The following is a 57,671-nucleotide window of genomic DNA, read 5'->3' on the forward strand; positions in this document are numbered from 1 at the left end:
TTTTAAACACTTATTTTTCTTTTACTTCAAATCAGCCTATCGGTTTTTTTTTTAAAACTAATAAATTTTCCTTTTAATTTATTTTTATAAAAAATTCGTTTTTTTTGTTTTGGGGGGGGGCGCAAACCCCCCCACGCCGAAATCCTTTATGGTATTTTAAATACAACAATGGTATAAAACAATTTCTTTTATAAAAGCTATTTTTCAGAAAATCGGAAACCTATCCCGTGCAGGTTTTCGATTGAAATATTCTGCTCATCTGCAAATATTTTCCGTAATCTGGAAATAAATACATCCAGGCTCCGTCCCATGAAATAATCATCGTCTCCCCAGATTGCTTTCAGGATATCCTGTCTCTTTACAACAATGTTTTTGTGGCGGATAAAATATAAAAGCAGTTCAGACTCTCTTTGAGTAAGGGCAATCACATCTCCTGTATTTTGCAGGGTATAGTTTTTAGGATCAAAATCATATTTTCCGACTTTGTATTTTTGCAAGGGAGCTTCCGTTTTTTTAGTACGCTTCAGGAAGATTTCAATTTTCAATATGAGCTCCTCTATGCTGAAGGGCTTTACCAGATAATCATCCGCTCCAATTTTTAGACCTTTGATCCTGTCTTCTTTAAGGGCTTTTGCAGAGATAAAAATAATGGGGATTTCAGTATTCTTATCACGGATGTGCTTTGCCAGATCAAATCCGTTTATTTCAGGCATCATGATATCCAGCAGGCAAATGTCAAAGCTCCGGGTATTGAATGCATCAAGCGCCGATCTGCCATCCGGATAATAATCAATATCATAATAAGGCTCCAGGCTGTCCTGGATCAGAAAAGCGATGGTTTGGTCATCTTCTGCATATAGAATTTTAGATTTCTCCATTATGTATACCGTATTAATTTAAGACGGAAAAAACAAAGTTATACTAATTCCCTTATCGGGATTGTTTTCAACCGAAATTTTCCAATGATGTTGTTGGACAATTTTTTTTACATAAAACAGCCCTAATCCAAAACCGTTGATCCCGTCACTCTTTTTTGTATTCACCCTGTAGAATTTATCAAAAATATGCGGAATATTCTTGGCGGGAATACCCATTCCATTATCTTTGAACTTTAAGTACAGACCTTTTGACTCCTGATGTGTTGAAATGGTAATACAGGGTTTGGTTTCACAATACTTTATAGAATTGTCCAGAATATTGTATATGATATTGGTAAAGTGAAATTCATCTGCAATGATTGATGTTGTATTTTCAATTTGTATATGGATGGTAAGGTTTTCATTCTTTTGCTGCATGGTATCTGCAATTTCCTGAATAAATGGCAGCAGCATTATTTTTTGAGGCTTTAATGACAGTACAGAAGCATCGTTTCGGGCAATATTCAATATTTTTTCAATATGATTGTTGAGTTTGTTGCCCTGATTGATGATGATGGAAGTATAGGTCTGCAGCTTAGAACTTCCCTTTATGGCATCCTGCTTGTTGAGTGCTTCTGAAGCTAAAAGTATAGAGGATAAAGGAGTTTTGAACTCGTGAGTCATATTATTGATAAAATCCCGCTGCAATTCTGAGAATTTTTTTTGCTGAATGATCGTGTAGATGGAATAAACATATACAAGGAGAATGATAATAAGTGCAAACGTAAGCAAATACCAGAACTTTAATGAGCTTATCAGGTAAGTGGTTTTATCAGGAAAACGTATGGAGAAATAATAGACCAGGTTTTTATGTTTTGGAAAATTAATGACCTCATTTTTTTTGCTTTCACCCTCATGGTCAGCCAGAATGTATTTTCCGTAGAGCATTTTATCGCTATGGCAATTGTATATGGCATATACGTAATTGGTATTGATCTGGAAACGGGTAAATTCTGTTTTCAGATAATGTTCAAGAACTGTGGGATAGAACTCTTTATTGATATTGACCACATAATAGTCGTTTGCAATATTCTGCACAGGATTTTCCGTAAAAGAAGCTTTTCCGTCATATAATTTTTCCACAACCTCCAGCAGAGCGATATTGACCTTCTGGTCAAATTTTTTATCCTCAAGATTATATGCCTGCCGGGTCCATAAGAGCTGCGCTATCAAAATACCGATAATAGCGATAAGACCAAGCGTAATAATAATATTGAGTTTTTTTATTTCCATTTTCAGAAGCAATATTATCCAAAAATATCTATTAATCTTTTATTATTAACAACTCGTTAACAAATGTTTGACAGCAGTTAACAATATATCTTAATGATCAGCTTTATCTTTGTTCTGTCAAAAAATGATAACCGGTTTATTTACTATCTGTTTTTAACTAATTAAATTTATACTCATGAAAAAATTAAGAATTTCAGCATTTGTTGCCGTTTTAGCATTCTCTCCGTTTTATGCAGATGTATTGCCTGTTGAAGGAGCTTCCGTTGTGAAGATCATTGCAGATCAGATCAAATGGGCATCAGAATCTATAGATGTAGGAAATATTCCTCAGGGAAAACCCAAGATTATCAGGTTTGAATTTACCAATACAACTTCCAAGCCGGTAATTATAGAAAATGTAGCGCCGTCATGCGGTTGTACTAAGGCAGGTCATACTGAGACTCCGATTCAGCCGGGTAAAAAAGGATTTGTGGAAGCAAGTTTTAATGCAGCAAGCCTTGGGCCATTTATGAAAACAGTAAGCGTTACAACAAGTGATAGCAAAACTCCTAAATCGCTTGCATTTAAAGGAGTAGTTGTGGCAAGTAATTAATACTCCCTGAAAAAATAAAAAACAACCCATAATATAATTATCGGGTTGTTTTTTTATGCAATCATTTATTTGGGTAAACGTATGAAATAAGGCCATTATCACTATTCTCTGCATGATTTTTAAAAAATAGCAGAAAAAATAATTATTTATAACATCTATTAATAACAGGATTTTAAATCATATCCGTTTAATATTTATTATTTTTAGAAAAAATTAAAACAATTATGAATTTATATACACAACCCATGCTCCGTGAAGATGCCCTGAAAGATAAAGTAGCTATTGTAACAGGCGGAGGCAGTGGTCTTGGAAAGGCAATGACCAAATATTTTCTTCAACTTGGAGCAAAAGTAGTAATCACCTCCAGAAATTTGGAAAAACTGCAGGGAACAGCGAAAGAGCTTGAAGATGAGACAGGAGGAAAAGTGCTTTGTGTTGCCTGTGACGTAAGAAATTGGGATGAGGTGGAAGCGATGAAAGATGCAGCCTTAAAAGAATTCGGGAAAATAGATATTCTGCTGAACAATGCTGCCGGAAACTTCATTTCTCCTACTGAAAGGCTTACCCACTCCGCTTTTGATTCCATTCTGGATATTGTGTTAAAAGGGACCAAGAATTGTACACTCTCTATAGGAAAACACTGGATTGCTTCCAAAACTCCCGGAACGGTTTTAAATATTGTAACCACCTATTCGTGGACAGGTTCTGCATATGTTGTCCCATCTGCCTGTGCAAAGGCCGGGGTGCTGGCTATGACTAGATCTTTGGCTGTTGAATGGGCCAAATACGGTATCCGTTTTAATGCAATTGCTCCGGGGCCTTTTCCTACAAAAGGGGCTTGGGACAGGCTTCTTCCTGGAAATTTACAGGAGAAATTTGATATGCGTAAAAAAGTTCCATTAAGAAGGGTGGGTGAGCATCAGGAATTGGCCAATTTAGCGGCTTATCTGGTTTCGGATTATTCTGCCTATATGAACGGGGAAGTGGTTACTATTGATGGAGGCGAATGGCTGCAGGGAGCGGGAGAGTTCAACATGCTTGAAGAAATTCCGCAGGAAATGTGGGATATGCTGGAAACGATGATCAAGGCAAAAAAATCAAACTAACGGTTTAAAATTTAAACAGATATTGTTGATTTAATATATATTAGAAAAATCAATGCGATATATAATGTTCAAAAATTTGACTTTCAATCATTTAAAACCTATAAGGTTGAGCTGCAATTTAACAATACCCTTAAACTTGAATATGAAAAAGCTGTTCTTTGTACTGTCAATGCTTTTAGGGAGCTTCTTATGGGCCCAGGATCTTAAAGTGATGAGCTTTAACATCAGGCTTCAGTTAGAATCGGATAAAGAAAATGCCTGGACGGTAAGAAAGCAGGACGCTATAGATCTCTTGAGTTATTATCATCCGGATTTTTTCGGGGTTCAGGAAGCATTGCCTGAGCAGATGAAGGACATCAAGAACGGATTGAAAAATTATGATTATGTGGGAGTGGGAAGAGATGATGGCAAAGAAAAAGGAGAGTTCTCAGCTATATTTTATGATGTCAGCAGGCTTCAGGTTTTGAAATCGGGGACATTCTGGCTTTCCGAAACCCCGGAAAAACATTCAAAAGGTTGGGATGCCGCCTATAACAGGGTTTGTACCTATGCTGTCTTTAAGGATAAGAAATCTAAAAAAGAATTTCTGGCTATGAATCTTCATTTCGATCATGTCGGAAATGTGGCAAGGGCTAAATCTGCAGAGCTTATCCTGAGAAAAATAAAAGAACTGAATCCTAAGAATCTGCCTGTGGTTTTAAGCGGGGATTTTAATTTAACAGAAAATACAGAGCCCATTAAAATTCTTTCTCAAAATTTAAAAGACAGTTTTCATTATTCTGAAACCAAACATTATGGCCCGGTCGGGACTTTCACTGCTTTTAATGTCAACGAGATCCCTAAAGACAGGATTGATTATATTTTTGTGAAAGGCTTAAAAGTGAAATCTCACAGGCACATCAATGACAGACGGGAAAACCTGCTGTATCCTTCCGATCATTTTCCTGTATGGGTAGATTTACAATTCTAAATAATGAAAGGCAATAGTTTTTATTGCCTTTTTTGTTACTTTTTTATTAGATTCGTTACTTATCATAAAAATAATTTAATGAAAAGGTTCATATTGGGTTTATTGTTGCTGAGTTCATGGGAATATTCTGCACAGGATTTATATATGCCCAGGAATATTAAAAAAGCCTATGAAAATGGCACACGTGATATTTCTGGTGCTCCCGGAAAGAATTATTGGCAGAATAAAGGGATCTATAAAGTCGAAGTAAAGGTGGATGCAAGCTCCAAAATAGTTTCCGGAAAGGAAGTTATCACTTATACTAACAATAGTCCGGATGATCTGAATGAACTGGCTGTGCGGTTTGTAAACAATTTACATAAGCCACAGTCTCCAAGATCAGGGGTTGTTTCTAAGGATTTTTTATCATCAGGGCTTCATATTACATCTTTTATCGTCAATGGCGAAAAATATCATGTGAATAGCGATGACTGGGCAACCGTTGAGAAAGTAAAATTAAATACTGCTTTAAAATCAAAATCGAAATCTGAAATCAAAATAGAGTGGGAATATCCATTATCTGTAGAGAGTGAAAGGGAAGGGCAAATTGATCCTGAAACATTTTATGTAGCCTATTCTTTCCCAAGAATTTCAGTCTATGATGATTATAACGGTTGGGATATGTTGCCACACTCGGGCCGGCAGGAATTTTATAATGATTTTAATGACTATACTTTCGAAATTGCCGCGCCCAAAAACTATGTAGTCTGGGCAACCGGCAGTTTCCTGAATCCTGAAGCAGTGCTGCAGCCTGAATATTTAAAAAGATATAAAGCTTCTTTAAAGAGTGATAAGGTAATGCATATTGCTACCGAACAGGAAATGAGATCCGGAAAAGTGACCAGGCAGAATAAATGGAACATCTGGAAATTTAAAGCTGACCATATCACAGATTTTTGTTTTGCCCTGAGCAATCATTATGTATGGGATGCAGCAAGTGTACAGTTAAGAACAAAAAGAGTAAGTGTACAGGCCGGATATAAATCGGGAACAAAAGATTTTGAGCATTATGTTGACTGGATGCGCTATAACATTGATTGGTTTTCAAAGAAATGGCCAGGAATAGAATATCCTTATCCTGTAATGACTGCAATTCAGGGATATGCGGATATGGAATATCCAATGATGATCAATGATACAAGTATCCCGGACGATTTTCAGGATTCGAGGCTGACGGCGGATCATGAAATTGTCCATACCTATTTCCCTTTCTATATGGGAATTAATGAAACCCGCTATGCTTTCATGGATGAAGGATGGGCAACGGTTTTTGAATACCTGATCGGAATTGATGAAAACGGGGAAGAACCTGCTAAAGAATTTTATCAAAACTTCCGTGTAAAGAAATGGATCGGTGACCCTTCTGCTGAGCAGGATCAGCCCATCATTACAATGAGTTCACAGATGAGCGGGGTGGGTTACGGAAATAATTCTTATGTAAAAGCGTCCCTGTCTTATCTGGCATTGAAGGATTATCTGGGAGACGAGCTGTTTAAAAAGGCATTACATCATTATATGGACAACTGGAACGGGAAACATCCGATTCCGTGGGATTATTTTTATTCTATGAATACGGGTTCCGGGAAAAATCTGAACTGGTTCTGGAACAACTGGTTTTATACCAACAATTATATTGATCTTAAAATTAACAGCATTTCCCAGGAAAACGATTTACTGACTGTAATTATTGATAATATGGGAGGCTTTGCCATTCCTTTTGATGCTGTGATCACTTATGAAGATGGTGTGGCGGAGAAATTACATTTTTCACCCTCCATTTGGGAGAAGGATCAAAAACAGACGAGCCTGGCTGTACCTGTTAAAAAGAAAGTGAAATCCGTGAATCTGGAAAATGGTATTTTTATGGATTATACGCCGGAAGATAATCAGAAAGGTTTTTAAATAAAAAATCGGCCTGAATAAAATTCAGGCCGATTCTTATTATTGGATATTTTACTATTAAAAAATATTAGTAAACTCTTAGTCCTGCTCTTGCTCCGGAAGTTGCCACTACAGACTGCATTCTTGTTCTCTGTCCTGCTGAGAACATGAACATGGCAGCATCATCTACATAGTCCATATAGTTCATGAACATTACAGATCTTTGAACGCCACTACATGTGTTGTATAGCGGATAAGCCGGTTTTCCGTAGTTGGCTGTAGTTTGTGTAGGAGTATCGGTTACCTGGTCGTTTCCACAATTGGCATCTCCCCAGATATGTCTTAAATTTAAGTAGTGCCCTACCTCGTGGGTTGCTGTTCTTCCTAAATTGAATGGAGATGAGGCTCCTGTTTTCCCAAAGAATGGAGCTGCAATTACCACACCGTCATTCCATAATCCTGAAGACTCAGGGAATGTGGCATATCCCAGAATGGTTTGTCCCTGACTGGTCATTTTACCTACCACCCACATATTTAGGTAGTTGGCCGGGCTTGTAGCGTCAATGCCTCCTTTGGATGCTTTTTTCATATCATCATTAGTAGACCAGCTTGTTTTGGTAGTGGATTTTCTGATGGTATTTACCAGTTTGAATTTTACCTTGGTGTCTCCTGCTTTTATGGTTTGGAATTCCGAAGGTATTTTGCTTGCATCACTGTTTGTTCCGGTATAATCGGCATTCAATACCGCAATTTGTTCTGCGATTCTTGCATCGGAAACATTTTCTGCGGAAGTTTTGTACAGTACATTCACAACAACCGGAATTTCTACGGTACCGTCTGCCAGCACTTTGCCAAGTTTGATGTCATTGGCAAACTTTTCGGTATTTGCCTCAATAGTTGCGAATTTCTGTCTGAGTTCCAGATTGTTCTGCAATGCTTCTTTTCGGATTTCTTCAGAAGCACAGCCCCTTTTTGCCGAAATATCAGCGGAAGATGCTTCTCCGTTAACGGGGTTTTCGTTTTGATTAGAAATGTTGTCGCTGTTACAAGCGGACATGAAGCCAAGTACAAGAGCTCCAAATAGTAATTTTTTCATAAGCTGTCTATTTTGTGAAATTTTCAGATTGTGAATTTATAGTATTTGAAATTAATGTGCAATATGTTTTTTATGCTTTTGTTAACAAATGTTTAATTTTTATTAAAAATAGTTATGTGATCCATATGTTATTTGTGTAAATAATGAATATTTGATAAATAATATTTTTAATAAAAATGACAGATAATTTACTATAATTCAACAATGTGTGATATTTAATTGCTTTTTATGAAATTAATATCACATATTTTTGATTTATTGATAAATATTTGAAGTGTATATTTTAATATAAATATGATTTTAATTGGCAAAACCGTTTTTAATGGCAAATACTGCTAATCCGACACGGGTTTTTAAATCCAGTTTTTCGCAGAGCTGATCCCGGTAACTTTCTACTGTTCTTGGGCTGCAGCACATTTTATCAGCAATTTCTTTATAGCTGAGTTCCGTTACGGTATATTTTAGGAATTCTTTTTCGCGATCGGAGATCCTTACGGCATTTTCGGCTTCCTTTTCATTATTAAGATTAGAGAATATGATCTTGGATGCCCAGTCGGGGTAGAAGAAGCCATCAGTATTTAATTTGGTAAGTGCATTTTCCAGTTCTTTCGGGTGGGTATTTTTCAGTAAATATCCTTTCGCTCCGTTTTTGATCATTTTGATTACACTTTTATCATCACCCTGCATGCTCAGAGCCATTACTTTAATCTCGGGATGATGTTCTTTGAGCCATAATACGGTTTCGAAACCATCCATGATCGGCATACTGATATCTAAAAGAATAATATCAGGTATTTTGCTGTTATTCTCAAACTTCTGAATAAGATCTTTTCCGTTTTCACAGACGTAAATGACTTCAAAGTCTTTGAAATTATCAATAATTCCTTCCAGAGCTTTTGCGATAAGTACATGATCGTCAACAATAACAATAGTTTTTTTCATGGCTGTCTTTTTAAGATGATATTAAGCATGGTTCCTATGTTTTTCTCACTGTTTAAACTGAAATCAGCTCCTATGATAGCTGCTCTGTTTTTCATATTGGTCAGGCCGATCCCATTGGATGTTATTTTGGATTTATCAAATCCCACACCGTCATCCCGGATCTTCAGTTCCCAAAGGGATTCTTCCGAAGTATTGAGATTAATGAAAATATTCTTGTAACGGGAATGCTTCATACTGTTCTGAATAAACTCCTGGGTTATTCTGAGAAGTACATTTTTATGGACAAATCCTAAATCCAGCTGTTTAAAGTTATGTTCAAAACTTACTTTACATTTTTTGAATGCATTGGTATTGTCTACTTCTTCCTGTATTAAAGTTACGATTTCCTTTTGATTTATATTGTCATCCGTTAAAGTTTTCGAAAGGCTTCTCAGGTCGTGGAGAGACTGATTGATGATCTGGGATACCTGTTCAATAGTTTCACTTACCTGCGGAACCTTATTTTCATGCAGTAGTTGTTGGGTGTAAAGGCTTACAAGAGTCAGTTTTTGTCCGATATTATCATGAAGTTCCCTTCCTATCTGCTGCATTGTGGCTTGCTGAATCTCCAGTTGTGTAGCTAAAAGTTCCCTTTGGTGGGCCTCATTTTTCAATTGGATCTCATTTAAATACTCTCTTTTTCTCTGTTTATATTTCCTGATATATACCATAACGGCAGCCACAAACAATACAAAGAAGATATTGAATAAAATTAACGTGATTAATAGCTCTGTTTTCCCCATATGAATGAAATTGAGAATAATATGTACATTAAGGTTCCGGAAATCAGGAAATAATTAAAATAAATATTCCATATTTCGATATGTTCTCTCAAAAGAGGGTAAAATGTCAGAAACGGAAGAGTCCCGATGTAAAATAGGGTCACTCCCAAATTAATGTAGAACATCCTGTTTTTGTTAAAGTTAAGAATGTCTGTGGAATTAATCTGTTTGTAATATTCCATAATAACAAGGAACATCAGGATAAGGCATCCGAATGTATAATTAAAGGAGAATACTATTTTACTTTTTGAAAAGAAAAACTCGCTGGGGATAAACGATAATAAATATAGCAGAGATAAGATGGAGAACAACTTTACTCTATTCAGTGATTTTGCAGCATATAACCAGTAAAAAAATATAAACTGAACGGGTATCACAAAATAATTATAAAATTTTGCTTTAGAAAACTCAATGAAATGTTCTCCCCATTTACCAAATGCCTCACACAGGAATATGAGGATGAGGTAAAACACAAAATATTTCCAATAATGTCCTTTTATGCGATTATAGTATAAAAGTGATACAGCTACGGCAAGGCCTTCTATCCAGAACATGCTTTCGGCTATAATTTTTTGGAAATCACTCATTGTGTTTGGTCTTTTAATAATTAATAGGTTTCTGTTTTTGGATCAGCCGGAGGAATAAGTTGTCCGTGGTTTTGCGCGCAGATTTCCGTGAGTGTAGATGTGGTAGAGTTCTCTCTTGAGTCCAAAGTTAGAGCTTCAGCATTTCCTTCTATATTATTGGGCTGGCTGTAGGTACTGGGATCTAAGGGATTAAAATCATAGTCTAGTAATGCATCATTTTCATCCTTCATTTTCAGGGTAGGGATCATAACCAAAGTGTGTTTTCCTGCATATTCAGGTTCTACAGACTGGTTTTCCATAATATCCCAGTTTTCTTCGGAAGGATAAGCCGCATAATAAAATCTTATTCCCAGGTCCTGCCCATTGATGTTGGTATCCACTTTCTGTACCTCACTCTCTATATCAGCAATGAATTTCTTTAAAACGTTGAGATCAAACCGGATAGAACGTGCATCATCCATGCTGAGATTAGAGTTGATCGTACTTAACTGATTATTACGGTAATTATTAACCAGGTTTTGGATCAGGGTAGTATTCATGGTGCTTGGACCGGAAAGGATCTCGCTTTCACTACTGAAGGTAGGTTTTGTTTTCATAATATATAGCTTTTATAATAATGTTAGTTGATAGTACAAATTTCGGAAAAAAAAACATGTCAAATGCTGTTGTTTTTCCTGTTTATTATCCGTGATTTTACGGATTGCAAATTGCCATAAAAATGTAAGAGGCCTCAAAAATAATTTTTTGAAGCCTTTGCTGAAGTGATATTTTGTCTTTGTTCTGATGAATGGATAAAATACATGCTTTTTATACTAAAATAATCACTAATAAAAATAAGTGCTGCAGATAAAACATACAGCACTTACTTACAAAAATAATATATATGAAAAAAAACTACTTTACTTTTCTGCCGGTCTGAAAACCAGGCCTGTTTCTTCGAAATAATCCAAGGTGATCCTGTCTCCGTCATTTACATTTCCTGCAAGGATCTCACGGGATAATTTATTTAATACTTCCTGCTGGATCACTCTTTTCAACGGCCTTGCTCCAAAAGCTGGGTCATAGCCCTTATTCATCAGATAATCTACGGCATCCTGGGTAGCGGTCATAATGATATTTCGTTTCGCCAGCATATCATTGAAGCCTCTCAATTGATACTGAACAATTTTCCCGATCTCTTTTTTTCTTAAAGGCTGGAATAATACCACTTCATCAATCCTGTTAAGGAACTCAGGACGTAAGGTCTGTTTCAGTAAATCGAAGACTTCAACCTTAGTTTTATCTACAATTTCATCCAATGCGCTGTCAGGCTGAGCAGAGTCGAAGCCTTCAAAATTCTCCTGGATCAGGTGTGAGCCCAAATTTGAGGTCATAATAATGATCGAATTTTTGAAATTGACCACGCGGCCTTTGTTATCCGTCAAGCGTCCATCATCCAAAACCTGTAATAAAGTATTGAAAACATCAGGGTGGGCTTTTTCAATTTCATCTAAAAGCACCACGGAGTAAGGTCTTCTTCTCACGGCTTCCGTTAATTGTCCGCCTTCATCATAGCCTACATATCCCGGAGGCGCACCTACTAATCTGGAAACGCTGTGACGTTCCTGATATTCACTCATATCAATTCTCGTCATATTGTTTTCATCATCGAATAGGAATTCAGCCAGTGCTTTTGCAAGTTCGGTTTTACCAACTCCGGTTGTCCCCAGGAAGAGGAATGAACCGATCGGTTTTTTCTCATCACTCAGTCCGGCTCTGTTTCTTCTGATAGCATCCGCAACAGCCTGGATCGCTTCATCCTGCCCTACAACCCTGTGATGAAGTTCAGTTTCAAGATTCAATAATTTTTCTCTTTCGGACTGTAAAAGTTTGGTTACGGGAATCCCTGTCCATTTAGCGATCACTTCGGAAATATTTTCAGAAGTTACCTCTTCCTTGATCAGTTCATTCTGGTGATTCTGCATTTCAAGCTCCATTTTTTTCAGCTCTTCTTCCTTTTCACGAAGCTTTCCATATTGGATCTCCGCAACTTTTGCATAATCTCCGGCTCTTGAAGCTCTTTCCGCCTCCAGTTTCAGAGCTTCAATATCTTTTTTGATCTGAGTTAAATCCTCAGACTTTTGCTTTTCTTTTAACCATTTTGCATTGATTTCGTTTCTCTCTTCAGAAATTTTGGCGATATCTTCCTTTAAGTGATCAATTTTTGTCTGATTGCCTTCTCTTGAAATGGCAGCCAGTTCAATTTCCAGTTGCATCAATCGCCTGTCCAGAACATCCAGTTCTTCCGGTTTTGAATTGATCTCCATTCTTAATTTAGCAGAAGCTTCATCAATAAGGTCAATTGCCTTATCCGGTAAAAAACGGTCTGAAATATATCTTTGAGACATTTCCACAGCAGCGATGATCGCCTCATCTTTGATCCTTACTTTATGGTGAGCCTCATATTTATCTTTAATACCGCGAAGAATAGAGATCGCAGATTCCGTATCCGGTTCTTCTACCATTACTTTCTGGAAACGTCTTTCAAGAGCTTTGTCTTTTTCGAAATATTTTTGATACTCATTTAAGGTTGTGGCTCCGATGGCTCTTAATTCCCCTCTTGCCAAAGCCGGTTTCAGAATGTTGGCTGCATCCATTGCGCCTTCGCCACCTCCGGCTCCCACTAGAGTATGGATCTCGTCAATAAAAAGAATGATCTGCCCGTCAGATTTGATCACTTCATTCACCACAGATTTCAGACGCTCTTCAAATTCTCCTTTATATTTTGCGCCGGCGATCAACGCCCCCATATCTAGTGAATATAAAGTCTTATCCATTAAATTTTCCGGCACATCCCCGCTGATAATTCTGTGGGCAATTCCTTCTGCAATTGCTGTTTTCCCTACACCCGGTTCACCAATTAATATCGGATTGTTCTTTGTTCTTCTTGAAAGGATCTGTAAAACCCTTCTGATCTCTTCATCACGCCCGATGACCGGATCAAGTTTTCCTTCGGCTGCTAATTCATTAAAATTCTTAGCATATTTATTCAAAGACTGGTAGGTTTCTTCTGAACTTGCAGAAGTTGCCTTGCTGCCTTTTCTTAGCTCTTTGATCCCGCCTTCCAGAAGGTTTTTGGTTACACCCATATCCTTAAGCATTTTAGAAACCTCAGAACTGGTTTCCAGAAGAGATAACCACAAATGTTCGATCGTTACATATTCATCACCCATTTTTTTAGCAATATTAGGTGCATCAAGCAAAACCTTGTTAGCAGATTGTGAAAGATAAATGTTTCCTCCCTGTACTTTCGGAAGCTTCTCTAAATTTTCACGGTTGCGCTCTCTTACCAAATTAGCATCTGCTTCAGATTTTTTTAATAAGAAAGGCGAAATATTTTCATCTACCTGAAAGATCCCCTCAAGTATATGTTGAGGTTCAATACTTTGATTGCCAAACTCCATAGCAACCTGTTGTGCTGCCTGGATGGCTTCCTGTGATTTTACGGTATATTGATTTAAGTTCATGTTTATATTTTTGAAATTCTAGATTTTAGACATCAGATTTCAGACCATAAGAGATTGAATTAATTATAAATTTCAAAACCTGATATCTAAAGTCTGATGTCTTTCAATCTGATTTAATCATTTAATTCGGGAGATTTATCGCAAAAAGTATTCAATTATTGAATTTATAAAAAATTAAGACAAAATTTCCGAATTTTATATTTTTAATGTAAAATTAGCTTGACAAAATTTCCGAATTTCAAAAATACTGCGAATAAAGTTTGTCATTCTTTATAGTTTGAATGGTAAATTCCCCTCCTCCGGAGGGGTGGCAAATCTTTGATTTGACGGGGTGGTTAAAAAAGAACCCTCATATTAAATTAGAATAATTACTTTTGTATGTATCAATGGAGCTTAAGGAAAAACAAAGAAAAATACTGGACGTAGCAATTGAACTTTTCAAAGAGAAGGGTTATCTGGGTAGCTCTGTACGGGATCTGGCTACTAAACTAAATATTAAAGCCGCATCTTTATATGCTCACATCCGTTCAAAGGAAGAAATTCTGGAATGGATATGTTTCGGAATGGCACAGGATTTCTTTGTAGAGCTTCAGGCAGTGAAAAACACAGATATTATTCCAAAAGAAAAGCTGAATCTGTTTATAGATAAACACTTATCGGTCGTTCTTAAAAACCGTGATGTTACTCATATCTATTCCAATGAATGGAGGCATCTTGAAGAAAGACTTCCGGAATTTGTAGAATTAAGAAAAAAATATCAGTTTGAAGTGGAAGAATTGATTTCCGAGATCTACAAAGCAGAGAACTGGGAACTGAAATCTCCGACTTTTACTACAAGATTTATTCTTCATACATTAAATAATTCCTATTTCTGGTTCAAAAGAAACATTGAGTCGACCTCTGAGATCAATGATGAGATAAGAGATAAAATACTTTTTGGTTTACTGGGAAATCAGAAACAGTAATTTTAATCACAAATTTTTTAATAAGATAAAGGTACTTATATCATTATGACGAAGGAAGAATCTCTTTTTAGAGATATTTTTCACTTTACTTTGTTCTGTTAAGAATAGCAAAAATCCAAAAGGAACTTCTTGAACATATAATCACAAAATTAAAACAGAGTTTTTGTTATTCCGTAGGAATCTGAACAGCACTTTATAATTTAACCTATAGATTCCTACGGGATGGTAAAAGCTTGACTTTGCCGAAAATCTGCGCCATTTGCAAAATCTGCGAGAGAAAGCATCATAAACGATTAGTATATTTTAAACCTCTATGTAAGATGCAAAGTATTTAAATTCCATTATTTAGAAACATTCAAAATATGATGAAAATCATAAAAATTTTGTCAAGAGCAAAAATCTTTTTAAATTTACACCTAACAAATGTTAGTTAGTTTTATGGATTTTTGCAGAAAGAAATTTGATGAATTAGTAAAAGCTCAACAGCTTGTTATAAATACCGATGACTATCTTAATTTTGTAGGAAGCTTCGGAAAAAATATAGAAAACGCAGTGAAAAAAACGGGTAGGGATTACCACAAACGTGAAAATTCATGCTCAGGACAGTTTGCCTAAGTGCGAAGATGGAAAAATTAACAGAATACTAAAAAAATAATGAATTCATTTTATAAGCTAAAAACTGTAAAGGTTCAGAAAGATACCAATGATGCAGTGAATGTAGCGGTGGAAATTCCTGAAGAACTGAAAGATAAATTCAGGTTCAAGCAGGGGCAGTATCTTAATTTTAAATTAATGGTAGACGGTAATGAAGAACGCCGTTCTTACTCTATCTGCAATGCTCCAAGTGAAAAAAGCAATACATTGGAAGTATTGGTAAAGCTTTTAGAAGGAGGAAAAGTATCAGGATATTTCAACGAGCATCTTCATATGGATGAAGTTCTTGAAGTAATGCCTCCTATGGGAAGTTTCAATACCTCTTACCACCCAACCAATACCAAAACCTATGTTGGTTTAGCGGCAGGAAGTGGGATCAGTCCAGTACTTTCCAATATTAAGGAAAGCCTTTACCAGGAACCCAATAGTGATGCTTACCTGTTCTACAGTAACAGAAGTATGAATCATGTAATGAAAAAGGCTGAAATCGATAAATTGGTTGAACACTTCAACGGAAGATTAAAAGTGATCTATCTTGTAAGCCGTGAAAAACATGAAGATCCTGTATTTGAAGGAAGAATTTCTGCTGAAAAATTAGAGCAGTTATTTGAAAGATATACAGATATCGATGTTAAAGAATCTACTTACTTCATCTGCGGACCTGCGGAAATGATCAAAGGTATTGCAGACTATTTAAAGAAAGATAAAAAAGTACCTGCAATCCAGGTTTTATTTGAATATTTTACTGCTCCGGACGAAGAGAATTCTGAAGAGATGAGTGAAGAATTCAAGGCGATTGCTAATATTGAAAGTATGGTAACCGTAATCATCGATGATGATGAATATTCATTCCACCTGAATTCCAAAAAAGAGAGTATCTTAGATAAAGCATTGAAAGACAATCTTCCTGTCCCTTTTGCATGTAAAGGAGGAGTTTGTTGTACGTGTAAGGCGGAAGTTTTAGAAGGAGAAGTGTTCATGGAGAAAAACTTTGCCCTTACCGAAGAAGAAGTAGCCCGAGGTTATGTTCTGACATGCCAATGTCACCCTACAACCAATGTGGTGATGCTTAATTATGATGTATAAATCAATGTAACAATATACCAATGTAAAAATGTAACAATCAATTGTCATTCTGAGCAAAGCGAAGAATCTTATTGGTAAACTGTTATATTGCTACATTGTTAAATTATTAACACATTGCTAAATTGAAAAATTATGGACTTAGAAAAATTTGTTCAATACGTTCACGAAGAAAATAAAGTAGAACCAAAAGATATCATGCCTGATGATTACAGGAAGCTATTGGTTCGTCAGATCTCACAGCACGCCCATTCTGAAATTGTAGGAATGTTGCCGGAAGCTAACTGGATCTCCAGAGCACCTTCATTAAGAAGAAAAATGGCTCTTTTGGCTAAAGTTCAGGACGAGGCAGGACATGGATTATATCTTTACGCTGCTACTGAAACATTAGGAAACGGAACCATCAGAGCAGACAGAGATGCTACTTATGATGATATGCTTTCTGGAAAAGCAAAATATTCAAGCATCTTCAATTATCCTACTCTAAGTTGGGCAGATATCGGTGCAATCGGTTGGTTGGTAGATGGAGCTGCGATTATGAACCAGGTAATGTTGATGGGGAATTCTTACGGTCCTTATTCAAGAGCAATGGTAAGGATCTGTAAAGAAGAATCTTTCCACCAAAGACAGGGATATGAAATCTTAATGGCGCTTTGTCGTGGAACAAAACAGCAGAAAGAAATGGCTCAGGCGGCATTAAACCGTTTCTGGTGGCCGGCTTTAATGATGTTTGGCCCAAACGATGACAGTTCGCCAAACTCTAAAATTTCTATGAATTACAGAGTAAAAAGAGAAAGCAATGACAGTCTTCGTCAGAGATTTATCGACGTTACCGTTTCTCAGGCTGAATTCTTAGGATTAACCATTCCGGATCAAGATCTGAAATGGAATGAAGAAAGACAACATTACGATTTCGGTGAACTTCCTTGGGATGAATTCATGACCATCTTAAAAGGAAACGGACCTTGTAATAAGAAAAGATTACAGACAAAGGTAAATGCTCAGCAGGAAAACCTTTGGGTAAAAGAAGCGGCGGCAGCTTTTGCAGAAAAACAGGAAAAAATTTCAATATAACAATATACCAATGTAAAAATGTAACAATCATTGTAATGCTAAGCTTATCGAAGCATCTCATTGTTAAACTGGTACATTGATACATTGTTAAATTAATTTTAATTATGGCAAATTTAGATATGTGGGAAGTGTTTATTCAGACTAAACCGGGATTATCCCACAAGCACGCCGGAACAGTTCAGGCACCAACAGCGGAAATGGCATTGCAGAATGCAAGAGACGTGTATACAAGAAGAAAAGAAGGAACCTGTGTTTGGGTCGTTCCAAGTAAATATATTATGAGCTCAGAAGGAATGGAACAGGATGCATTTTTCGATCCTGCGGATGATAAGCTTTATCGTCACCCAACTTTCTATGATATTCCGAACGATGTAAAAAATATGTAAAATAGAAGCTATAAGTTAGATTATAGAATCTAGTCTAATTTCTAACCTCTAATTTCTAAATTCTATAAAAATGAATCCACTATATAATTATTTATTAAAGCTTGCCGATGACAGTTTCATCATGGGGCAAAGATTATCTGAATGGTGTGGAAAAGGTCCTTACTTAGAAGAAGATATTGCCTTAACTAATATCGCTTTGGATGAGCTTGGTCAGGCAAATAATTTTTACGTGTATGCTTCAAGAGTAGCGGATAACGGTAAAAATGAAGATGATTTGGCATTCCTAAGATACGAACATGAATATGTAAATGCACATTGGGTAGAATTGCCCAATGAAGACTATGCACAAACAATTCTTAAAGTATATGTATTCTCTGTGTATCAGAAATTAATGTACGAAGCTTTATCAAACTCTGCTGACGAAGAACTTTCAGCTATTGCTCAAAAATCTTTGAAAGAAGTAAAATATCATTATACACACACTTCTTCATGGATGAAAATCTTCGCTCAGGGAACAGAAGAAAGCCGTGAACGTTTAGTAAAAGCCATTGAAAATATTTGGGAATATACAAAAGGTTTATTCGCAAAAGTAGAAGGAGAAGATGATCTGATTTCATTAAGCATAGCTCCGAATGTTGATGAATTATATCAGCAGTTCGTAGCCGTTACAGAAAAAGATTTCCAGGATTTTGGATTAGAATATCTGAAAGATCACTTCATGCAGCCAAAATCAAGAACAGGCTATCATACAGAATATTTCGGATATATTCTTTGTGAATTGCAGTATATGCAGAGAGCTTATCCGGGGTGTACATGGTAGAAATAATGTAACAATTTAACAATCTAGTAATTTACCAATATGACAAATGAAAATAATAATCCAATAATTAACAAAACACTTCAGTTTTCATTGGATATTATTGATTATTGTGAAAAGCTAGATAAAGAAGGAAAATATGTTATTTCTAAACAATTGTTACGTCAGCTACAAGTATAGGTGCGAATGTTCATGAAGCTCAAAATCCTTCAAGTGAAAATGATTTTATCCATAAAATGAAAATCGCTGCAAAGGAAATTGAAGAAACAAAATATTGGCTGTATTTGTGTGAACATTCTAAAAACTATCCATTTGATGAGAATTTAAAAAATCAGATTTTGGAAATTTCCAAGATTGTTTATAAAATCTTGAATACAAGTATAAACACAAAGTAAAATGAAAATATACCAATTTAGCAATGTATCAATCTGGCAATAATTATTACATTGAGAAATTCTTAAATTGGTACATTGGTAAATTTTTAGATTGTTAAATTGATACATTTATTAGAAATATTAGAACTCGTTCCCGATCCGGAAATCCCGGTGATCAATATCGTGGAATTGGGCATTGTGAGAGATGCAAAAATTACCAGCGAGAATTCTTGCGAGGTGACCATTACTCCTACTTATTCTGCCTGTCCTGCTATGTTTACCATTGAAGAAGATATCACAAAGATCATGAAAGAGAACGGTTGGGAAGCAAAAGTAGTAACCAAAATGTTTCCAATATGGACAACAGATTGGTTAACTGATGAAGCAAGAGAAAAACTTCGTGTATATGGAATTACACCTCCCGAAAAAGGAGCAGACGAACATCATATTGGGAAACCGAAAAAATGCCCTCGTTGTGGTTCCATGCATACCAAACAGATCAGCAGATTCGGGTCTACATTATGTAAGGCTTCCTATCAATGCTTAGACTGTTTAGAGCCTTTTGACTATTTTAAATGTCACTAAAATTAATATAACAATGTAATAATGTAACATTTACTAGTATTTTCTGTACGACATTATAATTGTTGCATTGTTAGATTGATAAATTGTTACATTATGAGTAAATTAGTACATTATTAAAATCTTTGAATTTTTAAATAATTTAATCTTTAAATTAAAAAGCCATGTATACACAACTTGATATTGAAACGCATTTTGACGGAAAACTCAAAATCGCCTACCTCAATCAGCCGGAAACGATGAATGCACTTACAAAACCTTCATTAGCAGACTTAAGAGATTTTGTTAAAGAATGCAGTGAAGACGAAACAGTAAGATGTGTCGCGATTTCAGGAAGAGGAAGAGCATTCTGTTCCGGACAAAATTTAGATGATGCTTTCGTTCAAGGTAGCGAACATCATGACAGATACATCGTTCGCAAGATTGTTGAAGACTATTATAACCCATTAGTAACAGAAATTGCACATTGCAAAAAACCTGTGGTGGCTTTGGTCAACGGTCCCGCTGTGGGAGCAGGAGCAATGTTGGCTTTGATTTGTGATTTTGTTTTGGCGAATGATAAAGCATATTTTTCTCAGGCATTTTCCAATATTGGATTGATCCCGGATACAGGAGGAACTTACTTTTTACCAAAACTTTTAGGAAGACAATTGGCAAATTATTTAGCATTCACAGGTAAAAAATTATCTGCCGAAGAGTCCAAATCTTACGGATTGGTAGCTGAAATTTTCAGTGAAGAAGAATTCATGCCGAAATCAATGGAGATTTTAGAAAGAATATCCAATATGCCGACAGCAGCTTTCAAACTTACTAAAAAAGCTTTTGCTCACTCTTACGACAATACATTAAGTCAGCAATTGTCATTAGAAGCAGATCTGCAACAGGAAGCCTCCGACACAGCAGATTTTATAGAAGGTGTGAATGCCTTTTTGCAAAAAAGAAAACCTAATTATAAAGGAAAATAAAAATTAATATAGCAATCTATCAATGTAGCAATTTACCAATTGAAATTGCTGTTGTGCGATAAATGGGAATTGTTACATTGTTATATTGATACACTGTTAAATTATGAATATTGGAATTATTGGCGCAGGAACCATGGGTATTGGAATTGCTCAAGTGGCTGCAACGGCAGGATGTAAAGTTGTTGTATACGATGCACAAGGTCCACAAATAGACAAAGCGCTTTCAGGCTTAGAGAAAACCCTTCAAAAATTAGTTGAAAAAACTAAAATTTCTCAGGAAAAAGCTACAGAGATCAGAAACAATATCAGTAAAGCTGAAAATCTACAGGATTTAAAAGACTCCGATCTCGTAATTGAAGCCATCATTGAAAACAAAGAAATTAAAACCAAAGTCTTCACAGAACTGGAGAACTATGTTTCAGAAGATTGTATCATTGGTTCCAATACGTCATCCATTTCCATTACTTCTTTAGGAGCGGAATTAAAGAAACCGGAGCGTTTCATTGGAATTCACTTTTTCAATCCGGCTCCATTGATGCCTCTGGTTGAGGTTATTCCATCCTTAGTGACAGAAAAATCATTGGCAGAAAAAATGTACAACCTCATGAAAGAATGGGGTAAAGTGCCTGTGATCGCAAAAGATATTCCCGGATTTATTGTTAACAGAATTGCACGTCCCTATTATGGAGAAGCATTAAGAATTGTGGAAGAAAACATTGCAACTCCGCAACAGGTTGATGAAGCGATGAGAACCTTAGGAAACTTCAAAATGGGACCTTTTGAATTAATGGACTTAATTGGAGTTGATGTGAATTTTGCTGTAACAACAACCGTTTACAAAGACTATTTCTACGATCCGAAATACAAGCCATCCTTATTACAGCAACGTATGTCTGAAGCCAAACTTCATGGAAGAAAAACCGGAAAAGGTTTCTATGATTACAATGAAGGTGACGAAAATCCTGTGGCTCAAAAAGACGATGCATTGTATCAACAGATATTCCTAAGAATAATCTCAATGCTGATCAATGAAGCTGTTGAAGCAAAAAGATTAGGCGTTGCCAATGATGAAGACATTGAATTGGCAATGCAAAAAGGAGTAAACTACCCAAAAGGCTTACTAAACTGGGGAAAAGAAATTGGTTATTCAAAGATTTCTGAAACCCTGCAAAACCTTTACGAAGAATATCAGGAAGAAAGATACAGACAAAGCCCGTTACTTCGTAAAATGTAACAATATAAAAATGTAACAGTGTAACAGTGTAACAATTATTGGTACATTGATACACTGTTACATTGGTAAATTAGAATAATTATGACGCCGAGACAAGTTGCAGATTATATGCTCAATCAGGATTATTTTTCCCAATGGATGAATATCAAAATGATTGAAGTTAAAGAAAATTATTGTTTAATAGAAATGCCCATCAAAAAAGAAATGATCAATGGGCTTAAAACAGTTCATGGAGGAGTAACATTCGCTTTTGCAGACTCTGCATTAGCGTTTTCGTCCAACAACTCGGGAGATGCAGCTGTTGCACTGAACTGTATCATCAATTTTACCAAAGCAGGAAAAGAAGGCGATATCTTCAGAGCAGAAAGTATATTGGTAAACGAAACAAGAAAAACAGCAGTTTACGACATCCAGATCACCAATCAAAACAAAGAATTGGTAGCGAAATTTGTCGGGACAGTCTATAAAATTGGAAAAAAAGTAACGGAGCTATAAGCTCAATATAACAATTTAACAATCTGATAATGTACCAATGGAAAATGTGATGCTTATTGTTTTGTTGTAGTATTTGACCGTCAATAATTGTTAAACTGTTATATTGGTACATTGCTAAATTAAAAATGATGATAAATTTTGAAAATAATCCATTGATTGAAAAAACCATTCAATTTTCTTTAGATATAATTGAATTTTGTGATCTATTAGAGGAAAAAAGAAAATTTGTTGTTGCAAAACAATTGTTACGTTCAGGAACAAGCATTGGTGCAAATGCATTTGAAGCACAAAATCCACACAGTAAAAATGATTTCATCAACAAGATGAAAATTTCAGCCAAAGAATTAGAAGAAACCAAATATTGGCTATATCTGTGTAAACATTCCAAAAACTATCCCTTTGATGAAAAATTGGAACATCAAATTATAGAATTAGGAAAAATTATTTATAAAATATTAAGTACAAGTCTAAATAAAAATCAACCTTAAAAAATGTAACAATGTATCAGTTTACCAATGTAACAATAATTGGTACATTGCTACATTATTAGATTGTTAAATTGAATAAAATGAACAACGTATACATCATAGATTACATCAGAACACCCATTTCAAAATTACAAGGAGGACTATCAGAAGTTAGAGCAGATGATTTGGCGACAGTAGTGCTGAAAGAAATTATTGCTAGAAACCCTGAAGTTCCTGTGGAAGAAATTGAAGATGTTATTTTCGGATGTGCCAATCAGTCAGGAGAAGATAACCGTAATGTAGCGAGAATGGGGCTTTTGTTAGCTGGACTTCCATATAAAATTGGAGGAGAGACAGTAAACAGGCTTTGCGCTTCGGGAATGTCTGCCGTAGCTAATGCTTTCAGATCCATTGCTGCAGGAGAGGGAGAAATTTATATTGCAGGTGGAGTAGAGCACATGACACGTTCACCTTATGTAATGTCAAAACCAAGTATGGCATTCGGAAGAGACAGCCAGATGTTTGATACCACTTTCGGATGGCGTTTCATCAACCCGAAAATGAAAGAAATGTACGGAGTTGATGGAATGGGAGAAACTGCTGAAAACTTAGCAGATATTCACCAGATCAGTAGAGAAGATCAGGACAAATTTGCACTTTGGTCTCAACAGAAAGCGACAAAAGCACGGGAAAGCGGAAGATTGGCAGAAGAAATCGTAAAAGTTGAAATTCCACAGAAAAAAGGAGAAGCTAAAATCTTTGATACTGATGAATTCATAAAGCCAACATCTTCTATGGAAGGGCTAGGAAAACTTCGTCCGGCTTTCAGAAAAGAAGGAACGGTAACTGCCGGGAATGCTTCAGGAATGAATGACGGAGCAGCAGCTCTTATTCTGGCAAGTGAAGAAGCCGTTAAAAAATACGGATTAAAACCAAAAGCTAAGATTTTAGGATCATCAGTTGCAGGAGTTGAGCCAAGAATTATGGGAATCGGACCCGTAGAAGCAACGCAAAAACTATTGAAAAGATTAAATCTTTCATTAGACGATATGGACATCATTGAACTAAACGAAGCATTTGCTGCCCAAGCTTTAGCTGTAACAAGGAGCTTAGGCTTAAAAGATGATGACACAAGAATAAATCCTAACGGGGGAGCCATTGCAATAGGGCATCCACTTGGCGTTTCAGGAGCAAGAATCGTTGGTTCTGCTGCATTGGAGCTTCAAAAGCAGGATAAGAAATATGCATTATGTACCCTTTGTATTGGTGTAGGACAGGGTTATGCAATGGTAATCGAAAAAGCGTAGCTTTTTCAATATAACAATCTAAAAATGTATCAATGTAACAATTCCTGCCATGCTGGACTTGTCGAAACATCTAATTGGTAAACTGTTATATTGATACATTGTTAAATTAAAATTTTATGAACATCTACTCATATCACGGAGTCCGCCCCATCATCAAACCCTCTGCCTACATTCATCCGAAGGCAGTGATCATTGGTAATGTGGAAATAGGCGAAGAAGTTTATGTTGGCCCCAATGCCGTTATCCGTGGTGACTGGGGTAGAATCATTGTAAAAGATGGTGCCAATGTTCAGGAAAACTGTACCCTTCATGTATTCCCGAATATTGAAACCATTTTAGAAGAATCCGCACACATTGGTCATGGGGCGATCATTCATTCCGGACATATCGGTAAGAACTGTTTAGTTGGAATGAACTCAGTCGTAATGGATAAGGCTATTATTGGGGATGAATGCATCATCGGGGCATTGGCTTTTGTTCCTGCCAATTTCAGGTGTGAATCTAGAAAATTGATAGTGGGAAGTCCTGCAAAAGTGATCCGTGACGTATCAGATGAAATGATCCGCTGGAAAACAGAAGGGACAAAATTGTACCAGGAACTTGCAAGAGAAGGAAAAGAAGCTATTCTGCCTTGTGAGCCATTTACAGAATTTGTTCAGCAGACACCTACAAAAATTGTTGATTACAGCATTTGGGATGATGTAAAATAATCAACCGTACAAAATATAATATGATTAAGAAAATCCTCATTGCGTGTAGCTTTTTGTTTGTATTTAAATTTATAATTTTAGCGCAAAGCAAAACCGTAAAACCACTCACAATTGGAGAAACCAGAACCTTAAAGTCAACTATCCTTAAAGAAGAAAGAACGTTGAACATTTATCTTCCTCAAGGGTATGATAAAACAAAATCATATCCTGTAATTTATCTTCTGGATGGAAGTATGAACGAGGATTTTGTACATGTTGCAGGATTGGTGCAGTTCTTCAATCTAATGTATTCAATGCCTGAAACCATTGTTGTAGGAATTGCGAATGTGGATAGAAAAAGAGACTTTACCTATCATACAGACATAAAAGAATTACAGCAGGATTATCCTACAACGGGACATTCCGATAAATTCATCGGTTTTTTAGAGAAAGAATTAAAACCTTTTGTTGAAAAACACTATAAAACGACAGAGTCCTATTTAATGGGACAATCTTTAGGCGGACTTTTGGCAATAGAGATCCTTTTGAAGAAGCCACAAATGTTTAACAACTATTTTATTATCAGTCCAAGCTTATGGTGGGATGATGAAAGCCTTTTAAAACAAGCAAAAGAATTGCTTGACAAAATACCGGATACAAAGAAGTTTGTTTACGTTTCTGTTGGGAAAGGAGAACATCCCGTTATGGTAAAAGATGCGGAAGACATTTATGATGTTCTAAAAAATTCTGGAAAAAAGAAGTGGACAGTAGAATATAAAATGATGGAAACAGATAATCATGCAACCATACTTCACAAAAGTTTATATGAAGGGTTAGTAAAATTGTTTCCTTATCAGGAACCCAAATAGATATAATAAACTGAGAATACTGTCGATATAATTACAATTGCTAAATTAATTTATATGAAATATTTATTTTTCGCCATTTTCTTTCCTTTTTTTATGAATTGTCAGAAAATTCAGGATAAGGAAATGAATGTTGAGCTTAAAAATGAATTGGCTCAGATCGATAAAGATGATCAGATCTATCGTGAGTTTATGCTTCCTGAAACTTCACCAGAAAGAAGAAAAGAGATCATAAAAGAAAAAAATCTTACTCAGGAAGAGGCAACCGTCGGGTTGGGCAAAAAAATGGATCAACAGGATGCAGAAAATTTAGCAAAAATTGAAAAAATTATAGCGAAATATGGATATCCGGGAAAATCTTTGGTGGGAGAGCCTGAAAATAAAACAGCTTGGTTGGTTATTCAACATTCATCAAAGATCAATCAGTATTTGCCGGTGATTAAAAAAGCAGCTGAGGAAAATGAGCTTCCTTTCAGATTATACGCAATGATGCTTGACAGGCAACTTGTACAGGATGGTAAAGAGCAGATTTACGGAACTCAGGCTCGATCCTTTAAAACGACAAAAGACGGTAAAGTGGAAATTGTATGGATAATCTGGCCAATTAAAGACTTTAAAAATGTGAATAGATTACGAGATGAAGTGGGTTTCGGACAAACAGTGGAAGATTATGCTCAAGATCTCTTAGGGAAAGATTTTATATTTAAAAATTATACTTTAGAAGAAGCTTTACAACTTCAAAATAAAAATAAAAAGTAAATAACTATATGGAAAAGTTAAAAAACTATATCTGTGGAGAATGGGTAGAAGGAAACGGAAACGGAATTCCTTTATACAATGCGGTAAACGGAGAACAGGTAGCTGTTTCAGATACAGAAGGGCTTAATTTTGAGCAGGCTCTTGATTTCGGAAGAACAGTAGGGTACAAAAACCTGTCTTCAATGACTTTCTATGATCGTGGAGAGATGCTGAAAAAAGTGGCTCTTTACCTGTTGGAAAGAAAGAAAAAATATTACGAATTATCATATAAAACTGGGGCAACTCACGTTGATTCTTGGGTAGATATCGAAGGAGGTTTCGGAACTTTCTTCACTTATTCTGGTTTGGCAAAAAGAACGCTTCCAAACACACCATTTTGGGTAGATGGAGATACACAGAAAATTTCTGCTAACGGAACTCACCTGGGAACTCACATTTTGACTCCAAATGAAGGGGTTTCAATCCAGATCAATGCCTATAACTTTCCGGTTTGGGGAATGTTGGAGAAATTGTCAACCTCATTATTGGCAGGGGTTCCTTCCATTGTGAAGCCGTCTCCTTTTGGTTCATATTTGACGAATGCTGTTTTTCAGGATATGATCGAAAGCGGGCATCTTCCCGAAGGTGCGCTTCAGTTAGTTTGTGGTGAGCCGGGAAATATTCTTGAATATGTTCAGGATGGAGACTCCGTATTATTTACGGGTTCTGCTACTACAGGTAGAAAATTAAAATCTTTACCATCAGTGGCAGGAAATGCAGTACGTTTCAATATGGAAGCAGATTCTTTGAACTGTTCGATCCTTGGACTAGATGCAAAACCCGGAACTCCTGAATTTGATCTGTTTATCAAAGAAGTTCGTAACGAAATGACTACAAAAGCCGGTCAGAAATGTACGGCGATCAGAAGAATTATCGTTCCTGAACATTTGGTTGGAGACGTTCAAAATGCTTTATCTAAAGCTTTAGATCAGACAAAAATTGGAAACCCATTAAGCAGAGAAACTAGAATGGGATCTCTTGTCGGAAAACAACAATATGATGAGGTTCTTAGAAAAATAGACATCCTAAAAGCAGAAACAGAGCTTGTTTATGATGGAAAACATGAGCTTGTAGATGCAGACTACGAAAAAGGATCATTCATGAGTCCGAAATTGTTCCTGAATGACAAACCTTTCGAGAAAAACATCTCTCACGATGTAGAAGCATTCGGTCCGGTTTCTACTTTGATGCCTTACAAAGATGCAGAAGAAGCGGCAGCTTTGGCAAAAAGAGGAAAAGGGAGTCTGGTAGGTTCCATCATTTCTTATGATAACGAATTTGTAGCCGAAACTTCATGGAAAATGGCTTCCCAACACGGAAGAGTTTTCGTATTGAACAGAGACAACGCTAAAGAAAGTACAGGTCACGGTTCACCATTGCCTACCTTAATGCACGGAGGCCCGGGTAGAGCAGGGGGCGGTGAAGAAATGGGCGGATTGAACGGTCTTCATTTCTTCTTACAAAAAACAGCAATCCAGGGTTCACCGGATATTTTAACGGCTATTACTAAAATATATCAGCAGGGCGCTGAGAAAAAATACTCAGACAAACATCCATTCCAAAAATATTTTGAAGAAGTAGAAGTGGGAGACTCTCTGGAAACTGCGGGAAGAACCGTTACAGATGCAGATATCGTAAACTTCTCCAATGTTTCATGGGATCATTTCTACGCACATACAGATGCTACAAGTTTAACAGGAACTATCTTCGATAAAACAGTTGCTCACGGATATTTCATCCTTTCTGCGGCGGCGGGATTATTCGTTTCAGGTAAAAAAGGACCTGTAATTGCCAATTACGGACTTGAAAACTGTTCATTCTTTAAACCTGTTTATGCCGGAGATACGATCACTGTTTATTTAACAGCAAAAGAAAAGATCAATAGAGGAGTAAAAGGAAGAAACATTCCTTCTGGGGTTGTGAAATGGTTGGTTGAAGTTGTGAATCAAAGAGAAGAAGTAGTTTGTGTAGCTACGATTTTAACTTTAGTGGCTAAACAATCTCCTTTCATTGATCTGAAAGTGAAAAATATCCAGAAAATTTTAAATGGTTTAACTGAAAGTTCTCAGGCAAAATGGGGCAAAATGACTCCACAGGAAATGCTTGAGCACCTTGAAACTACTGTAAATCACAGCATAGGAGAACCGGAAGCTGAAAAATGCTACACTCCGGAAGAAAATCTGGAAAAATATCAGGACTCTTTGTACAATCATAGAAAAATGCCAAAAGATTTCCCGGCTCCTTTCTTACCGGATGATGGAAGTTTACCCCCATTAAAGCATAAAAACTTAGAGGCAGCCAGAGAATCTTTTCTTAATACCATTCAGAAGTATATTATTTATTACAGAGAAAATCCGGAAGCAGAGCATTTACATTTTGTTTTCGGTAAACTGAATAAAGAAATGATGGAACTGATGCACAGAAAACATTTCACTCATCACTTTGAGCAGTTTGGATTGATTTAATAAGTTGAGAAATTTAATAATATAACAATGTAGCAGTTTACCAATAATTGCTGCATTGTTTCATTTTTATATTATTTATGGAAACTTTTGCAAACAGAGTCATAGAATTCAACAGGAATTTGCAGTATTCCGGAAATTTACCAGAAGATTTCCAGGTACTGAATCCCCATCTCGATAATCCCGAAACCATGAAAGTGATGCAGGAGTTTTATCACAAATACTATAACGATTCAAACCAAAGAAAATTCATCATCGGGATCAATCCCAGCCGGCACGGAGCCGGAGTTACCGGAGTACCCTTTACCGATACAAAACGCCTCGAAAGTGCTTGCGGAATTGTGATGAAATCTGCTCATACACACGAGATTTCGTCGGTTTTTATCTACGATATGATCGGGCATTATGGCGGAGTTGAGGAGTTCTACAGAGACTGTTATATCAATTCACCCTTTCCTTTGGCCATTGTAAGAAAATCAAAGAACGGCGGCTGAATGCCAATTATTACGATGATAAAAGACTATTTGAAGATGTGAAAGGCTTTATGATCGACTCATTGAAGAAACATATCAGTCTTAATCTGGATACTTCAGAGGTATTCATTCTCGGGAAAAAGAATGCAGATTTTATAGCTAAATTAAATCAGGAAGAAAAATTGTTTGATACCATGACGGTTTTAGATCATCCGCGGTTTATTCAGCAATATAAATCAAAGGAAAAAGACCTGTATATTGACAAGTATATTCTGGCTTTGAAAAAATAAACCTCTCCTGATACCAGAAGAGGTTTTTTCAAACTTTATACAAAAGTTTTCATGGTTGTTAGTTGGTATAATAAGCTATCTCTTGATAATCTTATGCGTTTCGGAAGCCGTTTTGATCAGATAGATCCCATTGGGAAGGTCGGAAACATCTGCTTTGTTTTCGCCTTGTATTACTTCCAGTGATTTTACAAGTTTACCTGCCTGATCATAAATATTTGCTCTGGAACTTTCATCACTTCTTATTGAGAAAGGGCCATAAATAGGGTTGGGATACACACTGAGAGCATTTTTTGAAACTTTTATTTCATTGGCTGCTAAAACCATCCCTGAATCTTTTACCCAGGTGAAGGCATCCAGCCCGGCGTAAGTATATGCCCCGCCCAGCGTGATCTGAAGCTCATCTATGATGATGTTGCTATAATTCTGGGCATTGAGATTGGTAAGATCGATCAGGGTGTAGCCGTTTGTTGTCCCCAGTGATGTCGCGAAGCCTGTAGTCTTGGTTTGGGTGAATTTGGTCACTCCGCTCAGTTTTCCTGTTACCGTAAGCGTTCCGGAAACAGTCTGATCCAATGAAGTATTGGAAAGATATATCCAGAATCGGTTGGCTTTAAACAAATTCGAAGTTGTTTTCAGGCTGAAAGAAGCCCCGTTGCCTGCAGAATTCGAATTGTCAATATACCGGTTGTCGTTTGCTGTCCCGCTCCATCCGGTTCCCGGGTAGTTGGCTTGCAGGTCAAAAGTCGTTACATGTGAATTAATGTTGAAAATCACTCCATTGTCTGTAAAGCTTGAGCTGCTGTGAGACTCTGTTTCAAACATCTCTGTACTGGTTTGCCCAAGCGAAAGGATCGAAGTGAGAGCCGTACAGATCGTTAAAAAAATAGTTCTTTTCATGATTTTAAATTTAGGGGTGAAATATTAATCTCTCGGAGGATAAATCCCATAGGCACAGATAATATAATTAAGTCCCAAATAAGGAGGCATATTATCAACCGGAAGATTTTGTCCTGCATAAGAAATTGACTGAGCATTGATCGCGGTATCCGGAGCTGCATTATTGATAAAGCTAGGTACTGCCGTAAAATCTCTGCCGTTCTGTGTTCCTGTAATGGCAAGGGTAGCTGTATTGGTAGGAGTTGCGGTATTAGCGTTCTTGTTGGCTACTTTCAATTGAAAACCGGCAGGAATACTAGGTAAGTTTTGTGTAGTAAGCGTTGTTGTAGGTGTTCCTGCGGCCTCACCCAATTGATAACTTCTTCCCGTTTTGGAATTTCCTGCTCCCAGGGCCATACTTCCCCTAAGATCAGGTAAAGCAAATGTTGTGATTCCGTCACCACCATAGGTTGTACCTAAAATTGAGAACAAAGCCGTATTTTGGGAAATACTTAATAATCTTCCATCGCAGAACATCCAGTTTCTAGGAGCAAAGTTTCCTGCAAATAATTTGATGATTCCGATAAATTCGTCCATGGTAATATACTTTTTCAGTTTAAATTTCCTACTCTGTCTGTTGGCTTTTCGGATTCCGCCATTGTTCATGATACATATTGAAAATTTCCGCCTCAATGAACACTTCAAAGAAACGATATAAATAGAGGCGAAAATAGAGTAGAAAATACCAAATTATCCGTTACGTATTTATACGTAATGGCGGGTTTGAACTGGCTAATATTTAGTATTTTTGCGGAGATTAATATAAAATTTAAAAATGAACGAATTCGTAGCATCAGAACTTAAGAACAATATTGCCGAAATTACATTCGGGACGCCAAAAAGTAATTCTCTTCCGGGAGCAATTCTCGAAAAACTGGCCCAAACTATTCTGGAAGAAGGTGCAAAAGAAGAGGTGAAAGCTATCCTGATCAAAAGCGAAGGAGAAAAGGCATTTTGTGCGGGAGCAAGCTTCGATGAGTTGTTGTCCATAGAAGAATTAGAAGCTTCCACGAAGTTTTTCGGAGGTTTTGCCAAAGTGCTGAATGCGATGAGAAACTGTGGGAAAATTGTAGTGGTAAGAGTACAGGGAAAAACAACAGGAGGCGGAGTTGGAATTGCCTGCGGTGCTGATTACTGTTTTGCGACCAAAGATTCTTCTTTAGCATTAACGGAAATTAATTTAGGGATTGGCCCTTTCGTGATCGGCCCGTATGTCGAAAGGAAAATAGGAAAGTCCCAATTCTCGGCGATGGCTATTGATGCGGATTTCAGATCTGCAGAATGGGCGGAGCAGCACAATATTTACCATTCGGTATCAGAAAATATTGAAGAAATGGATGGTAAACTGGATAAGTTTTTACAGACCTTGGCTTCCAGAAGCAGCGATGCACTGGCATTAATTAAAAAAGTATCCTGGGAAGGAACGGAGCATTTCAATGAACTAATGCCTGCAAGAATTCATATGAGTGCAAGCCTGATCTTAGAAGATTCGGCTAAGAAAAATATAGAATTAATAAAAGAGAGATTAAAGGTAAAGTAATTTTATATTCTTAGTATTCTTCCGAATACTTTAGGCTTCATTCTCTGATTTTCGTCTGCGTCAGGATGACCGTAAATGTAAAATTAATCACCCGGATTTTATTATTTAAGCAAAGCCTTGCTAAAGCAAGGCTTTGTTTCTTATGATTTTAGTAAATTGATAGAAACCGTAGCCAGTTCTGAATCGGGAAATTTCCTGAAAAGTTCTTGATCTATATTCAGCCCCGTTTCCAGACAAAGTTTCCTGAAAACATCAATTTCCAGAATATACTGGTCGGAATAGCCATGGGTGGCTTCATAAGCTGTAGCAGCAGTTTTTCCTATGTTTCCGCTTGTAAGTTTCGGATCCAGGGCATGCAGTTCAATGATCAGAAGCCCGTTCTTCCGGATGTAGGGCATCCAGAGGTCAAGATGCTCTTTCAGGCTTTCTTCCACCAGCTTGTTAGATAATCTTTTTCCTCTGAAGGCATAAGCGCCGGTTGAGGTGCTTATCCTTTCCGGATTCTTGTTTTCAGGAGTTTTCCAGATCCTGTTATGATCCAAAAATGTTCTTATATTCAGAAGATCGGAAAGCTCAATATCATAATCCTTTTTCAGGTCCTCTGCCAGTTTTTTAGGATTACCGATATCACCCCATATGACCTTCGCCCAGATATCATTGCTGATGAGGTTGGCCCTGGTGGCTTTTAATGCAGCAGGATTGTAATCTGCACCTACTAAAAATAATGGATATTCTTCCAGCATTTTTCCGCGGATCGTATGCCTTTCTATCGTATTGAAGATATGCTGGATAAAAGCCCCGTTCCCGCAGCCCATATCCAGAACCCCTTTCGGCTGCAGATGAATAGGCTGATTAAAGATTTCGATGATAAAATCATTGGCCACCTTAAAATAATTAGAATGAGCTCCGCCGCTTCCCCAGACATTCATAGCACGGTCTACATGAATTTCGTCTTCTCCTTCTTTAATTTCCCTCATTTTTGAAGCATTGCCAAACAGCAGGTCATCCATTTTATTTAACAGGGGAAGATAAGAGACCGTTACCCCATAAGAGGCTGCCCTTTTGGCAAAATAAATTCCCGTCTCCGTAAATTTATAATTATTACCTGATTTTTTGAACCATTCCAGATGAGTGAGGAAATCCAGGATCACTTCAAAATTTTCTTCATTCTTATGAAATTCAGCAGCCTGAAATGAAGTCTCCATAAAATATTTGTGGAACATCCCTGTCATACCAAGATATACAATGACAGGGCCGATAATACAGCCTTCAATATGCTTGAGGATCTGCTCCTGGATCTTTTTCTCCTCAGGATGATCAGAGATTGTCATCCCGAAATTATTTTGGATGGAAAGGATGAGCCGGGTGAATTCTTCAATGAATGAATGTTCAACGATCTGATTCCTTATATCCGTTGATTTTCTCTGAAACGGGATCACTTTAAAATAAAGAGGAGAGTACTTTTGCAGATATTGGGTGTGGGTATTGGCTGATAGGATGACCTCATCTTTTGCATTATCTACCTTGTAATCCAAAAACCCCTGAGAAGCCAGTGTACGCAAAGCTACATTCAGGTAACCGTCATTGGCTTTGAACGTTTCAGTGAGCACAGAAAGGCTTACTTCATTTTTGTCAATGATATAACAGATAATATCTTTCTTTACAAGCGATGTGACCGTAGGAGCGGTAACAATACCATCCAGATGCCTGAATATTAAGGAGCGTAAAATCTCTTTATTCATGAATTCCCAAATTAGTTTCCTTAAAGTTAAGAATTATTCAGCACATAAAATTCATAGAGAAAATTTAAAAAAATATTTTGGGATTTGAAATTTAATTATAACTTTGTATTTCAAAGTTCTTTATATGGATTCAAAAAACTATCACGAAGACTTATCGCATATTCGTTCCATGATGGAACGTTCTTCCAGGTTTATTTCACTGAGCGGATTATCAGGGGTTTTTGCCGGTTTGGCGGCCATTATCGGGGCAGTGTATGTATATTTTGTGTTTCAGAGAGAAGGAATTGATTATTTTGATGGTGAAAGAAACATCTATGGTCCGGCTTTAGTAAAAGAATTAGTAATTATAGGAACTTTGATCTTAATTACTGCCGTGTCATGCGGATACCTCTTTACAGCCCATAAAAGTAAGAAGAAAGGATTGAAAATGTGGGATGCAACTACAAAACGCCTTCTGATCACCTTTATGGTTCCCTTGGTAACCGGGGGATTTGTTTGCATTGCTCTACTGTATCACCATCTTTTTGCATTAATTGCACCTGCAACCTTGATTTTTTACGGGCTGGCTTTGGTGAGTGCGGAAAGATATACCTTAACGGATATAAAATATTTAGGATATTGCCAGATTGTTTTAGGATTGGTTTCCCTGTTTATGCTGGGGTGGGGATTAGTAGCCTGGGCAATAGGGTTCGGGGTTTTGCATATCGTCTATGGGCTGATTATGCATAAGAAGTATAAATAATGTCCAGTATATCGAAAAATATTTTTATTGGTTTTGCTATTGCAGGAGGTGTTTTTATTGTTGGATGCATTATTTTTGCGCTCATGATTTTTTCTGCTTTTGGAGGTTTTGATAAAAGTTATTCTATTGATGAGCTTAAGGAAGAATATCTTGTTAATGAAAAGGAAATTGATAAGCTGATTCAATACTATTACAGTATTAAACCTACCGGCAAAATAGTTGAAATAGAGTTTAAGGATGATACAGTTTTGGAAAGACTGAGAATAGCTCCTGATGATGCAACCGGAAAGATTTATCAGCAATGGGATGTTAATGTTGAAAATTTAACAAAGCCCGAACTTAAAAAAGATTTAGGGTGGAGTAAGGAGGAGATTAAAATGCTGAAAGAGAAACTTGATCAAGCAGATTGTATTTCTATAGAAGATGGGGAACCGGTGAAAGTTGGATTCAAAAGAAGCGGATTAGGCATGCTTTCTTTTAATGTATTTCAGAAAAAAGAAACAGATAGAAGCGATTTTAATGATGGATGCCAGTATATCTTGGTCAATAATAAATTAGCGTTGGAATATGGAGGAGGTGCCGTGGGACCACAATGTTTTCCTCACAAACAATAATGAAAATGATAAAAATAAATCAACTCAACAAAGAATTCGAAAGCCGTGTAAGATTGGGCATTATGTCCGTTCTTATGGTCAACGATTGGGTTGATTTCTCAGAGATGAAAGGGCTGCTGGAAATTACGGACGGTAATCTCGCCAGTCACAGCAATGCTTTGGAAAAAGCAGGATATATTGAAGTAAAAAAAGAGTTTGTAGGAAAGAAGCCGAAAACTTCTTACAGAGTAACCCAAAGCGGAAGAGAGGCCTTTACGGAGCATTTGAATGCTCTTGAAAAATTAATAGGAAAATAAGATTAAATTTTTTTTGACTTTAAACTTTGTATTTCAAAGTACTTTATAAATAATAATTAAAATATATATCATGACAGCACAGCAAAAAACAAAAATCATTTATGCAATTCCGGCTTTATTACTTGGAGCAGCTTTTTTAGGAAACTTGTTTATAGAAGGATTTAACTGGTCTTTTGTCGATTTCATGGGAGCAGGACTTCTGTTGTTTGGTACAGCTTTTCTCATCACGATGATCGTTAATAGCAAAAGATCCTTACAAAATAAGATCCTGATCAGCGGGATCATTATTTTAATTCTGGTCCTCGTCTGGATGGAGCTGGCGGTAGGGATATTTGGAAGCCCGTTTGCAGGGAGTTAGGCGGAAAATAACGATCAATAAGAATTTATTAAAATGAAAGACTCAACAATCATGCACATAGGAAAATTCACTTTCGGAATTTCATTCCTGTTGGGAAATATCTGCTTTTTCGGATTTTTCTTAGGCAGAATATATGAGTTTGCCATACTGGGTGCATTATTGCTGGTATATGGAGGAATACTCAATGCATTAATATTCTTCTATCTGCTTATTTATGGCTCTTATCATGAAACACAGTTTAAAGTGTGTTTCAGATCGGCTGTGATCATCCTGATCAATATCCCCGTCATATTTCTATACAGCTTATTAATTGGATTATAAACTATAAAAAAATAAATTATGAAAAAACAGCGTGTCCGCTTTTTGCTTTTCGTGTACGATCACACTCAGAAATTATACAGGAAATACTTTAAAAAGAAAAAAAGACAATGGCAATTCAATGAAAAACAGTTGCTGGAATTTCAGGAAGACTCATTAGGGAGAAAACTTGGAGAATTCTATAAAAAACATGGTTTCACGATGATCCCGAAAATGGAAAACCATGATGTACATCACCTGATCACGGGCTGCGGAACCAATTTCGAGGATGAGATCGCTATGCAGTTCCTGCTTCTCGGGAACGGAAAAGCAAACGCCCATTTGCTGGCAGCCATAGGACTGGGAACACTGATTCTGCCGGAATATCTGGGATTGTACATAAAAGCCTATAAAAAAGGGCAGAAGATGAGGCCCTTCCATAACTGGGATTTCGAAGCTTTGCTGTGGCAGAATTTTGAGCATTTGAAAGATTTTATCCAGCAGAAGAATACACAGGTATTTTATTAATAATTATTCCGATGAAAAAAATCAAATTCAGTTTTGCAGGGAAATATGCTTTTTTTCTTTCCTTTCTGTTGGGAACCCTGCTTCTGGCAGGATATATTCTCACAAGGCGTACATCATTTGTGGAAATAGGTTTCATATATGTGATATCGGCTTTTTTTATCAATATCCCGATATTCCTGAATGAGCTTCTGGAGTACCTTAAAGATATCGCAAGTAATAAAGCCAACGGAAATTCAGCTTTTCTTATTCTGATGAATATTCCTATAGCCATACTATACTTTTTCCTGTTTCTTAATTTTTTTTAATCATTTAATCTTCAAACATGAAAACACATCATTATATATTTCTTACAACCGCTTTGTTTGTCATATTGTTTTACAATGAGAATATAGGGCTTAATCTTGGAATTCTGGGCATTATCTATGCTTTGCTTACCTTTTACAGGACACCGGGAAAAAATAGGACAGGAATATTCCTTTTTTTATTTGTAACAAGCATACTTTCCGGTATAGCCTTTGCCTGGTATGGGGATTTCCCTTCCTTCTTAGCGGTTGTAAGTTCACTTTTACTCCTATCTTACAGATCCAAAAACAGGAGAATGAAAATACTTCTGCTCATTCCGGTTTTCATACTCAATTGTTTTACGTTTATCTGCAGATTTTTCAGCTTTGATGATTGGCTGCCCAAAAGAAATGTCTCAGGATTGTGGCAGAAAATATTGGCTTTTGTGCTGATCCCGCTATTTCTTCTGGCCGTTTTCTTTGGAATTTATTCCTTAGGAAGTGATCATTTCGCCAATTTCTTTGCGAATATTGAGCTGGATATTAATGTATGGCAATTATTATGTATAACAGTTCTGGGATTCTTCATAGCCTTTAATTTCTGGAACTATATTGTTGAAAAATACATCTATAAATACAACCATATTTTGGACAATGATTTCAGTAATAAAAACAAGGTTCTGAAATCAACCTATTCCTTCCTCGATCTTGATGCGGAAAGAATGAGCGGGATGATCTCTTTCTTTGTACTGAACATCTTATTGATTTTCTTTATTGTTACATATAACTATGAACAGTTTTATGAAGCAGTTAAGACTCCGGCTCAGCTTTCAGATGAAACCCATGAAAGGGTGATAGCGGTCATCATGTCCATCGTGATGTCAATTTTTGTGATCATGTTCTACTTCAAGTCGAGTTTCAATTTTGATCCAAAAGCAGGATTAATGAAGGTTCTGGCCAAAATATGGATCGTCCTTAATGCTGTTCTTATTCTTTCAGCAGCCGTAAAAAACTCAGAATATATTATCAATTACGGATTTACCTATAAAAGACTGGGAGTATATGCATTTTTACTTTTATCATTAATTGGCCTGGCGGCTACTTTTATCAAAATTCAGCAGCAGAAAACCAATGCTTTCCTGTTCAATACCATGACCTGGTACTTGTATGGAACTATTTTGGTTTGCAGCTATATCAATTGGGGCGGATTCGTCACATCCCAGAACATGAAACGTAAAGATTTCGTATTGGATTATCATAAAAGGGAAATACACATCAATGAAAAACTACTTCTGAACTATGCAAGGGAAAAAAAGGATGAAAAGCTTGAAAAAGAAATCCTGGATAAAGTGAAAATTCAGCAGAATGAAAGCTTCCTTTCTAAAATAGGATATTACCAAACCATTAAATAACATCCTTTTAAAATGATCAATAAACTGATAAAACATCAGCGGTTTGAAATGACTCTGCTGTTACTGCTGATGACCCTGTTCTGTTTCAGCCTTTCCGTAGTTCGGTATTATGTGAGTGAAACAAAAGTATTTTTCTTTCTGAACTGGAATTTATTTCTGGCCTGGATTCCTTTGATCATCACTTCACTTGCTATGGTCTTTAATATAAAAAGCAGAATATTACTGATGCTTATGATTACGGTATGGATCTTGTTTTTTCCCAATTCGCCTTATATACTTACAGATCTTTTCCATCTGAGAATCAGGAGCAGAATACCGGTCTGGTACGACCTTATTGTTATTCTTTCCTACGCATGGACGGGACTGATATGTGGGTTTATAAGCCTGAATGATATTGAAAGAATGCTTTCTGCCTATTTTAAAAAACCTGTTATCAGCGTTATTGTTGTTTTCTTCCTGTTCTTAAGCAGTTTTGGGGTGTATCTCGGAAGATTTTTGAGGTGGAACAGCTGGGATATTTTAAACAATCCTTTTGGCCTGTTCAATGATATCGTTGTACGATTCATTTATCCTTTGGAATATACAAAAACATGGGGCGTGACTTTACTGATGGGAATTATGCTTAATTTCATGTACTTTATGGTGAAGCTTTTCAGAAAAGAGAACCGGATAGTTACCCGTACAGATATGATTTAGAAATTCTCAGGAACTTTCTGGAACAATTTTAGCATGCCATTATTCAAATTTAATTTATATGAAAAAGTCCTTGTTGCTGATCCCATTGATCATGATGGCCTGTAAAAAAGACCCAAATAATTTGGAAACTGTCAATAAAGATTCAATGGCAGTTGCAGAACAACCGGCTCCCGGATCTCAGATGGATTCTGCTGCTGTAAGAGAAAAAGATTCCATCATCAATAATGCTCCCGTGACGAAGGAAGTTTTGCGGCAGGGAGTGATGAGAACAGAAAAAAACGGACAGATCATAAGAACGGCAGATGCTTCACAGCTTCCGTTTACCTTAGGAGAAGAATTTACCAAAGAAGGGCAGGAGCTGATATTGAAGCTGACTCATTACGAAAAGCCGGAAATTAAAGCTAAAATTTCAACAAATGAAAAAGATTTTAATATCCGTTTCAACCAGATAAAATTGCCGAACGGTGATTATGACGGCCCGTTCGGAAGAGAAATTTCTCATGAAATATCAGGAAAAGGAGAAGTATGGCTCATTATCGGGAAAAGCAATATGGCTTCCGGAAATACAAAAGGAAGCTTTACGGTAAGTGTAGAGTAGGTTCTTCCAATTTGGTACAATTTATGCAAACTACATTTCAAAGTTTACGATTATGAAAAATCTTTTTTTAACAGCAGTAGTGGCTTCGGCTGCACTTGTGAGCTGTGGAACGGTTCAGTCGTTGGTTCAGAATACATTTCCTTATACAGCCAATGTTTTGGTTTCCACGGGAGTTCCTGCCAATCAGGAAGTTTCCTCTACCGCAACAGCTTCCAACGTACAAAGCTGGTTTGGAGGTAATAATAATGCAAAGATCAAAGACGTAAGGATTTCTGATGCAAAAGTTTCCGTAGTATCTCCGGCAGGCGGAAATCTGAGTGCCCTGAAATCCGTAAAAGTATACATTTCCTCCAGCGGAACAGGAGAAAAGCTTGTGGCATCCCGTTCAGATATTTCCACCACTTCCTCAAGCCTGAATCTGGATCTTAATGACAGCGGATTTTTAGATAGCGTGGTGAAAAGCACCGGGCTTACCGTAAGAACCGTTTATGAGCTGAAAAACCAGACAAGTTCGGATATGAACTTAAGAATAGCACTTAATTTTAGCAGTATCCCTGCGAACTAGTTTATAATACATTCACTTTAAAAATGCCTTTCAAAAATTTGAAAGGCATTTTAGTTAATCGATATATTTCATCTTCAGTAATATCCTGCGGATGGGCCCGGTGATAAATTTATTATTATTGGTAACCCAGATGATCGAAATATCTTTTTCAGGGATCATGATGAGGTGAGATTTGAAACCGCCCTGATCTCCCGCATGTTCAATTACCCTGACCTGTTCTTCGGTTCTATAATTGTACCAGAAGCCATTATGCACAAACCATACACCAGAATGGAACATGGGATTTTCATCTTTCCAATTTTCAGGTGTATGTATCGTTTTTGATGACTGAATATCAGCACAGCTGATAAATTTACATTCGTGGATAGCTCTAATATACTTTTTAAGATCTTCTACGGAACTCCACACGCCTCCGTTTCCTGCTGCCGTAAAAGTGGGGTATTCACCATAATCATATTCCTGATAGGTTCCATCCTTTAAAATATATCCGTGGGCAACATTTTTTTCGGGAGAAGATCCGTCGGTTATGGTACTGTTTTTCATTCCGGCAGGCCTGAAAATATTTTTTCGGATGAAATGCTGCCATTTCATTTTACCTGCTTTTTCTATGATCAGGGCTAATCCGTTATAGGCCGGATTGGAATAATTCCATTTTGATCCCGGCTCGAATTCCAGCGAATCTGTTGAGAGCAAAGGCCTGAAATTCTCTTCATCTTTAGCAGTGAGGTAAAACAGGCTGTCTTTTTCCACCTGCCTGCTGTCCGGAAGGCCGGAAGTGTGTGTTAAAAGGTGCTGCAGCTTTATTTTAGAAGCGATCCCTTTATTTTTGAAATCAGGAAAAAATTGTAAAAGATGGTCGTTCACAGAAAGCTTTCTTTTTTCCTGAAGAATTAAAATCCCGTAAGCCACAAAGGTTTTGGTAACGGAACCCAGATTGGAGACTGTTTTGCTGGTGAATTTCTCCTTTGTCTTCAGATCAGCCAGTCCGAAAGACCTGTCATATAGAACCTTATTGCCCTGTTGGATAAAAATACTTCCACCAGGCTCATTCTCACTGAATAATTCTGAGAAGGCAGAATCCAGTTTTGATTTTAAAATCTCATCGCTGCTTTGTCCCCAACAAGAAACAGAGAGGAGAAGCATGAATATAATCGCCGGAAAAATTTTCAATCGAATATCCATAACAAGAATTAATTTTTCGTAATGGAATCCATAACAATAGTAACAGGGCCATCATTGATCAGCGAAACTTTCATATCCGCTCCAAAAATACCGCTTTCCGTTTTTAATCCGGATTTTGCTATTTCTTCCTTAAAATAGTCGAACAGCGGGACAGCTTTAGCGGGCTTTGCCGCTTTTATGAAAGAGGGACGGTTTCCTTTTTTATAATCAGCGATCAAAGTAAACTGGCTGATGCACAGGATCTCTCCGGAAATATCCTGCACGGAAAGATTGAGCTTTTCATCGGCATCGGCAAAGATCCTGAGGTTAAGAATTTTTTGGACAAGCCAGTCTGCATCTGTTCTCTCATCAGTTTCATCAATCCCGATCAAAAGCATTAAGCCTTTACTAATTTCCCCGACTGTTTTTCCATCAACTTTTACACTCGCTTCGGAAACTCTTTGTATTACTGCTTTCATACTAATAATATACGTTTAGGACTTTCCCTGCCGGATCATAATTATAAGTATAGGTTTTAGGAGGTACAGATGCCACAGCAGTAGGCTGCCCGGTAAGCAGGATCCATGTGGCATTATCTTTTGGGCAGATCACACTTATATTGTCTTTCACTTCAAGAGTGGTATTGTTGTCAGGGCAAATGTGGGGAGCATTCCTGTCGTATACTTTAAATGCTGTATCCGAGGCTCTTACGATAATAAGTCCTCTTGTTCCGGATTGCTGCTCATTCACATAGATCCATCCTCCTGCCTGGTTCAGGTTGTTATATGCCGGAAGATTGAGATTTAAAGTTACACTGATGGGATTGTCCGGAAAGCAGCTTACGGTATCTTCGCTGCTTCCACAGGAGTTTATGGTTAAATTGCTGAATATCAATAAGGTGAAAATAGATAAGATTGAAAAAGTTTTTTTCATTTCAATTTAAATTTTTATATATTTGTAAAAATTAAACGATCAATACACGAAAACATTGTCCGACAAATGTCGGATTATTTTTTTATACTAAAACTAAATTTTGTAAATTATGGCAAGCTACGTAACAAAGGAGGGATTAGAGAAAATGAAAGCTGAGCTGGAACAGTTGGAAACTGTGGAAAGACCAAAAATCACCCAGCAGATTGCAGAAGCAAGAGATAAAGGAGATTTATCTGAAAATGCGGAGTATGATGCTGCTAAAGAAGCTCAGGGAATGTTGGAAATGAGAATTTCTAAACTTAAAGATGCTATTTCCACTTCCAAGATCATAGACGAAAGCCAATTAGATACTTCAAAAGTTTCCATTCTGACGACTGTAAGACTGAGAAACAATGGTACAAAGCAGGAACAGGTTTTTACATTGGTGCCGGATAACGAGAGTGACCTGAAGAGTGGTAAAATATCTGTCAATACCCCAATTGCAAAAGGTTTGCTAGGCAAGGCGGTAGGCGAAACAGCAGAAATTACCCTGCCGAATGGTAACAAACTGTCTTTTGAAGTTCTGGAAATTACTCTATAATAATTTATAAGTCAAAAGTAATGAGTACTATATTCACAAAGATCATTAATGGGGAGATCCCTTCCTATAAGATTGCTGAAGACGAGAACTTTATAGCATTCTTGGATGTAATGCCTCTGGTAAAAGGGCATACTTTAGTAGTTCCCAAGAAGGAAGTGGATCTGATCTTTGATCTGGAAAGTGACGAATACAAAAACCTTTGGGGATTTGCACAGCAGGTGGCCAAAAAGATCAAAAATGCAATTCCCTGCGTAAGAGTAGGAGTTGCAGTCGTAGGACTGGAAGTTCCTCACGCTCATATTCATCTGATTCCTTTAAACAAAATGGAAGAAATGAATTTCAGAAATGAAAGATTGAAATTAACGAACGAAGAATATACAGAGATTCAAAACTCAATTATTAATTCTTAAAAAACAAAGGGTCGTAAAAAAGAAATTTTTTACGATTTTCTTTAACATACATCATATTATATTATGAATTCAAATCAATGTTCCTTCTGTGGCAGAAAAAGAAATGAAGTACAGATGCTGATTTCCGGACAGAACGGATTTATCTGCGAGAACTGTATCGAGCAGGCTCATGTCATTGTAAAAGACAGCGGTTCAAAAAACGGGTTTTCACCTGCGGAAACCATAGAAGAGCTTAAAAAACCAAAAGAGATCAAAGAATTCCTTGATCAATACGTGATTGGACAGGACCAGGCTAAAAAACAACTTTCCATAGCGGTTTATAATCATTATAAAAGGCTGCTTCATGCCCAGGACGAAAACAGGGAAGTAGAGCTTGAGAAGTCAAACATTATCATGATCGGGGAAACAGGAACCGGTAAAACTTTACTGGCAAAAACGATAGCGAGAGAACTGGATGTTCCGTTCTGTATTGTGGATGCTACGATCCTTACGGAAGCGGGATATGTAGGAGAAGATGTGGAAAGTATATTGTCCAGGCTTTTGATGGTAGCAGATTATGATGTGGAAAAAGCTGAAAAGGGTATTGTTTTTATTGACGAGATCGATAAGATCGCGAGGAAATCAGATAACCCGAGTATTACCAGAGACGTTTCCGGAGAAGGAGTACAGCAGGGGCTGCTGAAACTGCTGGAAGGCAGTATTGTGAATGTGCCGCCTCAGGGAGGAAGAAAGCATCCGGATCAGAAATATATCCAGGTCAATACCCAGAATATCCTGTTTATTGCAGGGGGTGCATTTGATGGCATCAAAGAGATCATTGAGAGAAGAATGAATAAACAGGCTATTGGTTTCAGCTCTGAGAAGATCAATAAAGTGGATGAAGAGGATTATATATTAACAAATATTAATGCCATTGATCTTCGTTCTTTCGGATTAATTCCCGAACTTTTGGGAAGATTTCCGATCATCACTTATCTCGATAAACTCACAAAAGAGACAATGGTAAGAATTATGAAAGAACCAAAAAATTCAATTATCAATCAATTTGTGGAGCTTTTTAAAATGGATGGCACAAAATTGGTATTTACGGATGGTGCAATTGAAAAAATAGTGGATGAAACTATTGAGAAAGGATTAGGCGCCAGAGGTCTCAGAGGAACTACTGAAAAAGTGCTTGAAGATCACATGTTTTCAATAGGTGAGGAAAAAGAAATTGTATTAACAGAACATAATATTTTTGTTAATAAATAACAATATATTTTTTTTCTTTAAAAAAAAAATTATACCTTTGCGGGTGAAGATTGTATTAACTAACACACAAATAATTTATATACAATGAGAAAAAGTTTATTTGCTATAGGTCTTTTAGCACTTAGTTATTCTGTTCAGGCGCAGATATTATGTCATGTAGACACTAATGCTAATATGTATGTGAGCGAAGGTACCCTGGTTTACAGTGGTGGTGGCGTTCAGACCAGAGGTACTGGTATTCTGGATGTTCACGGCAATGTAATGATTGTAGGCGGGGGATCAGATGCGCTAAGAACCATTACCACAACCGGAGGAGCAAAAACGGATGGTGGTAATATTGTTTTAAGACTTAATACTCCCGGCAGTTACGCAATGTCAACATATGGACAACTCTATATTGATGGCTTGACACAAACTAATGTTACCGGTATTGTAAGTAAGGAATTCCGAACTGACAGACATGGTAATGGTAATTATTTCCAACAAATTGCACTGCCTTTCTTTGGTAAGACGTTGAGTACATTATCTACAGAATTTGGTAAAACTTTCACGGGAGTTAGATGGTCACAAAATGAGATCCTGAGATGGAACAATACCACTGCGGTATCTGGCCATTTTGCTTATCCTTCAACAACTACTACAAGTGACGGTTCAAGCTATTATATGTTAGGTTCCAAAAGTAATAACCTTAACACAAGTACTCCACCGGCAACTTTACCTACTATTGCTCCAACACCTACGGGTTCTGTGTATACCCTTAACGGTAGACCTTACGCCCCTTTGGCCAACGTGACCCTTCAAAATGGAGGAAATGTGAATTTTGGACCAACGGGTAATAATGTTAATCAGTATAATGAGAAGTATAACACCTATCTTCAGGATCAGTTTGAAGTTGTCGCTACTCCTTGGGCACAGGGCTATGGTAAAAATATTTACCAATTTGGTAATCCTTTCTTAACTAATATTGATCTATCGAGAATCGGATATACAGAGAATGGAGGCACTACCGATGGGAATGCGATCGGAAATATCTGGGGAGTTAGGTATACGGCAGGTACTGTTGTAACTGCAGCTGATGGTTCTACTACTAGCTCGGGTGCTTTAATAACGACATTTGATACAAATGGGGTTCCGGTTGGTGATCAAGGACTTATCATCAAGCCTATGCAGACATTTGTTATAAAATTAAGAAACAATGACGCACCGCAGACTTTAAACTTCAATACTTTAAGAAGATTTAAAGAAACAGTAAGAGATGCATCTACCAACTATAGTGTAGTAGCTGCTAAAAATGCAGGCAAAATTGGTGGGGAGACTGTGAAGCAGCTTGGTGTTATTGCACTGGATGCTAATGGTAAAGAAATTGCAAGAACTTATTATGTACTTTCTTCAAGAGCAAAAACGGGTCATCATACTTCAGTAGCAACAACGGTTCAGGCTTCAGCGAGCCAAGCCAATATGATTGGTACTTTTGAAGAGGCCTTACAAGGGGGTTATGACAATGATTATACTGCTAAATACTGGTTGTATATCAATGAGGCTAATGAAAATGATTTCAGAGGTAAAAATGTTAAATTAGTTAATTACGATACTAATAAAAAAATTGCGTCTTATAAATTTGAAATAAGAGAAAATGCAGAATTAGTTGCAGATGGCACACATCAGCTGTCTTCAGGTACCGGTTTCTATTATAAATCAGAGAACGGAACTGTAGAGCAGGCAAAACAAGGACAGGTAATTCCTGTGGCTAGTTCAGTATATGATCTGTACTATGGTGCGCCTGGCAGAGAAGAAACTAGCAAGAATGCTATAGCTGATAACAATGCTACATCTGTTAGACCTTCAAGAACAATGGTAGTTTATAATCCTGAAATTACAAATTACGTTGTTAGATTTGATCCGAATTGGAAAAAGGCAGACATTGAAGTTTATGATATGAGTGGTAAACTTGTAATCTCTAAAAAAGCTGTTAATACTTCTACTGATTTTGTAATTGAGTTAGATAACTCTATTAAAAACTCTTATGTTGTAAGAATTATGGCCGATAATGGAGAAACTGTGAACACTAAAATCTTAAAATAAAAAATATGAAAGCTATCAAAACAATAAATAAACTAGTACCTGCTCTTTTTCTTTTTGCTTTTTCATTGGTCAATGCTGAAGATCCGCCTGCACCATATGCAAAAAGCACCGGAGGATCTGGAACTGGATCACCTGCATCACCCATAGATATGTATATCTACATATTTTCTGTAGTTGCAATTATGTTTATTGTATACTATACAAAAAGGTATAAGAGCCAAAAAGTATAAAATTTTATTAAAATATTTTAAACTCCCTGATTAGTCGGGGAGTTTTTTTATTTTTACGGTATGAAAAAGATTTATATACTATCAGCAGTATTGGCTGCATTCTCTTTGCATGCTCAGTTTACAGTTACCCTTCAGGCACCTGCAGATTTCAAAGAACAAGATGCTATTTTATATACACTTAACGGATCAAAAGACATTATTGTTACTAAAGAGCAAAGTAAGAATAGTGTATGGACTTTTAAATACCCTAAGAATTATATGGGGATGATGAAAGTCTACTTTCCCAATACTAACAATACCATTAGCCTTATTTCCGAAAATAAGAATGTAAATATAAAGCTGGAAACCCAGAACAATAAAATTAAAGATATAGTTTATCAGGATGAGGCGAATGATATGATGAACAGACTGCAGGAAGGGGCCCAGAAGAAAGAGTTGATATTACCTGCATTAATGCAGATCAAAGATTATTATAAAGATACTACCGATTTTGGTAAAGCATTAAAATCAGAAATCGGAAGACTCTCGGTAGGAATAGATAATATTGACCAGAACCAGCATCCGTTTATTTATTATTATAATACCAACTATAATAAGTTCTTATCAGCTAATAATAGTACTAAAGCCACAACAGAAGATATTGTCAATTTTATAGACAAATCCAATGATATGCTTGAAACATCATCATTGCTGAGGCCTTTGTTAGTAGCATATCTTAATGCGGGCGGAAATGCCAATGTAGGGCCTTCAATAGACAATCTTTTAGACAGATTAAAGGTAGAAACTCCGCGTGGGCAGACTGTATTATCAGAACTGATTGATATTTTTGATATCTATGAGATGAATGAGTTAAAAGATAAGTACCTGACTCTTGCTAAAAACCTGAAGTGTACGATCACTGACAGGCTCGCTTCTACCCTTAAAGCGAATTCAAATGTAGAAATAGGAGCTGCTTTCCCTAATTATAAATTCCAGTCTCCTTTAAACACAACAGCTAAGTCTCTGTATGATGTAAAGGCAGACCAGAAAATTATTATTTTCTGGTCATCAACATGCTCACATTGTGAAAGTGAATTACCACAGCTTTTAACCAAATACAATGATCTGAAGACAAAAAATGCGCAGATCATCGGGTTATCACTAGATGTGGATAAAGAAGCTTATACTAAAAAAGTTGCAGCCTTCCCTTGGATTAATGATTCTGAATTAAAAGGATGGAACAGCAGTTATACTGATACCTATAATATTCATGCAACTCCCACCTATTTTATCTTGGATGCTAACAATAAGATAATCAGTAAGCCCAATCATGTGGGTGATGTTTTGGAATATTTTAAGCTTAAATAATTTTGGTAGAAAGTAAATAATTTATATATTTGCACCACCAAAACGGCGAGGTAGCTCAGGTGGTTAGAGCGTTGGATTCATAACCCAAAGGTCACGGGTTCAAATCCCGTCTTCGCTACAAAAATAAACCGAAACATTTGTTTCGGTTTATTTTTTTCTTTTTATAAAAGCGGATCAACTAGCTCTGATATCCAAGCAGTTTTCTGATCTGATAGAAGAATCTTTCAATAAGTCTCAGATCCTGTGTGACAATTTCCGCATTTCCCCGGAGTTCTTTATCGAAGGGCAGATTTTTATTATAAGATGTTTTTAAACCATGTGGAAGAATAACATCTACGTAATAATTCCCTTTCTCATCAGGTGACAGAGAAATGTTTTGAACCTTGCCTTCCACAATACCATATTCCTGAAAACGGTAATTATCCAGTTTAATGAGTACCTTTTCTCCTGCTGTGATCTTACCTGAATTGGTAGCGGGAACTAACATCCTTCCTACCATGCTTTCCTTATTCCTGGGCAAAATAGATAAAATGGGGTCTCCCATTTTTACAAACTGATTTTCTCCAAAAAACTGCTGGAAGCTGGCAACCCCTTCTGTGGAGGAAATGATCAGGTAGCTTTGTTCCCATTGTTTTAAAGATCTTCTCAGCTGTTCGAATAGCTGTAAGGTTTCAGAAGAATAAGTGATCTTATCTTTCTCCGTATTAATGGCTGTTCCGCTTCTTGTCTTATTGAGGTTGGAAATGCTTTCTTCCATCTGGGATAATGAAATATCGATACTCTCCAGATTTTGTTGTGCCTGAAGATATTTTACTTTTTCATTTTCAAGCTCAAAAGCAGAAATCACACCTTGATTGAAAAGATCCTGAGAGCGTTGATAGCCTTTCTTTGCGAGCTCATATTTGTCTGATTCCAGTTTTTTCTGCTGTTTTAATGTTGCAATTCTTACCCGATACTCAGACAGGCTTTGATTGGCTGCTAAATTTTCAGGGGCGTAGGGTTGCAGCCTTGTGAAAAGCTCTTCTTCCTGAAAGGCTTTTGCAAAATTATTATAATCTCCCTGCAGCTCACCAAGTTTAAATCCTGCAGCTGTTTTCACCGGGAATGAACGCAGCTGATCGGGTGTGAGGGAGTCCATCAGCTTCTTTAGCTCCAGAACATCTTTATAGCTGGCAGTAGATTGAAGAACCATAAGTATCTGGTCTTTTTTGACTTCCTGATGGTTTTTGATAAAGATCTTTTCAATTTTAGAATTGGTTCTTGCTTCCAGCTTTTCAGGAGGATTTTGTGAGGTTACAATAATAGGGGCCGGAACAAATTCGGGATATTTAATAATGTAGCTCATTAAGAGAATAAGCAAGAGGATAATGAGTATGATCGTATTTCCCCAACGGATCATCCAATGGGGTGGCTGGGTAAGAATATCCTGCACACTTTCGGAGCGCAATTCTATATTGTCTAATATGTCTTTTTCAGTATCCAAGATTTTATTTTTTTCATAAACCTCACAGGTTTTATTAATTATAAATGAGAGAAAATCAATTTCCCAGCTCCAGTTGGTTTTTTACAAGCCGGTAATATTCACCTTTCAAAGCAACCAATTCCACATGATTTCCTTCTTCTACTACCTTTCCTTTATCCAGCACGATAATTTTGTCGGCATGTTTTACTGTGGAAAGCCTATGGGCAATCACAATAGCTGTTTTGCCTTTAAAAAACTGTTCAAGGTTTTCCATGATGATCTTTTCATTGTGGGCATCCAGTGCGCTGGTGGCTTCATCAAAGAAAATATACTTCGGGGATTTGTAGACAGCTCTTGCAATGAAAAGTCTCTGCTTCTGGCCACCGCTGACTCCCACTCCTTCATTTCCTATTTTTGTGTTATAGCTTAAGGGAAGCCCTTCGATAAAGTCTTTTATGTTGGCGATTTCTACTGCTTTTCTAAGCTTTTGTTTATCGACATAATCTTCACCTACTGTAATATTATTAGCGATAGTATCATTGAATATATATCCCTCCTGCATCACAACTCCACAATGATCTCTCCAGTGTCTTGGCGAAATATTTTTAAGCTTGGTATTTCCGAGTTTTATTTCTCCTTCATTAGGTTCATAAAATTTCATCAGTAATTTTAAAAGGGTAGTTTTTCCGCTGCCGCTGGCTCCTACGATGGCTGTCGTTTTCTGATAAGGGATATTTAAATTCAAATTTTCAAATACAAATGCATCCGAGCCGATATATCTGAAAGAGACATCTTCAATTTCGATATCTTTCTCAGGAATTTCAGATGCATACTGCTCATCTTTGTTCTCTTCATCATCTTTATCATGAATTTCTCCCAGTCTTTCCAGAGAGATCTTTGCATCCTGGGTTTGTTTGATAAAATCTATGAGCTGTAATAAAGGGCTGTTAAGCTGACCGATAATGTACTGTACAGAAAGCATCATTCCCAATGTAAGATTTCCGCTGAGAACCAGTTTGGCTGAAAGGAAGCTTACTAAAATATCTTTCATCTGATTGATGAAATTACCTCCCACAGACTGCCATTGTTCCAGAGAAAGGGATTTAATCCTGATCTTGAATAATTTTACCTGAAGAAATTCCCAGTCCCATCGTTTTTGTTTCTCTGCATTATGCATTTTTATTTCCTGCATTCCGTTGATCAGCTCAATAACTTTGCTTTGCTCCTGGGAAACCTGGGAAAATCTTTTATAATCCAGTTCTTTTCTTTTTTTTAGGAAAAAGCTGATCCATCCGATATATAATACAGCTCCCACCAGGTAAACAAAGAAAAGTCTGTAATCATAAAACAGCAGCACGATACTGAAGATGATCAGGTTAACCAATGAGAATAATGTATTTAAAGATGAGCTTGTCAGAAGCTGTTCTATCCTATGATGATCATTGATCCTCTGCATAATATCTCCGGTCATTCTGGTATCAAAAAAGCTGATGGGAAGTTTCATCAGTTTAATAAAGAAATCTGAAATAATAGAAATATTGATCCTTGCCGAAAGGTGAAGCAAAATCCAGCTCCGGATGACTTCAATGCCCATTCGCCCTATGAAAAGCATGATCTGAGCCAGAAGGACCAGATAAATAAAATTGAGATCCTGGTTCTGTATCCCGACATCTACAATACTTTGGGTGAGGAAAGGGAAGATGAGAGACAATAAGCTCCCAGCCAGCAGCCCGACTGCAAGCTGAATGACTAACGATTTATACTTTAATAGGTATTTTGATAGAAAAGAAAAGCTTGCTTTGCTTTCCGTATCATCAAATTCAGTCTGAAAGAAAGCCGGTGTGGTCTCAAGGAGCATTACGATACCTTCTTCTGTATTTTCATCAGCATTTTCGCCTATCCAGGATTTTATAAACTCTTCACGGGTATAGGCAATCAGCCCATAACTTGGATCTGAAATATAAACCTTATTGCCTCCTTTATGAATTTTATAGACGACTACAAAATGATTCTTGTTCCAGTGTGCAATACAAGGGAAGGGAACTTCCTCCGCAAGGGTGTTGAAGTCTATCTGTATCACCATTGACCGGAAGCCTAAATCTTCTGCGGCATCACTTAGTCCCAGCAGGCTGCTTCCTTCTCTTGTGGTTTCCGAAAGGTTACGGATCTGCTGCAAAGAAATACTTTTGCCATAATATTTACTGACAATTCTAAGGCATGTGGGACCACAGTCCTTAGCATCCGGCTGTTTATAAAAAGGAAACTTCTTCAATTAGGATAGCCTTTAAAATTTTAAACAAAATAATAAATAATTTTCACATTCCTGCATTTTTGATTAATTTATCACTTCATAGTGTTTTATTGCCTTTTGCTTCAGGGGATTTGTACTCCATTCTTCCCATACGCCGGTGTACGGATCATAACCGCATTTCAGGGGTTTTGAAGTGTCTAATCCTTCTTTATTGGTATGGGTACGTTCCGTATACGCCCTACAATCTGTGCAGATGTAACGGAATTCACAGTTTTTGCAGGTTTCTATTTCATTTTTAGAGAGCATCCAGTATTTTTTGAAATCTTTATGCTGTAGAGCTTCCTCCAGTGTGGTAGTGTGTATGTTTCCGAAATTTTGGGACATAGACGGACAGTTTTTTATATTTCCGTCTTTGTCTACAGAGATCTTTCTGTTCAGGCAGGAATTGTGTTTCTGAGATTCTGTGAAATGCTGAAGGTTTGTAGCAAAGAAGTCATGACTAATAACACCACAGCAGCTGGCAGATAAAAATTTTGTTTGGGAAAAAAATATCTTTTTTTCAAATTTCGGAATGGTAATAATGCTGTTTTTAGGAGAAGAATGTACTGAAATGGAATCAATTCTTGGATCCAGACCAAACAATCGGGATAGTTTTTTTGATGTAAGCTCTTTTTTATACTTTAGGACCATTTCTATATGTCTCAACCTGTTTTTTTTGAACTCTGAGAGAACTCCTAAAATATGATCCATGTCAACTACCTCCAAAAATCTTATCTGTAATGCATAAACCCCTAATTTTGTGAACTCAGCATTTATTTTAGCATAAAAGTTATAGTCCTTCCTGGCATCCGTATCAATGATCATATTTGAAATTTTGAACGGAGAATCCCATGTGAGATCCATTTCCGGAAAATTCTCTCTTTCCTGTTCAGTATAATAGAATCCAAGATCATTTTTTTCTAAAAAATTGAAATATTGGTTCAGTATTTTATTATTATTTATTTTGGATCTTGTTTCCTCTACTCCTATATCCGAGCTCATCGCAATGACTTCATTAAAGGCATTAGGAACAAAAAAATACTGGTTTCTCTGGATGTCGATAATGAGACTTCGATGGGCACCTTTAACCAGAAAACAATTGGTATATAACTTGAAAAAAGCGGACATACATTATATTTTGGAGATTTTTTTATAAAATGATTTTGCCGAAGAGTAGGTAGAGCCATAGTATTCTGAAGAGAATACATTAAATTTCGGTTCTCTTTTTTTTATTTTGTTTGATTCTCCTATACATAAATCAAACAAAAAAGGTAATTTATCTTCTTTATTTATTTTTACTTTGTTGGTTAATGTAACTCTTTTCATAATCTACTAAGTATTGGGCCATTTTTTTTTCTAAATAATAATTGCACGGTTTGGAGACCATTCCAAATTGACCTATAGGATTGATTTCTAAAAATACGGTCTCATAGGAATCATTAATAATGCAGTCTATAGAGCAGTGTCTGTAACCAAATCCTTTAGCCAGTGAGTTTAATTTTTCTTCAACTTCACTATCCAGTTTGTAAGGGATCATTCTGTCTGGAGTTTCAAAATCATAGACCCGAAAATCATATTGTGATTCTTTCCTTCTTTGAGAGAATATGACCATAGGGAAAAATTCTTCATCAAGCCAGAATATTCTTATTTCATATTTTTTAGGGACGGCCTCCTGAAATAATGACATATAAAAAAAATCATTAGAATAGGATTCTGCATCTTTTAATGTGACAAGTTTTGTATCAAAAAAGAAGTTATGATTTTCAATTTCGAATGCATCAACCTCATTTAGTGGTTTTGTAATTACCTGGTTATGAATTTTTATAAATTCTATTAAAGATTGTTTATCGTTTGTGACAAGAGTTTCGGGGATCTTAATGCCAAGCTCACTTGCTTTTTCTAATACAAATAATTTATTCAATGATTGGGTGCCTGGATGATCAATCCATTTATCTCGATTAACTTTTGAGAACAGATAATTACAAAATGTCATATATTCTCCTTTAAGAAAATTCATCAGTCTGGACTTTGTATCATGATCAATAACTGGATTACCTATTATTAATTGTTCTTCATATTCAAACTGATGCCATCTCCTAAACCATACTACATTGGCATCATTCATCGTATAGTTTTCATTTTCTTTGTTCTTATTATTAGATATTATAAGTTCTCTTTTTTTATCTTTTAATAGAAAATCTCCGTTTATTCTATGGAAATCAATTTCCATAGAAGCCAGCCAGTCCATTATTTCTTCAGTCGTAATTTCTACATAGTTCTGAGATAAAAGATTAGTCATATCAATTTTTTATTATAAAAATGAATACTTAATAGATCACTTTATTAAGTATTCATAAAATAAATTCAGCAGTTTAGCTTATAGAATAAGGTCCATGAAGAGGTGTTTTCATTGTTGGGTCTCCATACCATAGGTTAGTTGGCTCACCTTGGTATAATCTGTCAAAATCTCTTTGACGGGTACCTTCGATAGAGGTCATAGCAGCTGAACTTGTTTCCAGGTCCTGCCCTCCAAGTACATTAACGGCTTTAGAAGCTGGTAATTTTTTAAACTTGTCCGATTTTAAATTTTCTAGTTTCATAATGTAAGTATTTAATTTATACCTCCCTTTCTTTACGCCATGGGATGATTGTTCAGCGTACAGCAATATTTTCAGGTTGCTGTTTTCCTGCTTCCTTTTCTGTTTTTCTTTGGGCGATAAGGAGTAGGCCCTCAATACGTCGCGACTGTATAATCTTATCCGTTTACTAAAGGATAGACAAGTCTAGGGCAATTTTTAATCAGAACCTATCAGGAATGATTAAACGTAACCATTTTATGAATATATGTTTATAAAACGTCAATAAATGGTGAAATAATTACGGCCGTTAAGATCGAAAGCAAGATTTGAAGGAAAAGGAATTTTATACTTTTTATAAGTTTTAATAACTGAACATTATGAATTGTGACACCGATTTTAAAAGTTGGAGTGATTATATCTTAAAATTCTTCATCCTCCAATAGCTCATCAATGAAATACCAGATATCTTCACGGTCGTATTTCTCCGGGAACAGATATCCGTTGATGATAAATACTGGAGTGAAATTTAAACCGGCATTACTGTTTTCCTGAGTTATTCGGACAAGAGGGCCTAAGTCTTCCTGAGCTGAATATGTACCGGCTAATTGACTTATCTTATCCTCGTTTTTATTTTCAAACCAGTCGTCTATAGCATTTAAAAAGTCTTTCCCGGATTTGTTTTTATAGATGCTCATAAAATTTGATATCAGTGAGGTGTATTTTTCATCTGCTCTTTCCGGGGAGTAGTTGAATCTGATCTGAACCGAAACTTCGTCAGGGTATTTTTTCAAGATCCCTTCCAGGATATCATGAGCTCCTTTACAGAAACCACAATAAGGATTGGAAATTACGGCGATATGCAATCTGGCTTCTTTATTTCCTAAAGAAAAAGTATGATTGTCCTGAAAATCAATTCTTTCTTTATCCAAAAGTTCTCGCTTAAAGAGCTCATAATTTCTTTTGAATCTCAGATTTTTGGCATTGGATTTCTTGAATGATTCCTTTTCTTCAAGCAGATGGTTTAAAGACAATACAGTTGAGAAAGCAATCAGCCATAAAATAATGGTTAACAGAAATACAGCAGTATTAAATATTAAACTTTCAAAGAACCGAAAACAGATCAATAATTGGACTGCTAGAATTGCTATGATCAAAAGACAGATCCTGCAGAACATTTTTTCTACAAAAGCCTGTATATATAATGAATAACCAATTGCCATAACAGAAGCCAAAGTAAAGCCTTTGATGATAAATGCCGTAGCAGGTAAAAATAATCCCAGTACTGCAATTCCTGCAAAATAAATAAGGGAAAGATCGGAAAATTTCAATCCAAAGAAGCTGGTTTTATCCTGTATGATGATCTTATCACAGGAGTTCAGATTTTGTTGTGCCGAAGTATCCCGGCAAATACTTCCGATAACGGTAGATACATTACCAAACTTCTGATTGAAGATCTCAAGGGAAATATAGACCCCAATTAAGGAAAGGAGGTTAAAAGCTGCCTCATACCACGTCAGATAAAAAGCTGAATAAATAAGCATAATGACAAAAACAGTATATAAGAAAGGCTTGAAGCCTACAACAGGCTTATGATCGGACTTCTCATCTTTTTCAAACAAAAGAACAAAATCGGAAGACTGACGATGAAGTTCTTCCTTGTTCAGTACTTTGGTTTTGTCTGAATATATCATATAGCTGTTTCCCGATTTCTTTACCAATGAGAAGGAATTCTCAACAATGGCAATAAACTCTTCAGGTAATTCATCCCAATATTCTTTATCCAACTCATAGGCATCATTTCTCACACCCATAAAATTAAGCGTATCACTGAATGCCAGCGCAGAAGGGTAGTTGGGATGAGAATTGAACTGAAAAAGAAACTCCTGTTTATCAAGTTTGAGATAGCTGATGAGTTTATCAAAAGTCATATTAATATTTTTAACTAAAATACGCAGATGTTTTAAAAAAACAAATGGTTTTTTCTTTAATTGGTGATATAGTTTATGGTTGTTGATCGACTTTAGCTAATGATATTTAAAGATTTGTAACTTTAACAGGAATTGTATGTCCTGATACGATTTAAAATGTCAATAAACCAATTACCGGAATGTTTTTTACTCATTCAGAATCATTCATGGTCTCTTTTTTGTTTGGAAAGAAATCCACTGAAAAATGGTAATGGAGGTAATGAAAATAAATCTGATAAAATGATTTTTAAACAATTGTTTAATTTTGTATATTTTTTATATTAAAATTGAATTTAAAATATGGGATTTACATTTATTTAAAATATTCATCATTATATTTCCAAAATTGTCCCGAACTCAAAAAAACTTAAAAATTCATAAAGTTTTCATAAAGTTTAAAAAAATGTTAAAAATGTTTTTGTATTTATAAAATATGTTGTACTTTTACAACGCCTTGAATGAGGGAACAAGTCAAGGTAATAAATTTTTTTTCATCATTTGTGTTTTTAGAATCGTATCGCCTGATACGATTCTTTTCTTATAATATTACTTTTCATAATTTAGAAGAAGATCAATAAAGTAGGAATAGGTAATTGAGCCTTCCTGTTGATTGCTCTTCAAAAACAAGTTATTGGTAAAACCGAAAAAGTCATCCAGCCATCCCTGATGCTGCAGAACAAACCTCTTTTCAAATGCCCTGTCTCTTTTCATCTCGGGGGAATAATTCTTAAGGATATTCTTTACAAAGTCAGGATCCTCTTCAGCAATAAAATTCAACAGGCTTTTAAGGGTAAAATACTCAGTACTGTATCTCAACTCAGCATTACCGGAGTTAATACCTATTAAATAACCGATAAAATTAGCTTCCTGTTCTCTGGCAAATCCCAGTTGATGGGAGCTTTCGTGAGCCGATGTAAAAGGTATGTAGGTGGAGGGAAGCTTAGCATTATATTGGGCTTCAGCGGTAAAAGGATTATAATATCCCAAAATCCCGGTAAAGCTCATTATATCTCCAAAAATACTTGGTTTGAAAGCATTGATCAAAGGGGCTTTTTTATCTGAAATATACTTGGGCAGCTTTTGCTGTCGTATGAGGATCTCGC

Annotated in this window: 60 protein-coding genes, 1 tRNA gene and 1 pseudogene (1 of these 62 running past the window's edge); 41 read left to right on the forward strand and 21 right to left on the reverse strand. The window is 36.5% G+C overall.

Annotation, left to right across the window (positions count from 1 at the left end; translation table 11 throughout):
• Window positions 1-197: 197 nt before the first annotated feature.
• On the reverse strand, window positions 198-878 hold the full coding sequence (locus HNP38_RS17205; protein ID WP_184191883.1) for a response regulator transcription factor: 681 nt from the start codon (window positions 876-878) through the stop codon (window positions 198-200).
• Window positions 879-896: 18 nt separating this feature from the next.
• The gene (locus HNP38_RS17210; protein WP_184191886.1) at window positions 897-2,150 is read right to left on the reverse strand and encodes a sensor histidine kinase; all 1,254 of its coding nucleotides are present in this window, start codon (window positions 2,148-2,150) and stop codon (window positions 897-899) included.
• A gap of 175 nt (window positions 2,151-2,325) precedes the next feature.
• On the opposite strand from HNP38_RS17210, the gene HNP38_RS17215 reads away from it, so the two are divergent.
• The 4 genes from HNP38_RS17215 (at window position 2,326) to HNP38_RS17230 (ending at window position 6,759) form a co-directional block, all read left to right on the forward strand.
• The gene (locus HNP38_RS17215; protein WP_184191888.1) at window positions 2,326-2,742 is read left to right on the forward strand and encodes a DUF1573 domain-containing protein; all 417 of its coding nucleotides are present in this window, start codon (window positions 2,326-2,328) and stop codon (window positions 2,740-2,742) included.
• A gap of 224 nt (window positions 2,743-2,966) precedes the next feature.
• Window positions 2,967-3,848, forward strand: a complete 882-nt coding sequence (locus HNP38_RS17220) for an SDR family oxidoreductase (protein WP_184191890.1) — start codon at window positions 2,967-2,969, stop codon at window positions 3,846-3,848.
• Window positions 3,849-3,990: 142 nt separating this feature from the next.
• Window positions 3,991-4,818: an endonuclease/exonuclease/phosphatase family protein gene (locus HNP38_RS17225; protein ID WP_184191892.1), complete on the forward strand. Its 828-nt coding sequence runs from the start codon at window positions 3,991-3,993 to the stop codon at window positions 4,816-4,818.
• Window positions 4,819-4,896: 78 nt separating this feature from the next.
• Window positions 4,897-6,759: a M1 family metallopeptidase gene (locus HNP38_RS17230; RefSeq protein WP_184191894.1), complete on the forward strand. Its 1,863-nt coding sequence runs from the start codon at window positions 4,897-4,899 to the stop codon at window positions 6,757-6,759.
• Between the two features lie 67 nt (window positions 6,760-6,826).
• Here HNP38_RS17230 and HNP38_RS17235 read toward each other — a convergent pair whose 3' ends face one another.
• The 6 genes from HNP38_RS17235 to clpB form a co-directional block, all read right to left on the reverse strand.
• The gene (locus HNP38_RS17235; protein ID WP_184191896.1) at window positions 6,827-7,834 is read right to left on the reverse strand and encodes a zinc metalloprotease; all 1,008 of its coding nucleotides are present in this window, start codon (window positions 7,832-7,834) and stop codon (window positions 6,827-6,829) included.
• Between the two features lie 300 nt (window positions 7,835-8,134).
• Window positions 8,135-8,776 (reverse strand): response regulator transcription factor, encoded by a 642-nt coding sequence (locus HNP38_RS17240; protein ID WP_184191898.1) that lies wholly within the window; start codon window positions 8,774-8,776, stop codon window positions 8,135-8,137.
• The gene (locus tag HNP38_RS17245) at window positions 8,773-9,558 is read right to left on the reverse strand and encodes a sensor histidine kinase (RefSeq protein WP_184191900.1); all 786 of its coding nucleotides are present in this window, start codon (window positions 9,556-9,558) and stop codon (window positions 8,773-8,775) included. The genes HNP38_RS17240 and HNP38_RS17245 overlap by 4 nt, the downstream gene beginning before the upstream one ends.
• On the reverse strand, window positions 9,537-10,184 hold the full coding sequence (locus HNP38_RS17250; protein WP_184191902.1) for a hypothetical protein: 648 nt from the start codon (window positions 10,182-10,184) through the stop codon (window positions 9,537-9,539). Before HNP38_RS17250 ends, HNP38_RS17245 begins: the two co-directional genes overlap by 22 nt.
• A gap of 20 nt (window positions 10,185-10,204) precedes the next feature.
• Window positions 10,205-10,780, reverse strand: coding sequence for a hypothetical protein (locus HNP38_RS17255; protein ID WP_184191904.1), 576 nt, complete (start codon window positions 10,778-10,780; stop codon window positions 10,205-10,207).
• 303 nt (window positions 10,781-11,083) lie between these two features.
• Complete coding sequence (gene clpB, locus HNP38_RS17260; protein WP_184191906.1) at window positions 11,084-13,690, reverse strand: ATP-dependent chaperone ClpB; 2,607 nt, start codon at window positions 13,688-13,690, stop codon at window positions 11,084-11,086.
• 386 nt (window positions 13,691-14,076) lie between these two features.
• On the opposite strand from clpB, the gene HNP38_RS17265 reads away from it, so the two are divergent.
• The 18 genes and pseudogenes from HNP38_RS17265 (at window position 14,077) to HNP38_RS17350 (ending at window position 29,671) form a co-directional block, all read left to right on the forward strand.
• Window positions 14,077-14,655 (forward strand): TetR/AcrR family transcriptional regulator, encoded by a 579-nt coding sequence (locus HNP38_RS17265; protein ID WP_184191909.1) that lies wholly within the window; start codon window positions 14,077-14,079, stop codon window positions 14,653-14,655.
• 423 nt (window positions 14,656-15,078) lie between these two features.
• A complete protein-coding gene (locus tag HNP38_RS17270) occupies window positions 15,079-15,270 on the forward strand; it encodes a hypothetical protein (RefSeq protein ID WP_228461089.1) in 192 nt (63 codons plus the stop codon).
• 39 nt (window positions 15,271-15,309) lie between these two features.
• Window positions 15,310-16,395: a 2Fe-2S iron-sulfur cluster-binding protein gene (locus HNP38_RS17275; RefSeq protein ID WP_184191911.1), complete on the forward strand. Its 1,086-nt coding sequence runs from the start codon at window positions 15,310-15,312 to the stop codon at window positions 16,393-16,395.
• A 132-nt stretch (window positions 16,396-16,527) separates the two neighbouring features.
• Complete coding sequence (paaA, locus tag HNP38_RS17280) at window positions 16,528-17,466, forward strand: 1,2-phenylacetyl-CoA epoxidase subunit PaaA (RefSeq protein WP_184191913.1); 939 nt, start codon at window positions 16,528-16,530, stop codon at window positions 17,464-17,466.
• A 104-nt stretch (window positions 17,467-17,570) separates the two neighbouring features.
• Window positions 17,571-17,852 (forward strand): 1,2-phenylacetyl-CoA epoxidase subunit PaaB, encoded by a 282-nt coding sequence (paaB, locus tag HNP38_RS17285; RefSeq protein WP_184191914.1) that lies wholly within the window; start codon window positions 17,571-17,573, stop codon window positions 17,850-17,852.
• A 70-nt stretch (window positions 17,853-17,922) separates the two neighbouring features.
• Window positions 17,923-18,672: a 1,2-phenylacetyl-CoA epoxidase subunit PaaC gene (gene paaC / locus HNP38_RS17290; RefSeq protein ID WP_184191916.1), complete on the forward strand. Its 750-nt coding sequence runs from the start codon at window positions 17,923-17,925 to the stop codon at window positions 18,670-18,672.
• Window positions 18,673-18,845: 173 nt separating this feature from the next.
• On the forward strand, window positions 18,846-19,064 hold the full coding sequence (locus HNP38_RS18155; RefSeq protein WP_317166746.1) for a four helix bundle protein: 219 nt from the start codon (window positions 18,846-18,848) through the stop codon (window positions 19,062-19,064).
• A 99-nt stretch (window positions 19,065-19,163) separates the two neighbouring features.
• Window positions 19,164-19,628, forward strand: a complete 465-nt coding sequence (gene paaD / locus HNP38_RS17300; RefSeq protein ID WP_184191918.1) for a 1,2-phenylacetyl-CoA epoxidase subunit PaaD — start codon at window positions 19,164-19,166, stop codon at window positions 19,626-19,628.
• Between the two features lie 161 nt (window positions 19,629-19,789).
• Window positions 19,790-20,590 carry an enoyl-CoA hydratase/isomerase family protein gene (locus HNP38_RS17305; RefSeq protein ID WP_184191920.1) on the forward strand — a complete coding sequence of 267 codons (801 nt, stop codon included), beginning with the start codon at window positions 19,790-19,792 and terminating at the stop codon, window positions 20,588-20,590.
• A gap of 103 nt (window positions 20,591-20,693) precedes the next feature.
• Complete coding sequence (locus tag HNP38_RS17310; protein ID WP_184191922.1) at window positions 20,694-21,824, forward strand: 3-hydroxyacyl-CoA dehydrogenase NAD-binding domain-containing protein; 1,131 nt, start codon at window positions 20,694-20,696, stop codon at window positions 21,822-21,824.
• Between the two features lie 81 nt (window positions 21,825-21,905).
• Window positions 21,906-22,319 (forward strand): PaaI family thioesterase, encoded by a 414-nt coding sequence (locus HNP38_RS17315; protein ID WP_184191924.1) that lies wholly within the window; start codon window positions 21,906-21,908, stop codon window positions 22,317-22,319.
• Between the two features lie 128 nt (window positions 22,320-22,447).
• Entirely contained in the window at window positions 22,448-22,807 is a 360-nt protein-coding gene (locus tag HNP38_RS17320) for a four helix bundle protein (RefSeq protein ID WP_184192001.1), read from the forward strand.
• 80 nt (window positions 22,808-22,887) lie between these two features.
• Window positions 22,888-24,093, forward strand: a complete 1,206-nt coding sequence (gene pcaF, locus HNP38_RS17325; RefSeq protein ID WP_184191926.1) for a 3-oxoadipyl-CoA thiolase — start codon at window positions 22,888-22,890, stop codon at window positions 24,091-24,093.
• Between the two features lie 116 nt (window positions 24,094-24,209).
• Entirely contained in the window at window positions 24,210-24,803 is a 594-nt protein-coding gene (locus HNP38_RS17330; protein WP_184191928.1) for a transferase hexapeptide repeat family protein, read from the forward strand.
• 20 nt (window positions 24,804-24,823) lie between these two features.
• Window positions 24,824-25,651 (forward strand): alpha/beta hydrolase, encoded by an 828-nt coding sequence (locus HNP38_RS17335; RefSeq protein WP_184191930.1) that lies wholly within the window; start codon window positions 24,824-24,826, stop codon window positions 25,649-25,651.
• Window positions 25,652-25,705: 54 nt separating this feature from the next.
• A complete protein-coding gene (locus HNP38_RS17340; RefSeq protein WP_184191932.1) occupies window positions 25,706-26,407 on the forward strand; it encodes a DUF6624 domain-containing protein in 702 nt (233 codons plus the stop codon).
• A gap of 8 nt (window positions 26,408-26,415) precedes the next feature.
• Window positions 26,416-28,911, forward strand: coding sequence for a phenylacetic acid degradation bifunctional protein PaaZ (gene paaZ, locus HNP38_RS17345; RefSeq protein ID WP_184191934.1), 2,496 nt, complete (start codon window positions 26,416-26,418; stop codon window positions 28,909-28,911).
• Between the two features lie 77 nt (window positions 28,912-28,988).
• A pseudogene (locus HNP38_RS17350) lies at window positions 28,989-29,671 on the forward strand (SMUG2 DNA glycosylase family protein).
• Between the two features lie 75 nt (window positions 29,672-29,746).
• On the opposite strand, the gene HNP38_RS17355 reads toward HNP38_RS17350, so the two are convergent.
• Both HNP38_RS17355 and HNP38_RS17360 read right to left on the reverse strand, forming a co-directional pair.
• Entirely contained in the window at window positions 29,747-30,568 is an 822-nt protein-coding gene (locus HNP38_RS17355) for a T9SS type A sorting domain-containing protein (protein ID WP_184191935.1), read from the reverse strand.
• A gap of 24 nt (window positions 30,569-30,592) precedes the next feature.
• Window positions 30,593-31,144, reverse strand: coding sequence for a phage tail protein (locus HNP38_RS17360; RefSeq protein ID WP_184192003.1), 552 nt, complete (start codon window positions 31,142-31,144; stop codon window positions 30,593-30,595).
• A 238-nt stretch (window positions 31,145-31,382) separates the two neighbouring features.
• Here HNP38_RS17360 and HNP38_RS17365 point away from each other — a divergent pair, with 238 nt between their 5' ends.
• Window positions 31,383-32,147 (forward strand): enoyl-CoA hydratase/isomerase family protein, encoded by a 765-nt coding sequence (locus tag HNP38_RS17365; protein WP_184191936.1) that lies wholly within the window; start codon window positions 31,383-31,385, stop codon window positions 32,145-32,147.
• Between the two features lie 140 nt (window positions 32,148-32,287).
• Here the strand turns inward: HNP38_RS17365 and HNP38_RS17370 are convergent, their stop codons facing one another.
• Window positions 32,288-33,889: a class I SAM-dependent methyltransferase gene (locus HNP38_RS17370; RefSeq protein WP_184191937.1), complete on the reverse strand. Its 1,602-nt coding sequence runs from the start codon at window positions 33,887-33,889 to the stop codon at window positions 32,288-32,290.
• 124 nt (window positions 33,890-34,013) lie between these two features.
• Between HNP38_RS17370 and HNP38_RS17375 the strand changes: the two genes are divergently transcribed.
• From HNP38_RS17375 to HNP38_RS17425, 11 genes are all read left to right on the forward strand, one after another.
• On the forward strand, window positions 34,014-34,631 hold the full coding sequence (locus HNP38_RS17375) for a hypothetical protein (RefSeq protein ID WP_184191938.1): 618 nt from the start codon (window positions 34,014-34,016) through the stop codon (window positions 34,629-34,631).
• Window positions 34,631-35,245, forward strand: coding sequence for a hypothetical protein (locus HNP38_RS17380; protein WP_184191939.1), 615 nt, complete (start codon window positions 34,631-34,633; stop codon window positions 35,243-35,245). Before HNP38_RS17375 ends, HNP38_RS17380 begins: the two co-directional genes overlap by 1 nt.
• Before the next feature lie 5 nt (window positions 35,246-35,250).
• Window positions 35,251-35,541, forward strand: a complete 291-nt coding sequence (locus HNP38_RS17385) for a winged helix-turn-helix domain-containing protein (protein ID WP_184191940.1) — start codon at window positions 35,251-35,253, stop codon at window positions 35,539-35,541.
• 70 nt (window positions 35,542-35,611) lie between these two features.
• Entirely contained in the window at window positions 35,612-35,899 is a 288-nt protein-coding gene (locus HNP38_RS17390; protein WP_194299364.1) for a hypothetical protein, read from the forward strand.
• 33 nt (window positions 35,900-35,932) lie between these two features.
• Complete coding sequence (locus HNP38_RS17395; protein WP_184191941.1) at window positions 35,933-36,220, forward strand: hypothetical protein; 288 nt, start codon at window positions 35,933-35,935, stop codon at window positions 36,218-36,220.
• An 18-nt stretch (window positions 36,221-36,238) separates the two neighbouring features.
• Window positions 36,239-36,724 carry a Coq4 family protein gene (locus tag HNP38_RS17400; RefSeq protein ID WP_184191943.1) on the forward strand — a complete coding sequence of 162 codons (486 nt, stop codon included), beginning with the start codon at window positions 36,239-36,241 and terminating at the stop codon, window positions 36,722-36,724.
• Between the two features lie 11 nt (window positions 36,725-36,735).
• Window positions 36,736-37,029 (forward strand): hypothetical protein, encoded by a 294-nt coding sequence (locus tag HNP38_RS17405; protein WP_184191945.1) that lies wholly within the window; start codon window positions 36,736-36,738, stop codon window positions 37,027-37,029.
• A gap of 17 nt (window positions 37,030-37,046) precedes the next feature.
• Window positions 37,047-38,417, forward strand: coding sequence for a DUF4153 domain-containing protein (locus HNP38_RS17410; protein WP_184191947.1), 1,371 nt, complete (start codon window positions 37,047-37,049; stop codon window positions 38,415-38,417).
• A 48-nt stretch (window positions 38,418-38,465) separates the two neighbouring features.
• On the forward strand, window positions 38,466-39,113 hold the full coding sequence (locus tag HNP38_RS17415; RefSeq protein WP_228461090.1) for a DUF1361 domain-containing protein: 648 nt from the start codon (window positions 38,466-38,468) through the stop codon (window positions 39,111-39,113).
• 58 nt (window positions 39,114-39,171) lie between these two features.
• On the forward strand, window positions 39,172-39,711 hold the full coding sequence (locus HNP38_RS17420; protein WP_184191949.1) for a hypothetical protein: 540 nt from the start codon (window positions 39,172-39,174) through the stop codon (window positions 39,709-39,711).
• Between the two features lie 52 nt (window positions 39,712-39,763).
• On the forward strand, window positions 39,764-40,276 hold the full coding sequence (locus HNP38_RS17425; protein WP_184191951.1) for a hypothetical protein: 513 nt from the start codon (window positions 39,764-39,766) through the stop codon (window positions 40,274-40,276).
• Window positions 40,277-40,330: 54 nt separating this feature from the next.
• Here HNP38_RS17425 and HNP38_RS17430 read toward each other — a convergent pair whose 3' ends face one another.
• From HNP38_RS17430 to HNP38_RS17440, 3 genes are read right to left on the reverse strand one after another with little or no spacing between them, the layout of a single operon-like run.
• Window positions 40,331-41,458 (reverse strand): serine hydrolase domain-containing protein, encoded by a 1,128-nt coding sequence (locus HNP38_RS17430; protein ID WP_184191953.1) that lies wholly within the window; start codon window positions 41,456-41,458, stop codon window positions 40,331-40,333.
• Between the two features lie 8 nt (window positions 41,459-41,466).
• Window positions 41,467-41,916: a D-aminoacyl-tRNA deacylase gene (gene dtd, locus HNP38_RS17435; RefSeq protein WP_184191955.1), complete on the reverse strand. Its 450-nt coding sequence runs from the start codon at window positions 41,914-41,916 to the stop codon at window positions 41,467-41,469.
• Window position 41,917: 1 nt separating this feature from the next.
• A complete protein-coding gene (locus HNP38_RS17440) occupies window positions 41,918-42,370 on the reverse strand; it encodes a hypothetical protein (RefSeq protein ID WP_184191957.1) in 453 nt (150 codons plus the stop codon).
• A gap of 109 nt (window positions 42,371-42,479) precedes the next feature.
• On the opposite strand from HNP38_RS17440, the gene greA reads away from it, so the two are divergent.
• The 7 genes from greA to HNP38_RS17475 all read left to right on the forward strand — a co-directional run bounded on the left by greA (window position 42,480) and on the right by HNP38_RS17475 (window position 48,388).
• Entirely contained in the window at window positions 42,480-42,950 is a 471-nt protein-coding gene (gene greA, locus HNP38_RS17445; RefSeq protein ID WP_184191959.1) for a transcription elongation factor GreA, read from the forward strand.
• 20 nt (window positions 42,951-42,970) lie between these two features.
• Window positions 42,971-43,360 carry an HIT family protein gene (locus HNP38_RS17450; RefSeq protein WP_184191961.1) on the forward strand — a complete coding sequence of 130 codons (390 nt, stop codon included), beginning with the start codon at window positions 42,971-42,973 and terminating at the stop codon, window positions 43,358-43,360.
• Window positions 43,361-43,423: 63 nt separating this feature from the next.
• Window positions 43,424-44,611 carry an ATP-dependent Clp protease ATP-binding subunit ClpX gene (clpX, locus tag HNP38_RS17455; RefSeq protein WP_184191963.1) on the forward strand — a complete coding sequence of 396 codons (1,188 nt, stop codon included), beginning with the start codon at window positions 43,424-43,426 and terminating at the stop codon, window positions 44,609-44,611.
• 84 nt (window positions 44,612-44,695) lie between these two features.
• On the forward strand, window positions 44,696-46,693 hold the full coding sequence (locus HNP38_RS17460) for a T9SS type A sorting domain-containing protein (protein ID WP_184191965.1): 1,998 nt from the start codon (window positions 44,696-44,698) through the stop codon (window positions 46,691-46,693).
• A gap of 5 nt (window positions 46,694-46,698) precedes the next feature.
• The gene (locus HNP38_RS17465) at window positions 46,699-46,923 is read left to right on the forward strand and encodes a signal peptidase (RefSeq protein ID WP_194299366.1); all 225 of its coding nucleotides are present in this window, start codon (window positions 46,699-46,701) and stop codon (window positions 46,921-46,923) included.
• Between the two features lie 60 nt (window positions 46,924-46,983).
• On the forward strand, window positions 46,984-48,270 hold the full coding sequence (locus HNP38_RS17470; RefSeq protein ID WP_184191967.1) for a TlpA family protein disulfide reductase: 1,287 nt from the start codon (window positions 46,984-46,986) through the stop codon (window positions 48,268-48,270).
• Window positions 48,271-48,314: 44 nt separating this feature from the next.
• Window positions 48,315-48,388: transfer RNA gene (locus HNP38_RS17475), tRNA-Met, on the forward strand.
• 60 nt (window positions 48,389-48,448) lie between these two features.
• On the opposite strand, the gene HNP38_RS17480 is transcribed toward HNP38_RS17475, so the two are convergent.
• The 7 genes from HNP38_RS17480 to HNP38_RS17510 form a co-directional block, all read right to left on the reverse strand.
• A complete protein-coding gene (locus HNP38_RS17480) occupies window positions 48,449-49,753 on the reverse strand; it encodes an HlyD family secretion protein (RefSeq protein WP_184191969.1) in 1,305 nt (434 codons plus the stop codon).
• Window positions 49,754-49,808: 55 nt separating this feature from the next.
• Window positions 49,809-52,004, reverse strand: coding sequence for a peptidase domain-containing ABC transporter (locus HNP38_RS17485; protein WP_184191971.1), 2,196 nt, complete (start codon window positions 52,002-52,004; stop codon window positions 49,809-49,811).
• Between the two features lie 63 nt (window positions 52,005-52,067).
• On the reverse strand, window positions 52,068-53,150 hold the full coding sequence (gwsS, locus tag HNP38_RS17490; RefSeq protein ID WP_184191973.1) for a grasp-with-spasm system SPASM domain peptide maturase: 1,083 nt from the start codon (window positions 53,148-53,150) through the stop codon (window positions 52,068-52,070).
• Between the two features lie 157 nt (window positions 53,151-53,307).
• A complete protein-coding gene (gene gwsG / locus HNP38_RS17495) occupies window positions 53,308-54,321 on the reverse strand; it encodes a grasp-with-spasm system ATP-grasp peptide maturase (protein WP_184191975.1) in 1,014 nt (337 codons plus the stop codon).
• A gap of 73 nt (window positions 54,322-54,394) precedes the next feature.
• Window positions 54,395-54,757, reverse strand: a complete 363-nt coding sequence (locus tag HNP38_RS17500; protein ID WP_184191978.1) for a hypothetical protein — start codon at window positions 54,755-54,757, stop codon at window positions 54,395-54,397.
• Between the two features lie 263 nt (window positions 54,758-55,020).
• Window positions 55,021-56,529, reverse strand: coding sequence for a vitamin K epoxide reductase family protein (locus HNP38_RS17505; protein ID WP_184191979.1), 1,509 nt, complete (start codon window positions 56,527-56,529; stop codon window positions 55,021-55,023).
• Between the two features lie 585 nt (window positions 56,530-57,114).
• Window positions 57,115-57,671, reverse strand: the 3' portion of a protein-coding gene (locus HNP38_RS17510) for a DUF3810 family protein (protein ID WP_184192011.1). It continues 496 nt past the right edge of the window; 557 of the gene's 1,053 nt are visible here — the last part of the coding sequence; its start codon lies off the right edge, out of view; it ends in the stop codon at window positions 57,115-57,117.

This window comes from Chryseobacterium defluvii (assembly GCF_014204415.1).
GTDB classification, from domain to species: Bacteria; Bacteroidota; Bacteroidia; order Flavobacteriales; family Weeksellaceae; genus Chryseobacterium; species Chryseobacterium defluvii_A.

Coding starts and splice junctions, on each gene's coding strand:
- HNP38_RS17465 (WP_194299366.1), top strand. CDS start 46,699: ATGAAAGCTATCAAAACAATAAATAAACTAGTACCTGCTCTTTTTCTT.
- HNP38_RS17220 (WP_184191890.1), top strand. CDS start 2,967: ATGAATTTATATACACAACCCATGCTCCGTGAAGATGCCCTGAAAGAT.
- clpX (WP_184191963.1), top strand. CDS start 43,424: ATGAATTCAAATCAATGTTCCTTCTGTGGCAGAAAAAGAAATGAAGTA.
- HNP38_RS17470 (WP_184191967.1), top strand. CDS start 46,984: ATGAAAAAGATTTATATACTATCAGCAGTATTGGCTGCATTCTCTTTG.
- HNP38_RS17375 (WP_184191938.1), top strand. CDS start 34,014: ATGGATTCAAAAAACTATCACGAAGACTTATCGCATATTCGTTCCATG.
- HNP38_RS17250 (WP_184191902.1), bottom strand. CDS start 10,184: ATGAGTGATTTCCAAAAAATTATAGCCGAAAGCATGTTCTGGATAGAA.
- HNP38_RS17340 (WP_184191932.1), top strand. CDS start 25,706: ATGAAATATTTATTTTTCGCCATTTTCTTTCCTTTTTTTATGAATTGT.
- HNP38_RS17420 (WP_184191949.1), top strand. CDS start 39,172: ATGAAAAAGTCCTTGTTGCTGATCCCATTGATCATGATGGCCTGTAAA.
- HNP38_RS17335 (WP_184191930.1), top strand. CDS start 24,824: ATGATTAAGAAAATCCTCATTGCGTGTAGCTTTTTGTTTGTATTTAAA.
- HNP38_RS17315 (WP_184191924.1), top strand. CDS start 21,906: ATGACGCCGAGACAAGTTGCAGATTATATGCTCAATCAGGATTATTTT.
- HNP38_RS17255 (WP_184191904.1), bottom strand. CDS start 10,780: ATGAAAACAAAACCTACCTTCAGTAGTGAAAGCGAGATCCTTTCCGGT.
- HNP38_RS17370 (WP_184191937.1), bottom strand. CDS start 33,889: ATGAATAAAGAGATTTTACGCTCCTTAATATTCAGGCATCTGGATGGT.
- gwsS (WP_184191973.1), bottom strand. CDS start 53,150: ATGTCCGCTTTTTTCAAGTTATATACCAATTGTTTTCTGGTTAAAGGT.
- paaA (WP_184191913.1), top strand. CDS start 16,528: ATGGACTTAGAAAAATTTGTTCAATACGTTCACGAAGAAAATAAAGTA.
- HNP38_RS17450 (WP_184191961.1), top strand. CDS start 42,971: ATGAGTACTATATTCACAAAGATCATTAATGGGGAGATCCCTTCCTAT.
- HNP38_RS17360 (WP_184192003.1), bottom strand. CDS start 31,144: ATGGACGAATTTATCGGAATCATCAAATTATTTGCAGGAAACTTTGCT.
- paaZ (WP_184191934.1), top strand. CDS start 26,416: ATGGAAAAGTTAAAAAACTATATCTGTGGAGAATGGGTAGAAGGAAAC.
- HNP38_RS17230 (WP_184191894.1), top strand. CDS start 4,897: ATGAAAAGGTTCATATTGGGTTTATTGTTGCTGAGTTCATGGGAATAT.
- gwsG (WP_184191975.1), bottom strand. CDS start 54,321: ATGACTAATCTTTTATCTCAGAACTATGTAGAAATTACGACTGAAGAA.
- HNP38_RS17460 (WP_184191965.1), top strand. CDS start 44,696: ATGAGAAAAAGTTTATTTGCTATAGGTCTTTTAGCACTTAGTTATTCT.
- HNP38_RS17215 (WP_184191888.1), top strand. CDS start 2,326: ATGAAAAAATTAAGAATTTCAGCATTTGTTGCCGTTTTAGCATTCTCT.
- HNP38_RS17505 (WP_184191979.1), bottom strand. CDS start 56,529: ATGACTTTTGATAAACTCATCAGCTATCTCAAACTTGATAAACAGGAG.
- dtd (WP_184191955.1), bottom strand. CDS start 41,916: ATGAAAGCAGTAATACAAAGAGTTTCCGAAGCGAGTGTAAAAGTTGAT.
- paaB (WP_184191914.1), top strand. CDS start 17,571: ATGGCAAATTTAGATATGTGGGAAGTGTTTATTCAGACTAAACCGGGA.
- HNP38_RS17270 (WP_228461089.1), top strand. CDS start 15,079: ATGTTAGTTAGTTTTATGGATTTTTGCAGAAAGAAATTTGATGAATTA.
- HNP38_RS17275 (WP_184191911.1), top strand. CDS start 15,310: ATGAATTCATTTTATAAGCTAAAAACTGTAAAGGTTCAGAAAGATACC.
- HNP38_RS17305 (WP_184191920.1), top strand. CDS start 19,790: ATGTATACACAACTTGATATTGAAACGCATTTTGACGGAAAACTCAAA.
- HNP38_RS17225 (WP_184191892.1), top strand. CDS start 3,991: ATGAAAAAGCTGTTCTTTGTACTGTCAATGCTTTTAGGGAGCTTCTTA.
- HNP38_RS17405 (WP_184191945.1), top strand. CDS start 36,736: ATGAAAAAAATCAAATTCAGTTTTGCAGGGAAATATGCTTTTTTTCTT.
- HNP38_RS17320 (WP_184192001.1), top strand. CDS start 22,448: ATGATAAATTTTGAAAATAATCCATTGATTGAAAAAACCATTCAATTT.
- HNP38_RS17330 (WP_184191928.1), top strand. CDS start 24,210: ATGAACATCTACTCATATCACGGAGTCCGCCCCATCATCAAACCCTCT.
- greA (WP_184191959.1), top strand. CDS start 42,480: ATGGCAAGCTACGTAACAAAGGAGGGATTAGAGAAAATGAAAGCTGAG.
- HNP38_RS17240 (WP_184191898.1), bottom strand. CDS start 8,776: ATGAAAAAAACTATTGTTATTGTTGACGATCATGTACTTATCGCAAAA.
- HNP38_RS17265 (WP_184191909.1), top strand. CDS start 14,077: ATGGAGCTTAAGGAAAAACAAAGAAAAATACTGGACGTAGCAATTGAA.
- HNP38_RS17430 (WP_184191953.1), bottom strand. CDS start 41,458: ATGGATATTCGATTGAAAATTTTTCCGGCGATTATATTCATGCTTCTC.
- clpB (WP_184191906.1), bottom strand. CDS start 13,690: ATGAACTTAAATCAATATACCGTAAAATCACAGGAAGCCATCCAGGCA.
- HNP38_RS17205 (WP_184191883.1), bottom strand. CDS start 878: ATGGAGAAATCTAAAATTCTATATGCAGAAGATGACCAAACCATCGCT.
- HNP38_RS17355 (WP_184191935.1), bottom strand. CDS start 30,568: ATGAAAAGAACTATTTTTTTAACGATCTGTACGGCTCTCACTTCGATC.
- paaC (WP_184191916.1), top strand. CDS start 17,923: ATGAATCCACTATATAATTATTTATTAAAGCTTGCCGATGACAGTTTC.
- pcaF (WP_184191926.1), top strand. CDS start 22,888: ATGAACAACGTATACATCATAGATTACATCAGAACACCCATTTCAAAA.
- HNP38_RS17415 (WP_228461090.1), top strand. CDS start 38,466: ATGACTCTGCTGTTACTGCTGATGACCCTGTTCTGTTTCAGCCTTTCC.
- HNP38_RS17310 (WP_184191922.1), top strand. CDS start 20,694: ATGAATATTGGAATTATTGGCGCAGGAACCATGGGTATTGGAATTGCT.
- HNP38_RS17365 (WP_184191936.1), top strand. CDS start 31,383: ATGAACGAATTCGTAGCATCAGAACTTAAGAACAATATTGCCGAAATT.
- HNP38_RS17245 (WP_184191900.1), bottom strand. CDS start 9,558: ATGGGGAAAACAGAGCTATTAATCACGTTAATTTTATTCAATATCTTC.
- HNP38_RS17385 (WP_184191940.1), top strand. CDS start 35,251: ATGATAAAAATAAATCAACTCAACAAAGAATTCGAAAGCCGTGTAAGA.
- HNP38_RS17380 (WP_184191939.1), top strand. CDS start 34,631: ATGTCCAGTATATCGAAAAATATTTTTATTGGTTTTGCTATTGCAGGA.
- HNP38_RS17410 (WP_184191947.1), top strand. CDS start 37,047: ATGAAAACACATCATTATATATTTCTTACAACCGCTTTGTTTGTCATA.
- HNP38_RS17440 (WP_184191957.1), bottom strand. CDS start 42,370: ATGAAAAAAACTTTTTCAATCTTATCTATTTTCACCTTATTGATATTC.
- HNP38_RS17210 (WP_184191886.1), bottom strand. CDS start 2,150: ATGGAAATAAAAAAACTCAATATTATTATTACGCTTGGTCTTATCGCT.
- HNP38_RS17395 (WP_184191941.1), top strand. CDS start 35,933: ATGAAAGACTCAACAATCATGCACATAGGAAAATTCACTTTCGGAATT.
- HNP38_RS17235 (WP_184191896.1), bottom strand. CDS start 7,834: ATGAAAAAATTACTATTTGGAGCTCTTGTACTTGGCTTCATGTCCGCT.
- HNP38_RS17400 (WP_184191943.1), top strand. CDS start 36,239: ATGAAAAAACAGCGTGTCCGCTTTTTGCTTTTCGTGTACGATCACACT.
- HNP38_RS17425 (WP_184191951.1), top strand. CDS start 39,764: ATGAAAAATCTTTTTTTAACAGCAGTAGTGGCTTCGGCTGCACTTGTG.
- HNP38_RS17390 (WP_194299364.1), top strand. CDS start 35,612: ATGACAGCACAGCAAAAAACAAAAATCATTTATGCAATTCCGGCTTTA.